Origin of the sequence: Haloferax sulfurifontis (assembly GCF_014635105.1) — an archaeon.
Taxonomy (GTDB): domain Archaea; phylum Halobacteriota; class Halobacteria; order Halobacteriales; family Haloferacaceae; genus Haloferax; species Haloferax denitrificans.
On the sequence record NZ_BMCI01000008.1, the window covers coordinates 1 to 57,671 of the forward strand.

Consider the following 57,671-nt stretch of genomic DNA (forward strand, 5'->3'; position numbering starts at 1 on the left):
GTCTACAACATCAAACGCTTCGTGAAACAGTGAATTCGAATGCAGTATGGCGATTCAACACAGCCGATCAAGTAGTTCTTCACCAAAGGGATTGTCACCATTGACAGTAGGACAATCGTGTTTGAGTGAAGGTAATCGGACGACGGATTCTGACTCAATCCGTTCTTCGAGTGTGTTTCTAGTTTCATGCAGATGAGAGAGGACTATTACTTGTTCGTCCAGTTCTCCCACCACACTAGCGGCAGCGTGAGTCTTTCCTGTTGTTGGAATCGCGTCGATAAGCACTGGACTAGATTCTCCGGCGAGTTGTTCGTTGATAGCAACTCGTAGCATCTCCGCACACTGTTCCCATATTCTCTGCTGTGAATTCCCATCATCACCGGATGGTAGGCAACACATAGAGGCAGTCATCAACAACACCCTCCGTTATCTGAAGACCCGAACATCTATTGTATTTGTATAGAGCAAATGACTTAAGATAAAATTCACACGTCTAGTGCCGTTTTCAACTTCTCGTACATCCTTCTTCGCCGTGCCTTCCGCTCTTGCTCTCTCGACAGGTAGTTACGAAGAACGACCTCCGTTGACGAACTTCCTTGGTCTTCAGCAACTCCCTCGAGTCCCTCCAGAACGTCTCCGACTGCTTCCTGATACGCCGAGTACCAGAACCGCCGACCCATCTTCGGAGTCGGTGTCTCGCCATCGACGACAACTTCAGCAGTGTCAGCAAGCTGTTTGAATCGACGACGTATTGTGCTGACTGAGACGTGTCCCGTGGATGAAGAGCGAGAGGGAAACAGATACCCATTCCACGTTTCACGGTCCGAAAGCGTATCAATCCGATCAGCGACGACATCCACACCATACAGTAACGTCACCTCTCCAGGGCCGTTCTTCCGCTCTCCATCACCGAACGACAGATGCGGGTCCTCTGCATCCAAGACCACCTGGTCGACGTGCAGCGCGGCGACCTCTGAGGGACGTAACCCCCACCCAGCGAGCGCAACGACGAGCAACTCTACTTCGGGCGAATCCACCTCACTGTAGATTCGACGCACTTGCGACGCCGAGAGAGCCTGTGGATCTGGTTCGCTGGCTTCCCAGCCGAACTCTTCACCAGCCTCGGCGAGTGGATTGTATTTCGCGTACTTCCGACGCTTTACGAAGGCGTACCACGCTCTGGCGACGTGCAGATACTCGAGCTTCGAGCGGTCAGTCGATAGTTCCTCGTCGAACACGTCGAGGACGGCAAGACAGCGTTCGATTTCTCGCGGCTGCTGGTTGAGGTCAGACAATGGTTCGAGCAAAGCATCGTTCTCGTGCAACTCTCGGTACGTCCGAACCCACTTCGCCAACCGTGTGCGGTGGGTCTCGACGGTACTCTCTGCCCGTCCACCACGGGTTTGTATCGATTTGAGGTACACTTCTAGAGTGTTGACAGTATCTTCGTCATCGACGTTCCACTCCCACCCCACAGATTCCTCGTCTTCGAGGCCGACGACGTCGACGAAGAACTGCTTGGGTGTGAGGTCGTGGTGCTCGCGTAGCGCGTACGCGATACCACTGTATCCGTGATCGGTGAGCCACTCGTAGGTTGGAACGTCTCGGTCCTCGTCGAACCCATCGCGATGTCGCTTCGGCGCAATATCTTGCCAGTAGACGTCGACGAGTTCGTCGAGACTCATCTGGGACCACTTGTACCGTCGCTCTCTCGTCTCGTTCTCTGAAGCTGTCTCTTCAACGCTCAAACCCTGGGAGTCGGACTGCTGATTCACGCCTTCTCACCCGGGAGCAACCCGCTCGCTGCGTGTTGGGGTGATTCTGAATGTGAGATTTTCATTGGTCTACGACAATCTCCAATCTAGTTAATACTTCGGCTTATGCGGGAGTGGAGCATACACAACGAAAATTAGTAAAATACGGGTACTGAAGACCTGCCCAAAAATATATCATATAACGCTATACAGAAACTGGTGCGGTGTCGAGATTGTGGCAAGCCACCTCGGGAGATGAGTTCGATGCTTCCGAGGGATGAGGTGGACCTGATCAAGCCCTTGATGTAGACGGTCTGGATATGCTGTTCGCCAATTACTACATCACGGACTCGCGAGCCCCTCCTTTGTCGAGAACAGCTTGCTTACCCACTCTGAGTCGATTATCGTAATCCTTGCTCTCGATGAGTGGGATACTCCACCTCCAGTTCTAGCGAATCGGATCTCCTTGACGCCAATTTCATAGGTTAATCCACATTCCGGGGGAACCCCTCCCCACACCTACTTAAGTGATCTCAAATATACGTATAAAATTTTTATAATAGTGAGCCGTAGTGTGGCATATGAGCCATCAGACGGAATTAGATGACACACACGGTATCTCGATATCTCTCTCGATACCAGCTCAGAACCCAGAATTGTTCAAAAGTAAGGCGACGAACGATATCTTGCTCTTTTTAACCAACCACCGATTCAATCAGTTCTCGCTCCGCAAAGTCGCTGAGCAGATCGACCACTCCCAACAGACGGTTCGGAGGGCCGTCAACACCCTCGTCGACAATGGGCTAGTAGTCGAGTCACCAAAGAGCAATCAACGGCTCGTCCAAATCAACCGGACGCGGCTCTCCGTTCCAGACGACCCGCTCCTCCGAATCCCTCAACCGGAGTACCAAGAGCCTGCAAAAGCCGCCGTCGACGAACTTACCAACCGTCTCGACGGCGTTGTAGGCGTCATCCTCTACGGAAGTGTTGCCCGTGGAGATGCGGACCGACGTAGCGACCTTGACCTCTGGGTACTCACCCAGGGGAATCGTGCCGCAAATCAGCGAGAGGCGAACGCTGTCGCCCGAGACTTAGAAGACGCTGAGTTCAACGGAGACAGATACGCCTACGATATCGACGTCGAAGCAGTCCAAGCTATCCCCACGTACACGGACGACATTCGGGAGATTGTCATCTCTGGCATTCCAATCTACACGACCAGCAAGTTTGAGACCGTCGAGAATCTCCTCCTTGAGGAGGGTGGGAACGATGAGTAGTGGGTCTGACCCGGCTGACGTCCGCAATGCGTTAGATCGCGCCCAAGACGGCTTCAGAGTATCGTATACTCCTCAACAGAGGTCTCGTCGATACACTCTATTATACTCTCAATCCCGGTTGTGAAAAATAGCCACTGGTTACTGTAGCAGTGTGTTTACTGTCTTCATCCAGTATTTTTCATCCCTGCAGCGATCCCCTTCACCGATACGCGAAGGGCCCGTTCTTCGAGTTCGGAGCGATCAGCCTGACTGAGGAGCCGAATTTGTAATAGGTTTAGCGGGTCAACGTAGGGATTCCGTCGGTTGAGGCTCTCTTGGAGCCACCCACCACCGAGTAACGATTCTTCACCGGTGATGTTCTTCACAATGTCAACTGCAGCCTCATACTCGTGACTGATTTCCCCAAAGAAGCGCTCTTGGAGCTCCGGATTCGCTAACTGGGCGTACTGAGCTGCGATGTCCATGTCCGTCCGAGCCAATGCCAAAGCGGCGTTGTCGAGCAGCGTCCTAAAGAAGGGCCACTGTTCGTACATCTCTTGGAGGGTCTCAATATCACCCTCATCGTTGAGATACGCGTTGAGTCCGGTCGCCAGCGAGTACCACCCTGGGAGGATACACCGTGACTGTGTCCACGAGAACACCCATGGGATGGCGCGCAGATCCTCGACAGTACGTTCGCCGGACCGGGACGCTGGCCGCGACCCGAGATTGAGGTCTTCGATGACCGAAATTGGTGTTGCTTGTTCGAAGTACTGCACAAACCCATCTGCCGAAAGGAGGTCCCGGTACGCCGTTCGAGCAGCATTGGCCGCGGTTTCCATCGCGGTTATCCATTCCTCTTCAACGGGTTCAACCGGCTGGTCGATAGCGTTTAGCCGGGAGCGAACCTGTGCATTGACCATCTGCTCAAGTTCGCGTTCAGCGATAGTCGGCTCTGCATACTTTTCAGCGATAGCTTCCCCCTGTTCAGTGAATTTGATTTGCCCTGTAACGGTCTCGTTCGGGAGCGCGAGCATGGCATCATTCATCGGACCACCGCCACGAGATATCGACCCGCCACGACCATGGAAGAGGCGCATCTCCACTCCGAAGTCGTCGCAGATCGTGGCCAGTCGCTTCTGATTCCGGTAGAGCGACCACCGTGCCCCGAGGTACCCGTTTTCCTTGTTCGAGTCCGAATACCCCAGCATGATCTCTTGGACGTCATCGCGTGCAGCCAGCACGTCAGAGTACGCTTCGTTCTCAAAAAGCGTCCCCATAATTCGCCGGGCACCTGACAGTGCAGACTCCGTTTCCAGCAACGGCACAATATCGAGCCCCGAATAGTCGGGGAGATCAGTCACTCCTGCCTCGCTAGCGAGAAACAGCACTTCCAAGACGTGACTGGGTTCTTCGCACATACTGATACAGTATGTATCGATAGCGTCGACACCATATTCTCGTTGCCAGTCGGATAGCGCGTCGAACCTAGTGAGAATCCGCTCAGCGGTTTCACTTAGACCCGTAGTATCCGACAAATCGAGGAGTGACTCGTCGCTCTTAATCGCATGTGTAAGGAACCTCACGCGCTCATCTTCGGTCATCCCGTCGTAGTCGACGCCTTGTCTGTCAAACACTTCGGTAAGTGTCGCAGTGTGTTTCTCCCGGTGATCACGGAGGTCCAGGCTTGCCAGCGTGAATCCGAATGTGTTGACTGTTCGAACAAGTGGTTTGACGTGGGTGTCGGCGATGAGGTGTGCCTCGTTAGCACGAAGATCAGCGTCGAGTCGCTTGAGGTCCGCTTGGAAACTGTCGGCGTCAGTGTACCCACCCGTCCGCGGGTCTTGGACTCGCGTGAGGCGCTCACGCATCAGTTCAAGCATCTGCCTATATGGTTGCTTCGGGTACTTGTCCTCAGCCTCTGCCGCAACTGACGGGAGCTGTTCGCGGTCGGTCTCAAGCGCAGCTTTGACCCCGTCGCTCAGAGAGATCTCTCGGCTATCTTGACTCAAAACATTCGAGAGTTCCTTGAGCTGATCTCGATAGTGGTTGATGACGACGGTCCGATGTCGGGCGAGTGTCTGTGTCGTCACTTCGGGTGTCACGTACGGATTGCCGTCCCGATCGCTCCCAGCCCACGATCTGAATTCGAGTATCTTTGAAATCTCGATATCTTCAGCTTGTTCACTAAGCGCCGCTTCCAGCTCAGCGTATAGTGTGCTGACAACATCGAAGAGGACATTTTCGAGATACCACTGGACGTTCTTCGCCTCATCGAGTGGCTCTGGCGGTCGATCACGTGTCTGGTGAGACTGCCAGAGGCTCGTGACTTCCGCACGAATCGCCTGCTCGATCTGGGCCTGCTCTTTGTCAGTCAACAACTGTTCGTCGAGTTGTTCGAGGTGAGAAGCGATCGACCGCAACTTCGCTTTCACGGTATTTCGTCGGGCCTCCGTTGGATGGGCGGTAAACGTCGGCAGGATGAGAACGTCATCCAGAACCTGTTGTGCCACTTCCTTATCAACCGTTGTCAGTGCGGCTGCCATCTCTTCAAGACCATCATCGAGCATTCCCGCTTGGACCTGCTCGCGGAGTGCACGGATTCGCTCGCGCTCCTCACAGAGGTTTATCAGCTCAAAATAGTTTGTGAACGCGCGTGCGACGACCAAGGTGTCTTCCTCTCCGACGTCTTCAACAATCCCCGAGACAGCGCTCCACTCCCTCGTGTTTTCTCTGTTATCGATGGAACTCTGTCGTAGCGTTTCCACTGTCTCAAACGCGTCGTTCGATTCTTGAGTAGTGATTACATTACCCAGTAATGCTCCTAGCTCACGGATATCCTGCTGGACATCTCTGCGATAGACTCGCATACAAAACGGAATTAGTTGGATCGTTAAATACTCACCGACAGATTACATAAAAACCCATGGTGAATTTTTCGATCAGATAGCTGCTGTACAGCTGTTACTATCCTGCATTGGTTGCCATCTACGCTCCAACTTTTGTCGGATGTTTCATGCGGTAGGCGTGGTGAATCGCCGATAAAGCAAGGTCGATATGTGAATAGCCATTGATGCTTGGGCCGGCAGAAAGCCCAAGCCTCTGATATTGCTTCGGCCCAGTTGTTTGTCTGGTACGAACGGACTCTTCGTTCTATTATCTTAGTGAACGGTGCAGTTAGCTGCTAGACGACCGAATACGAACGTTCTGAGAATAGATTACAAGACTAGAACTGTAATATTCAAGTCGTTTGCACTACACGAACATATGTCGGTATCAACTTCGCTGCCTGGCTATAATCACGGAGATCGGTAGAATTATAATGAATAACGCATTACAATCTTTTGGGGTAAGGTACGATGTCCCAGTCCCACCAATTCCCCAGCGGTGTCAGCACAGCTCACTACTGGTCAGTCACCGCTCGGTAACCACCGTGCTGACGCGGGTTCCACCGACGGGACGACACCAGCCGTGCCACATCCACTCTCGGTGGAACCCGACCGTGCGGCTAGAATAGTTGTTGTTTTTTGAGACGGTCCACCATCCACCCAGCAGCTACAGCGGCCAAAATAGAACTATCTGGTTCTGTTGAAACACACTTCAAGTCTAGCGATTTGATGAGAAGTGTTTCCAAGTAGTATCCGCGGAAACTCTGGGAAGGGCGACTCTCCTCAATGTTAACGTTGAGGGATTCAACAGAGCCCGCGAGCTCTGTTCCCTAACTGCGCTATCAGGTCGGCTTCGATCTTCCGCTTGTTTCCTCCACTAAGCGACCCGGTTACATATCCGGCCACGCTCTAATGGCGGCGGGGACACCTGCAACCCCAGCAATCCAGCGAGCAGCAATGAACTTCTTCAACACCTTGGCGGGCACGCCGCTAAACGTGTTCATCGGTGCTCCCTTCACTCCGTGTGCGACTGCCCGTTCCCCCACGGAGACGACCGTTCCCTTATCCTCATGGGTCCACGTCTCCAATGGTTGCTCCCGGATTGCCCGTGCGAGGTTCGAACCGGCCACTTCAGCGGCCTGCCACGCAGCCTGTGCGGTTGGTGGTGCGAGCTGATCTTCCGTCTGGTCGATGAGTGCGGAATCGCCGATCGCAAACACGCGTTCGTCTTCTGTCTGGAAGGTTTGCTTAGCGCGGACCCTGTGGCTTCGGTCGTCCTTCGCGATTCCAACATCGTGCATTGCATCTCGACCGGTGATACCGCCGGTCCAGACGAGCACATCGTAGTCGAGTTCGGTATGATCTCCGACATAGACAACCTCTTCGTCGACGTTCCCGATGAACTCACCGCACAGGATGTCGATGTCTCGGGCTTCGAGACGACTCCGAAGCGCACGTTGCAGTTCGGGATCGCTATTAGGTAACACCTCGTCGAGCCCCTCTACGAGGTGGATCTTGAGCGGCATGGTGTACTCGTCTCGGAGTTCTGCGATCTCACCTGCCGTCTGTATCCCAGAGAGACCTGCACCGCCGACAATGACCTTCGCAGGGTCCGCCTCCGAGGCATTTTGAGCTGCTTGTCGAATCTCTTCGTGTATCTCAAGCGCGTCATCTAGGCTTTTCAGCGTAAGCGCGTGCTCCGCAAGCCCGTCGATTCCGAAGAACGCAGTCTGCGAGCCGAGGGCGATAAGGAGGTAATCGTACGCGAGATCGTCTCCTTCAGCCAAGGTAACAACTCGGTTATTAGTGTCGAGGCCGACGACTTCGTCCTGGACAAAAGTCGTGCTGGGCTGCTTAATGTCGTGGACCGGAATCGTAATCTTCTCTCGGACGCTCGGGTCGCGGATGCATCGATGGGACTCGTGGAGAACGAGGTGGTAGTCGGTATCGGAGACCCACGTGATTTCGACGTCTCCGCGCACAGCCGATTCGAGGCTCTTGACCGCACCCGTACCTGCATAGCCAGCTCCAAGAATGACGATTTGCTCCGTCATACGCTCTACTTGGACGTTCCGCTATACAAGTTCTTTGAAATACCAGCTCAGGACCAGGGATCACTCCAAGAGCGAGGGACGAGGTAGTTCGCGTCGCTTGACTAATCGAATCCGAACGGTGTTGGGGGGTCTAATCACGTTTTTTGTTTTTGGACCACCCACAACCAAAACGATATACATGGGAACATAGAATACTACTGTATGGCAATCGACCGAGTCCTGATCGCTGTTGGACCAAACGACCGCGACCACACGGACAATTTACTTGACGAGGCGCTCAGTATCGCAGCTCCATGGCAGGCCACAGTATACCTCCTTCACGTCTTTCCGCGCGAGGAGTACAACAAACTACTTGAACAGATGGATTTCGAGCCGAGATCCGGCGGACTTCAGCCGGACGAACTCGCATCACGCTACGAGAGCATTCGGACGCCTGCGCACAAGCTCGACGAAAAGGACATTGAGTACGAAATCCGTGGTGTCATCGGCGACCCTTCCACCGAAATCGTCCGCGTTGCTCGCGAACTCAACGTCGACAGAATATTCATTGGGGGAACTAGCCGGTCCCCTGCCGGGAAGGCTCTGTTCGGAGATCGCGCACAGCAAGTTCTGCTTAATGCGCCATGTCCGACGACGTACGTTCAGCACGACTAACGAGTGGCCGTGCTTCGGCCGTCCGTCGGTCCCCTTCTCATTGATTTCGTGCTTCGCCTGTCTATTGGTCATTACACCCCCTAGGTCGGCGTTTGTGTAGAGTCGCGGTTCAAACCAGCCTCAGATGAACAATCTTCCCATGACAGCGATAAGTCCGTTATCTCTCTCAGGTATCGTTCGCGACTCGCAAACCAAACTACCTGAATATGGCGGTTATCGGTACGATATACGCACTCACCACGTAAATTATCAGTAAATCCCCCGATCTTGTTCGCGACTGACGGACTAGCTTTGGTCTACTTAGTATGATACAGTACTATCGCCATGGGCTAATTCATGTAATCTCTCAAAAACAACATTTATATTCTAGTTCTCGAAATTGGGTGGTGTATGACAGCAGGTAACAATCCTTCCGATGAGGATGGTGTCATCTCGATAGAGCTTGGGGTTTCGCGGCGCCAGTTGATGAAGCAACTGAGCGCAGCGGGGTTGGTTGGTGGGCTGTCGGGGCTTGCCGGGTGTAGTGGACTTCGTTCAAGCGATCAGGAGACTACTACTACGACCACACAATCACAGAGTAACGGAGATACTGGGGGCAATTCGGACGAGCTTCCGTCGGCCCTACGAGTTCCGCTTACACCGCCGCCAACGGCGGACTCGATGGATCTCTCGAACCCAACACAAGAACAACGGGAGATGGTGTTTGTCACCCACGTCGTCGATGAGTTCATGACGGGGATCATCGTTGGGATGAACGATGGACTCAACCATGTCGGCTGGAAAGGCGAGTTTATTGGACCGGCGAGCCATGATCCGGCACAGCAGGTCGAGACGCTCAACACAACTATCTCACGGCTACGAAACGGCCGAGACGCGATAGCGACGAGCGTCCTGAACCGAGACCAGTACACACGGCCAATACAGAACGCGCTTGACAACGATATTCCGGTTGCTTCGTTCAACACGAACGTCTACGCCGGCGAGTTCAACGAGATGATGGACCGGTTTGGAACCGTCATTCCGTATGTCGGCCAGAAATTCGTCGAAGCCGGTGTCGCAGTTGGGCTGACCGGCTACGAGCGCGTCAAGGAGAAGGTCGGTGACGACACTGATATCGTCGCACTCCCGACGACTTCGGCACCCGACCATCCCGCGCTGTCGGCCCGAGCGGAGGGTATCAGGATGGCACTCGAAGCACAGGGTGACGTGACCGTTCTGGACACGCTCAACGTGAGCGGGGATCAGGCACAGGCGATCAATCGGGTGGATACGAAGTACAAGTCCAACCCGGAAATCAACCTCATCCTCGGGACGGCATTGCAGGGCGCTATCGCGGGTCGGCGTCTCGTCGAGAACAACGGACTCGAAGACGAGATGGTCGTTGGTGGGTTCGACCTTCCAGGCCCGACGCTCGAGGGGATCAAGAACGGTTCCGTCGAGTTCACTGCCGGGCAGGACCCCTACAGTCAGGGGAACATGCCAGTGCAGATGATGTGGCAGTACATGGACCGCGGTATCCCAATGAAAGACTTCAACACCGGAATCTCTGTCATCGACCAGTCAAACATTGACTTCGCTACGCGTCGCTCCGGTTCTTGGGGTGCGCTCCAGAGTTGGCAGGATAAGAACTACTCGGTGTGAGTGCCATTCAACCTCCACGAACTGCCTCATAACCGCACCGAACCTCGACGGCGTACCGCTAGTATCCGCCTTCGACGTTCGATTCTAATTACTTTGTTTTATTCTGCCAAGTCGTTCCAACACTCGCAGAATACCAATGATTTATAATTGATGACGGCAATGGCTATCATATGTCGGAGGTAGATGCTTCGGTAACAAGAGATAGTGGACCCGGACTCACGGCTAGACTGTTCCAGAGTCGGGAGGTCGGGGCGATACTCGCGGTATTCGTCCTCGTCGTATTGGGTAGCTTCATCCGATCGGACGTATTCCTGAGTATCGACAACCTCTTAGGAATCGTTCGAAACACAGCTATCACGGCGATTATTGGCTACGGGATGACGATGCTGATGGTCTCAGGCGAGTTCGACCTGTCGGTCGGCTCGCTAATGGCTGTCTGTGGCGCACTCGTTGCGACACTGTACACGGGCGGGTACCCGATCGTTTTCGTCGTATTGCTCGTGTTGCTCTTTGCAGCCCTGTACGGGTTGTTCCAGGGCCTTATGATAACCAAACTGGGGCTCCCGTCGCTTATCGTTACCATCGGGACGCTGACGCTGCTTCGCGGTGTCAACCTCGTGATTCTACGAGGGCAGACGGCGACGATACCTGATGACATTTACCCGACGTTGTTGTTCGCTATCGGTGGTGTCGTCGACTTAGGGCTCAATTCGGGGCTCGTCGACCGGTTCCCTCTGCAGATCGTCTGGACGGTCGTCTTCCTCATCTTGGGCTACTACGTTCTCAACAAGACCGCTTTCGGGTACCGGTCGATGTTCACCGGCGGTAACCAAGAGAGTGCTCGCCGTACTGGTATCAAGACCGACCACGTGAAGATTATTAATTTCATGCTGGTCGCGCTCTTGGCTGCGTTCGCCGGTATGGGCCAACTCGCGTTTACTCAGGCAGTCTCGCCTTCGACAGGTTCGGGTGTCGAACTCATCGTCATCGCGAGCGTCGTCATCGGTGGAACCAATCTATTCGGTGGCAAGGGCTCAATGCCCGGGACGTTCCTCGGTGCGTTGGTCTTCGCGCTGACACAGAATATCCTCGTCCTCGCCGGACTGGGTGTTCGGCTCTTCCAGGTATTCACGGGCATCTTCATCATCGCCGCCGTGCTCATCGAGGTCCTGAGCCGCGATCTACGTATCGAGTACTTCACCGAGGAGTACTTCTCTCCGCTTCGTTCGATTGCTACGGACACTCGGTCGTTCTTCGAGTACGTCAGAAGCGATGTGCAGGGCATCGACGAACCGCTCATCTTCGCAGCGGTTGGAGCACTCATCTGGGCCGTCGTTACCCTCGTCGTGATGGGTGCTGTCGACGCCATATTCGGCTGGGACTTTTCGTTCATCATCGTGACTCCAGGGGTGGCCTCAATCGGGACGCTACCGCTGATGGCGCTTATGATAACAGCGGGACTGCTCTTGCTCACGGGCGTCTTCCTGCACGCATCGCTGAAGGTCATCGGGACGCGTCGCGATTTCGACACGACACTACAGGGCGTTATCTACAGTTTCGCCCCAGCGGTGTTGCTGTTCGTTCCGGTCCTGCTCATGGGATGGAACTTCGTGCTGCCGGTCATCCTCGGGGCGGTGGCGATTATCGCCCTCCCGATACTCTACCTGCTCTACGCTTCGACGCAGGTACTTCACGAAATCAATGGTCGAGACGCAGCCTTGGCCGTCGGAGCGACCGTCGTTCTCTGGGGGCTCGTCGCCGTCTACACGATAACGCAGCTCGCTGCAGTCAGCTAGACGAGTAGCGTTTCGGACCCCTGCTTTTTCGCGGTGTCATTGCCACAGACTAGTGACCACGCTTCCGACCACTCCACTACGCCATGGGGATTGGGGTCCACTGGTTGACGATACTGAAACAACGCGGTGTTCAGTCCACACTTCACGGGGGCGTTCCCGCTACATTTATAGTGATGGATGATAACCAATTGCATATGTCTAAGGTCGATAAAACCGCAGTTAACAGTGCCCAGAACGTCGTCAGCGAACCAGCGGCAGACGACGAAACCATCCTTTCAGTTCGGAACATCTCGAAACACTACGGTGGAGTCGTCGCGCTTGAAGATGTTAGCCTCTCGATCAAGGAAAACGAGGTTCTCTCTATCGTCGGAGACAACGGTGCCGGGAAGTCCACGTTTATCAAGTTGCTCTCGGGCGTCATCCCAGCAACGTCAGGAGAGTTCTTCATGCGTGACGAGGAGTCGGACGACCTTGAACAGATCGTCCTCGACTCGCCGGCGATGGCGAAGCGCGCTGGCATTGAGACCGTCTTCCAGGACATGTCGCTGTCCTTTCAGCATGACGTCGCCTCGAACGTTTTCATGGGCCGCGAACCGCTGAAAGGTGGTGTCGCTGGGAGACTCTTCCGAGGAATCGATCGCAAGTATATGGAGAACCGATCCATCGAGGCGCTGGACGAAATCGGATTCGAAATCGATCCGAATGCAATTACCGAGGAACTCTCCGGCGGACAACAGCAGGCAATTGCGGTCGCACGTGCGCTCATCTCCGACCCACGGATCGTCATCCTCGACGAGCCGACGGCAGAGGTGTCCGTCGAGGGTTCCCAGAAGATTCTCGACCTCATCGAGGAGCTTCAAGACTCCGGGAAGACAGTCATATTTATCACCCACAACTTGCAGGAAGTCTTTGACGTAGCCGACCGCGTTGCAGTTCTTCGCTCCGGGAGTCTTGTGGCCGAGTTGGAGAACGACGGAACCATCGATCGCGAAGAACTCGTCGGCCACATGACCGGCGCGATTCAGCAGTAGAACATCCATCAGAATTCACTGTAGGGTAGCTATCCGTTCGTCGATAGTCTGTTTTTGCTTCTCGTTCACCAAAATTTATATCACGGTCTATGCTGATGTCTCTTGTATGGGAATCGGTTACACCACAATCATGTATGATGAGGAATCGCTGTTTGAGGGGCTTTCGGAGTTCGAAGCCTGCCGATACAACGGCGTCGAGACGAGCCTCGGAGAAATCGATGCGGTCGGACAGGACCAGTTCAGCGAGAAACTTGAGGAGTACGACCTTGACCTCTACTGTGCAATGGGTGAGTGGCTTGAATCCGAAGCCGCTGCAAACCGCATCGCTGCTGGAGCGGAAACCGTCGCTGAACTCGGCGCACCGTATGTCGGCATCCTTCCCCCACACCGTGGGACGACGACCGACGACGAACTCCAGCGGTACCTCGAACAGGTGTGCGACGCTGCGGCTGACGCCGGCGTCACGCCCGTAATCCACCATCACGGCGCGACCGCCATCGAACACCCCGACGAAATCGAGACGTGGCTCGACCGGGCACCCGATAATCTTGGCCTCCTGTGGGACACTGCTCACCACTACCCCTACGGTGAACACTACCCAGATGGGGATGTGACCGACGGCATCGAACGGTTCGCAGACGACATCGAATACGTTCACCTCAAGGATGTCGCTCCCGGCGATAACTTCGAGTCGCACGTCGAGGCGTTGACCCGCGGTGAGCGGCATCTCGATACGATTTTCCTTTATTACAACGCCTTTACCGACCTCGGCAAGGGCGCAATCGACTTTCAGGGCGTACATGATGCACTTGAGGACATCGGCTACGACGGTCACATCACCATCGAGATAGAAAACAAGACCGAGGACACGCTCCTGCACGCGAAACGAAACTACGACTACTGGCACGATATCGTGGGGTGAACGGTCGCGCGTTTTCTGGCCTACCGTCGCAGTCTCGTCGAAGAAGTGCCTCCACAGTCCGCTACGCGGACTGAGTACTTCCGCAACGATTGTCCTCTGGAGTAAACTATAACTTCCCGACTGATGAATCATTAACGTATGCGTATTGGACTCATAGGTGCAGGCAATATCGCACAGATAATGCATCTCCCGTATCTCGTGGAGTTGCCGGATGCCGACGTTCACGCCATCGCCGATCCGGGACGAAACGTTGTCGAAGAACTCGGCGACAGATACAACATCCCCCACCGCTACGAGGACAGCACAACGCTCATCGAGGAGCAAGCCGACGAACTCGACGGTGTCGTCATCGCAACGCCGATGCACACCCACGCCGAGACCGCCATCACTGCCCTCGAAGCGGACCTCAACACCTTCGTCGAAAAGCCGGTTGCCGTGACGGCGTCGGACGCCGCCGATGTCGTCGAGGCGGCGGAAGCGACGGATGCCGTCTGTATGGTCGGCTACATGAAGCGCTACGACCCCAGCTACCAGCGCTTCGCGGAACTCGTTGAGGACGAAGACGAAATCGACCTCATCACGAACACGGTCATCCCACCGGACGTCGGCGGCGTCATCGCCGACGTGTACGACAACGTCGCAGCGGATCTCAGCGAGGAGTTCCTCGAAGCGAGCGGCGAAAACCGCTCAGCGCAGTTGCACGCGGCAATCGACACCGAAGACGAGACACTCGCGTACGCCTACGGCTACCATCTTGAAAGCATCTGCCACGACGTGAACGCACTCCGTGGGCTGTTCGGCGACGTGAAATCCATCGACCACGTCGACGTTTTCAACAACTGGAAGTACCTGACTGCACAGGTCCAGTACGAAGACGGTCGCCGATGTACGCTACAGTCCGGGGCAACCGATCGCAAGTGGTACGACGAGAGGATTCGCGTCGATACTCCAGAGGCGTCCCTCTCGATTTCGTTCTCGAACGCATTCATCAAGAACACGCCCTCGAAAGTACGTGTCGAACGCGGCACCGACGAGTTGACGGCGACCGAACACACGCCCTCGTTCGACGAGAGCTTCAAGCGCGAGTTGGCGTACTTCCTCGACTGCATCGCTGGTGAGGCTGAGGTCCTGACCGGACCGCGCGAAGCGAAACGAGATGTCGAACTCCTCTCGGACCTCTTCCGATCGTATCAAGATAAAGAGCTCGTCGGAACGTACTGAGACATCCCCAAGCTTCGGCCCCGCAATTCTTCGACGCTTCGACGAACCGACGTCCAAGAGCAGCCGTGCTGTTCGGTACCATTATGTCCACCGCGTGTGACGTGATTCATGTATGGGCGTTGGATACGCAACAATCATGTACGACTCCGAAGCGGTAGTATCGAGAGGTATCGGCGACTTCGCAGCCTGCCGGTACGATGGGGTCGAAATCGGCCTCGGAAAAGTAAACGCGATCGGTCGCGAGCAGTTCGCCGAACTGCTCGACGAGTACGACCTCGACCTGTACTGCATCATGGCTGGCTGGTTAAACACCGAAGATGACCTGCAGGCGGCTGTTGACGCCGCACCGCTTGCCGCTGATTTGGGGGCGAACTTCCTTGGAATCCTACCTCCACCGCGGGGCGTCGTCGACGACGAGACGTTCGCCGACTGGCTCGACGCCATCGCCGAGGCCGCTTCCGACGCTGGCGTGACTCCCGTCGTTCACCACCATGCGGGAGCACACGTCGAACAACCGTCGGAGATTCGACGCTGGCTTGACGACGGCCCCGACAACCTCGAACTTCTGTTCGACACGGCGCACTACTACGCGTACGGCGACGTACAGGAGGGAATCGAGCGATTCGCCGATGATATCGCGTACGTCCACCTCAAGGACATCGACCCACCTGCCGAGTTCCAGACGCACGTCGATAACCTCACCGCCGGAAAGAAAGACTACGACAGCATCATTAACTACATCTGGGCCTTCACTGACCTCGGCAAGGGGGTCATTGACTTCGGAGAGGTGTACGATACCCTCAACTCGGTCGGATACGAGGGTCACACGACCATCGAGATCGAAAATCAGCGTGAACACCCGCTGGTTCACGCCAAGGAGAACATCGACCACCTCCGCTCGGTCACCGAACTCTGAGTTCCCGAAACGAGACGACTACGTCGGCTTCACGACGATTTTCACGTGATCCGTCTCCGGTTCTAGTAGCCTCTCGAATCCCGACGCCGTGATCTCGTCGAGGCCGATTCGGTCGGTGATGTACGCGTCGACGTCAATCTCCTCCGCCTTGAGCGACCCGATAACGGCATCAAACTCGGTTCGCGTCGCCTGTGGCGGAAAGCCGTAACAGTACGTCCCGACGACCGTTCGCTCAGCCGTGACGATGTCATTGAGGTCGGTCGATACCTTGCCGCGACTCATACTGCCGACGGTGACGGTCCCGCCTCGACGTGTACAGTTGATGGCGGCGTTGAACGTCGGTTCGACGCCCGCGAACTCGAAGGCGACATCGGCCCCGCCATCCGTCGCGTCTCGAATGGCCTCGACGGCGTCTTCCTCGCTCGGGTCGATACAGCTGTCTGCGCCGAAGTTCCGCGCCGTGTTTCGGCGGACATCGTTCGGCTCTGACACGAGCACCTGCTTTGCGCCGGCAGTAGCAGCTGCCTGAACTGCGGTCAATCCAATCGGCCCACAGCCGAACACCGCCACCGTATCGCCCGCTTGCAGCCCCGAGCGACGGACCGCGTGCAGACCGACCGCGAATGGCTCGACTAGCGCGCCCGCTTCGAGAGAGACGCCGTCCGGCAACCGGTGGACCTGCGCCGCCGGGACGACCGCGCTCTCGGCGAAGCCGCCCTCGCCCAGTTGGAAGCCGACCGCGACGACGTTCGGGCAGACGTTGTACCGTCCGTCCTCACAGTAGCGACACTCTCGGCACGGAATGTTCGGGTTGACGGTAACACGGTCGCCCACAGAGATTCGGTCGACGTCGGCTCCTACCTCCGTAATCGTCCCGCTGAACTCGTGACCTAGTGGAACCGGGATGCTCGCACCCGTTCGGCTGTTCGGCTCGGTCGGCGTGTGTTCGGGGCCTTGTTGATACTCGATGAGGTCCGACCCACAGATTCCACAGGCTGCGATCTCGATTCGAACATCTGTGTCTCTGACGGGTGAAGGCTCGACTGTTTCGACCCGGATGTCTCCGCTCGTGTAGAAGCGTGCTGCTCTCATGGTTTGATTTCTCCTCTCATTCGTTCAGCGAAACGCGCTCTCCGCGTCGGTCGCTGTCTCTGATAGCCTCAACAACTCGCTGGACCTCGACACCGTCGTCGAAGTTGGGTCGATACTGCTCTCCGTCGTTGATGGCCGTCAGGAACTCGTAGTTTTCGTGGACGAACGTGTGTTCCCAGCCGAGTCCGTGGCCAGAAGGCCACCACGCGTCGAGGTATGGGTCTTCTGGGTCGGTAACGAGTATCTGCTGGTAGCCTCTGTCGTTGACTCCCTTGACTTGGAGCTCGTTGAGGCGACGAAGCGTGAACTTGAGCGCCCCCTTTGACCCGTAGATCTCGACCGAGTTGTCCGCTTCCCGTCCGGTTGCGATTCGGGACCCTTCGAGGACACCTTCGGCACCGGACTCGAACGTGACGAGCGCGGAATACTCGTCGTCCGTGGTGACTGGTCGCATCTCGTCGCCATCCGGCCGCTCTGTGATCTGGGTTGTCAGTGATCCCGAGAGGCTCTCAATGTCGCCGACGAGCCACCGTGCGAGGTCGATGGTGTGGGATCCCACGTCGCCGAGGACGCCTGTCCCCGACGTGCTCGCGTCGCAGCGCCAGTTCCAGGCCGCTTCGGGGTTGCTCAACCAGTCCTGGAGACAGCGTCCCTTGAATCGGTAAATCTGCCCGAGTTCGCCGGCGTCGATGAGTCGCTTTGCCAACTGGAGCGCCGGGAGGTATCGATAGTTGAACCCAGTAGCCGCGACTGCATCACTCTCGCGCGCTGCGTCCTGCATCCGCCGAGCCGTCTCGATCTCGGGCGCGAGCGGCTTTTCGCACATCACGTGGACGTTCGATTCGAGAGCCGCGATGGTCGGCTCGGCGTGGATGTGATTTGGGCCGAGGTTGTAGAACACGTCCACCTCGTCGAGCGCCTCACGCCAGTCTGTCTCGATACGGTCGAACCCGAGACGAGCCGCTGCTTCGCTGAGTTCAGACTCGTTGCGACCGATGAGGACCGATCGGTTCGTCTCCGGCGTGTCCGGGAAGAACATCGGCAAGCGCGCGAGCGCGTTCGCGTGTGCTTTCCCCATGAAGCGGTAGCCGAGGAACCCGATATCTAAGGTCATCGTCGGTTGCACCCCTCGAACGCATCCGGAGCGACTTCATCGCGTTCGTCTCGGCGATGGGGCCCTGGCTCCGTCGTCAGCATCGGGTGTTTGCTACTATCACGGCCGCTGTTGGTTCCGTGCATGCTCAAACACTCGGTAGCACTTCGCATAAAGATTTGGAGCTATTGGCTCCGAACTGGCGTCGTCCCAGTCGGGTGGAACAAGCGCCACAATTTTACACGTGACCGATGAAGCCCAAGGTATGTTCGACCACCGAACACAGCTCGGACTCGGAACGTACACGCTCACGGGTGAGTCGGGAACTAAGACTGTCGCTACGGCTTTCGACACGGGCTACAGACACGTCGACACGGCTCGTCTCTACGGTAACGAGGGAGAGGTCGGAAACGCCATCGCGGCCGCCGACATCGACCGTGAGAACCTCTTCGTGGCGACGAAAGTCGCTCATTTCGAAGAGCCCGAAAAGACGACTGAATATGTCCAAACGGCTGTCGAAGAGAGCTTCGAACGGCTTGACGTCGACCGCATCGACCTCCTGTACCACCATTGGCCTCGCAACCAGGACGACATCGAGACTGTCCTCCCGGTTCTCGAATCCTACGTCGAAGAGGGCATCGTCTCACACCTTGGCGTCAGTAACTACACCATCGACGATCTGGAACTCGCGCGGGATGTGGTGGACGTTCCGATAGCCGCCAATCAGGTGGAGATGCATCCACTGCTTCAACAGTCGGAACTCCGGTCTTACCTTGCCGACACCGAGACGCAGTTAGTTGCGTACTCTCCCCTCGCGCAGGGCGAAGTGTTCGACGTGGATGCCGTCTGCGACGTGGCTGCCAAACACGGCGTCTCGGAGGCGGTCGTAAGTCTTGCGTGGCTCCTCTCGAAAGACGACGTCGCGGCGATACCCCGCACGAGCTCGGCCGACCACCTCGCGGACAACTACACCGCGCTCGACCTCACGCTCGACGCCGAAGACATCGAGCGTATCGACGCAGTCGAGCGGACCCACCGGTGTGAAGATCCATCGTGGATGCGCTGGTAACCGCACTAACCACCACTCGACAACCCGTTTTTCATCGAACGTGATCCATCAGTAGTACCTGGTGTGGAGATCACGTGACCTGCATCAGGGTCGCTCCCGCGACGATACTCCCGATAGCCACGATGACGCGGGGAGACCTCGGCAGCTGCCTGGCGATGGCGTACGAGAGGATAACGACAACGAGCGGGTAGAGATTCGACAGTGGCGCGACGGTAACGACCGACCCAAGTTGGAGCGCCGTGAACCACGCGAGCCAGTTCGCGGCAACGAATGCACCTGCGAGCGTGAACGCGAGGAGTGCGGTCGAATCACGGATGCGCACGCGATGACGAGAGGTTCCTGACGCGACGAACAGCATACCAAACGCGACGAGCGCGGCGGTCTGCCCAACGGCAGTCGCAACCAGCGGTTTCGAGTAGTTCTCAAGCCCGGTTTTCACGAGGACGAACGACCCGGCGAGCAGCCCCATGGCAGCGAGGGGTGCAAGCAGGTCACGTCCATTGAGGGCCGACAGTTCATCGGCGATGATGTCAGTCGTTTCCGCTCCCGTCGCACCGGTTACGTGCAAGAGCCCGCCGCCCCCGACAATACAGAGAAGTCCAATACCGCTCCCGAGCGTGAGCGATTCGCCGAGGACGGGAACCGCCAGTAGTGCGGCGACCGCGGGGTTCGCGCTTACGACCGCAGCTGAGATACGCGCGCCGATGCGGTCGATGCTCTGGAAGTAGAGCAGGCGAAAGGCGGCCGGGTTGGCGAGGCCCGCGAGCGCGAACGGTAGCAGTTTCACGACCGTGGCATCTCGGAGCGAGACGTCTCGAAAAAATAAAAGCGCCCAGAAGACGGTGACACCAACGGCGACGCTAACGACTGCGGCTGTGAGTGCCGGGGATCGGTCCTCGTCGAACTCACCGTTCGAGAGACCGTACTCGACCGCGAGCGCCTGCAGTCCAGAACAGATAGATGCGAGTAGTGCGAGGCCGGCGCTCAGTTCGATGATGCTCATCGCTTCGTCTCGTTGGCTCGGATCAACAATCTAGGAGCTATCCATCTGTATGTGGTACTGCATACTAACTTGCTCATGAGAGACTATTATCGAAGGGAGGCCGGTAGCTGCTACTTTTTCCGGTGTTCTTCGACGACGTCCCAGTCGAGCTCGATACCCAGTCCCGGTCCGTCGGGGATCTGAATGCGACCGTTCTGGATGAAGTCGTCCTCACGGACGAGGAGGTCTTCCCACCATGGGACTTCGCGTGCGTGATACTCGAGTGCGACGAAATTAGGAACCGTCGCACCAACATGGGCGGTTGCGGCCGTCGCGACTGGGCTGCCGATGTTGTGCGGGATGAGTGATTGGTAGTACGCCTCTGCCATGTCCGCGACCTTCTTCGTTTCGGCGATACCGCCGGTTTTGGGGACGTCCGGTGCGAGGAAATCGACAGCCTGTTCCTCGATGAGGTCACGGAAGCCGTGGCGACCGTAGCGGTTCTCTCCGGTGAGGATAGTCGTGTTGGACCGGCGCTTGAGTTCGCGCATTGCGTCGGTATTCTCCGGAGGAAGCGGGTCTTCGATCCACGCGAGGTCGTACGGTTCGAGCGCGCGACAGAGGCGTTCCGCCGTCTCGAGACTGAAGTTCCAATGGAGGTCGACCGCGACCTCGGCGTCGTCGCCGATCTCCTCGGTGACGGCCTCGACGACCCGCTGTTTGTGTTCTATCTCCGGTGGGTCGAAGTGTCGCGACAGCGTGTCGAACTCCCGGCCCGAGGGCACGTCGAGGTCGAATTTGACGACGTCGAAGCCGTCATCGACGGCCGCTCGCGCTGCTTGCGCGTAGGCTTCAGGTTCGTACGTCGATTCTTCTTGGCCCTCATCGGCGGACGATACCATCGCCTCGCCGGCGTGGCAGTCGGCGTACACGGTGACCTCCTCCCGCATCTTCCCGCCGAGGAGTTGATAGACCGGTTGGTCGAGGAGTTTCCCAGCGACGTCCCATAGCGCGATTTCGACGCCACTGATAGCTATCGTACCGATTCCCTCCTGAGATCCCCGTCCCGAGAGGCTCTCTCGCATGAGGTAGTACAACCGCTCGACGTCGGTCGGGTTTTCTCCGACCAGAACCGGACGGAGGTAATCGGTTATGACTTCGTGGACGCCGGGGGAGGGATAAGCCTCGCCGATACCGGTGACGCCCTCGTTCGTCTCAACGGTGACGATAGTCCACGGGAAGTTCCCGTCGATAACCACCGTGTTGAGGTCGGTAATCTCTGCCTCAGGGCCGCCCGCGCGGCGCGGGGTCTTATCGAAGTCGGCCCACATCGTCGCTGCGAGTGTGGATGCAAAGTCCTCGTACATGTTGTGTATTCAGCAGTCGCCAATCAAATTCGTGTTCTGTTGTCGGTGCAGTTCCGTGGTATGACACGTATTGTCGCGTGCGTGAGCTATGCCGAACTGGTTCGGTCCAGATGGATATGATAGCGTAGTCACGGACGCGTCACACGTAGTGATACCACGTCGCATCATCTGCTTCTTCACTATTATCCCTTTTATAGGTTTTGGTGGGTTCAGATGAAGTGCCATCACTACCGAATATGGGTGAGGTGTTGGAGCCATATCACCCGCAGTTTTTTGTACTTCCGTATGCTCTGCTGTAACATACTAGTCGTCTGTGAAGCAGCGCATACGTGCTGTTCGCAGACGCGTCCCGGTACCAACCATGAACATCAAACAATCGATTGAATCGCGGGAACACCCGTTCGGAACGTGGATCTCCGTGGGTCACCCGACGATCGCAGAAGCAGCAGCGCAACTCGACATCGACTTCGTGCTCCTCGATATGGAACACACGACAATGGATCTCGAGACTATCGAGAGTATGGTCCGAGCGGTCGACGCCGCTCCCGGCGCGACCGACGCCATCGTACGCGTCCCGTGGAACGACCCAGTTCGACTGAAACGCGCCGTCGATATCGGTATGGCTGGTGTCATGGTTCCGATGATCGACACCCCCGAGGAAGCGCGTGAACTCGTTCGCGCGATCCGGTACCCACCAGATGGTATCCGCGGTATTGCGGGGAGTCGTGCAACGCGATACGGCCGAAACTTCGAGGAGTACGTCACGACCGCAAACGGCTCCATCTTGACGGTCGCGCAGATTGAAACCGAGCTCGGCCTCGAAAACGCGAAAGAAATCGCAGAGGTCGAGGGTATCGATGCGTTGTTCGTCGGCCCGGCAGACCTCTCGGGCGCACTGGGTCACTTCGCGGAATGGGACTCTCCAGAGTTCGTCGACGCGCTCAATGCCGTCATTGAAGCGGGCAAAGAGGCGGACGTTCCCGTCGGCACGCTGGCGGTCAACGCTGATGAAATCCCGGACCGCGTCGAACAGGGATTCGATTTCCTCATTGCCGGAAAAGACGTTTCCCTGCTGATGGGTGGCATCAACGACGCGGTGGACCGATACAACGCATCGCTCGAGAACTCTCTGACGCTGAACGACTGAGCGACTCGGACGTCCATCGCACGCTTTTGAACAGCGTCAGTTTTCTCTGAACAGACATACTTCGACCGACTGATTGTTTGCTCTCTATTTTCTGAGCACGCTCTCTGTTTCCGAACGGTACGTGATTGAAACAGCAGGCATTCAGTCGGCACTTGCCAACAGTCATGGTCTCCGGTAAAGAGTATCGTCGGGAGTTTGGTTGGTTCACAGCGCAGACAAATCCATCCCGGAGTGGATTCGTCTATCGGGGCGCCTGTCTCTCGGAGTCTTAGCTGTACCAGCGCTGGATCTCGATGGTCTTGTCGGTGTAGAAGTTCACCGCGTCCTCGCCTTGAGCGTGGAGATCGCCGAAGAACGAGCCCTTGCGACCGCCAAAGTGGAAAAAGCCAAGCGGCGCGCAGACGCCGACGTTGATCCCAATATTCCCCGCGTCAACCTCGTAGCGGTATTTCCGTGCCTCGTTGCCGCGTTCCGTGTACAGCGACGACGCGTTCCCGTACTCGGTGCTGTTGACCATCTCGATAGCCTCGTCGAGATCGTCAGCTTCAGCCAGACACATCACCGGGCCAAAAATCTCGGTCTGGGCGATGTCCATATCCGTGGTGACGCCTTCAAGGAGCGTCGGCCCAAGGAAGTAGCCTTCGGGGTAATCGGGATGCTCGAAGTCGCGGCCGTCGACGACAAGTTCCGCACCCTCATCGATGGCATCGTCGATCATCTCGAGGACACGGTCGGCGGATTCGCCCGTGATGAGCGGCCCGACATCAGTCTCTTCGTCGAGGCCGTTTCCGACTGTCAGGTCGTCGATGGCGTCAAGTACCTCGGCACGGAGGTCGTCGTAGACGTCACCGACACCGACGAGAACGTCGTTGGCGAGACAACGCTGGCCGGCGTTCCCGTAGGCTGAGCCGATGATATTCGGAACGGCTTGGTCGAGTTCGGCGGAGTCGGTAGCCACCGCGTAGTTCTTTGCCCCTCCTTGGGCTTGGACGCGCTTGCCGTGTTTGGCAGCCGTTTCGTAGATGTACTGTGCGACGGGCGTACTGCCGACGAAGGACACGCCGGCGATGTCGTCGTGCTCGAGCAGCGCGTTGACCGTGTCAGCACCACCGTTGACGAGGTTGACAACACCGTCGGGGAAGTTGACCGCGTCGATGGCTTCGAAGATGAGCTGCGAACTGAGTGGCACCTTTTCGCTTGGCTTGAGGATGAACGAGTTGCCCGTGGCGACAGCGTATGGGAGGAACCAAAGCGGAATCATCGCCGGGAAATTAAACGGCGTGATAGCGGTGAAGACGCCGAGGGGTTGGCGGACCGCGTGTTCGTCCATATTGGTGGCGATGCCTTCGACATTCCCGCTGCCCTCGCGGAGCATGTTCGGGATGCCGGCGGCGACTTCGACGTTCTCGATACCGCGACGGATCTCGCCACGCGCTTCGGCCAGCGTCTTGCCGTGTTCGCGGGTGAGTGCCTGCGCGATGTCTTCTTGGCGGTCTTCGAGTTCCTGCTTCAGGTCGAACAGATACTGAACACGCTTGACAGGGGAGGTCGCGCGCCAATCATCGAAGGCGTCTGCGGCCTTTTCGACGGTCTCGTCGACCGTTTCCGTGTTTGAATACGTGATGTCGACCAGTGTTTCGCCCGTTGCTGGATTAACGACTGGCTGTACGTCATCGCCCTCGGCTGCAACCCACTCGCCGTCGATGTAGTTCCGGACGGCGCTCGGGATAGCAGCAGCCGCTGGCGACTGCTCTTGCTTACTCGTCATGCATGCGAATTGATTGCATGGAGGCATATAGCTGTTACGCACGGATGAACCATTTGCGAGGTGTCCGGTGCCAGTTCACGAAACATTTATTGGTACAGAATAGCAGCATTGGGTCATGGGACGCGTTAATTTCAATTTCACCGACGAGACTGTCATCGTCACAGGCGGCAGCTCCGGAATCGGTCGCGAGATTGCATGCTCGTTTGGAGACGCAGGGGCTACGGTCGTCAACGCCGATATTGACCCCAATCCGAAGGACGTAGACGCCGACCGGCCGACGCATGAACTGATTCGCGATAACGGTGGCTCGGCCGTGTACGTTGAAACAGACGTTTCAGACCCCGAAGCGCTCGCCGAGGCAGTTTCGACCGCTCGGGAACACGGTGGTGTCGATGTAATGGTGAACAACGCCGGATGGTTCACGCGCGGTGACCTGTCTTCGATTGACAAGGAGACCTTCGACCGGATTCACGGTATCAACGCCGGCGGCGTCTTCTTCGGGTGTCAGGCGGCAGCGGACGATATGCGTGCCCGCGGTACTGGAGGAGTTATAATCAATACCGCATCGATTAGTTCGACGCACGCTCAAACGGACCAGATACCGTACGACTCAACGAAAGGTGCGATCAAGATGATTACTCGCGGTGCCGCGCTGGAGTTGGCTGATGACGACGTTCGGGTGAACGCAGTTGCCCCAGGCCACATCGCAACCGAATTCGGCTCCGGTGCCGAACAAAAAGAGGAGTCGGTCGAAGCTGGCGATCTAGCAAAACCTATTCCGCTTGGTCGCCCCGGGTACCCCGAGGATATCGCATCGACCGTTCTCTTCTTGGCAACCGATGAGGCCAACTACATTACGGGCGAAATGGTCTACGTCGACGGCGGCTGGCAGACGTTCTAAACACCCCTCCCTCACGGACCTCCGTATGGATTAGATTTTCCACCACCATTCTCACGATACATTGTTCGTGGGAGGACCCCCCACAGTTATATCCTGATAGCCATTCTGTACCATTGATGCGAGCACTCGTGCTTGACGCGGAGTGGAATCCGCGCCCGGACTATGAACTGACCGACGATGAAAAAGCGCGCAAACGCGCGATGAATTCCTCGCAGGTGTGGCAGCACCCGGAGCTGCGTGTTGAGGAGGTTGAACAACCCGAGCCCGCGGACGACGAGGTTCTCGTCAAAGTCCGGTACGCCGGCATCTGCGGAAGCGACGTCTCGATGATAGAGACCGACGACGACGGCTACATGCACTACTCGGCGTACACGAAGTTCCCGAGCATCACCGGTCACGAGTTCTCCGGTGAGGTCGTTGAGACGGGTGACGACGCCGATCTCTTCGAAGTCGGCGAACCGGTCACCGCAGAGGTCACCGACTATTGCGGTCGCTGTCAGATGTGCCGGCAGGGCTTCCACGGCCACTGTGAGAACTTCGAGCAGATCGGGTTCACCATGGATGGCGCGTTCGCCGAGTACGTCACCGTCCCCGAGAAAATCCTCTGGAGTGTCTCGTCGCTGGAGCAGGCGTACGACACAGAGGACGAACTGTACCGCGCGGCCGCCACCATTGAGCCGAGTACGATTTCGTTCTACGGCCTCTTCGGACGGGCTGATGGTATCTGGCCAGGAGACTATCACGTCTACCACGGTGTCGGTCCCATTGGATTGACGGGTATGAACGTCTCTCGTGCCGCGGGCGCCGGCAAAGTAATTGCGTTCGAACCATCGGACGAGCGGCGTGAAATCGCACATGAACTCGGCTTCGAACACGTCTACAACCCGATCGAAGTGGACCCGGTGGCGAAGATAGCTGAGTTGACTGACCATGAGGGTGCCGACGTCCACGTCGAGACGAGCGGCGCAGTCAGTGCGACGTATCCCGTCATCGAGGACTCACTCGCGGAGCAGGCGAACGTCGTCCACATCAGTAATGCCGGCTCCAACCCAGATATCACACTGCGAAAGTTCCAGGGGAGTAGCGCGCAGTTGTACGGTTCCGAGGGTCACACCGGTCAGCAGGTCTATCCGCGAACAATTCGACTGATGGCTACCGGTAAACTCGACAACCTGCCGATTATCACGTCGACGTTTGACCTGGAGAGCGCCGACGAAGCCATCAAACAGGCCGCGAAGCGCGTCGACGGTAAGGTCCTTATCAAGGTCGACTGAACATATCGAACGCGTCGGTTATACGCGTCTTCTTTTGCTCAGATTCCCACGCTCGATCAGTAGCACTACTCAGATAGACCCTTTCGAACGTCTCACTTTGTGTCGGCGGGTCAAAACAGGTGGCACAGTTACATCGGGTGATTGCTAAAAGGGAACCGGGTCTCCGCGTAGTGGATTCTTACCGTTCGAGATCGCCAAGGTCCCACTCGCCGGTGATGATAGCCCCCGACTCGTAGTTGTCAGGCTCAACGATTGCCTCGACCATCGCCGGGCCGTCGTGGGCAATGGCCTCCTTGAGCGCCGATTCGAGGTTCTCGGGTTTGACGACCCGCTCAGCGTAGCCAAGGTTGAATGAGTCGGCGAATTTCATGTAATCGACGTCAGTCTCTTCATCGAAGACCGTGTTGATGATTCGGTCTTCACCGTACTTGTTCGCTTGCAAGTTCCGGATGCATTTCCAACCGTGGTTGTTCATGACGAGGTAGGTAACGTCAACATCGTGTTCGACAGCGCAAGCGACCTCCTGATTGCACATCAGGAAACTCCCATCACCCTCGATGTCGACAACCTGCCTGTCCGGTTGGGCGAGTTTCGCACCGATTGCAGCCGAGACACCGAACCCCATCGTCGAGAAGCCACCGCACGAGATGATAGAGCGCGGCTCGTACACCGGGAACTCCGGGTTAGTCGTCTCCTGCGGCGCGCCCGCGCTCGCGACGACGATGCCGTCACGGTCAAGCACGTTTCGGAGGCTGGCAAGGACGCGTGAGTACGTCATCGGTACCTGATCAGTCTGCCGCTCTTGGACCATCTCCTGCCACTCGGCCCACAGGCGCTGCATCTCGTCGTAGTACTCGTTGTCTTCCGTTCCCACCGGGTCAAGGCGCTCTCCGACAGCGTCGTACAGCTGCTTCGTGACGACCTTCGCGTCGCCCTGGATTCCGACTTCGACCGGGTAATTCTTCCCAATTTCGCTCGGGTCGATGTCGACGTGAATGAGCTTACTCGGCGGGATGTCGAAGCTCACGCCCGGTTCAAACGAGGAGGTGTGAAGATCTGAGAATCGACACCCGATTGCAAGCACGACGTCGGCGTTGCTCGCGAGTTCATTCCCGGCGGTACTACCGATCCACCCCGCATAGCCGACGAACAGGTCGTGATCCTCCGGGATGACGCCTTTCCCTTGGAAGGTCGGAATAACCGGCGCTTGAAGATGTTCTGCGAGTGCTTTCACTTCGTCCCACGCCTCAGAGAGCATGGTTCCGCCACCGGGGACGATAACAGGGCGCTCCGCATCCGTGAGCAGCTTGGCGGCGTCTGTAATTGAGTCTGGATCTCCACCGGGACGGCTGTGTGAACGGCTCGTCGATGGGTCTGGAAGTTCGATGTCCGCTGCCGCGCCCTGTACGTCCATTGGGATATCGATGTGGACGGGGCCGGGGCGACCGGTCGTCGCGATTTGGAATGCCCGACGAAGAATCCGCGGCAACTGTTCGACATCGTTGACGACGAAACTCTGTTTGGTAACGGGCTCCATCACACTCGGAAAGTCACCCGGTTTCTGTCGTTCTATCTCTTGGAGGATTCCTTGTCCGTACTCGTGGGTCTGTGGTGCACCCGTCATGATAATCATCGGAATCGAGTCCAGGTACGCCGTCGCCGCTCCAGTCACAGTATTTGTCGCTCCCGGTCCGATGGAGGTGAACACTGCAAGCGGTTGCCCGCTCGCGCGCGCATAGCCATCCGCGAGGTGGACTGCGCCCTGTTCGTGTCGCGGCTGCAGTACTTCGATATCCGATTCGTTGAATGCGTCGAGAAGGTTCGTACTCCCGTGTCCCGGGATGCCAACGAGGTACTCGACACCCTCTTTTTCCAGGTACTTGGCGATAATCTCGCCACCGTTTAATCTAGGCATCTCATTCAAACAGATGTCGGTCCCGTTTCTTAAACATTCCCCCAATTCGCGAATACCGGAAACATCCAGTTGATTACAGCGTTGGTATCACGTCGTCACCCATCACCTCGAAGAAGCGTTCTGGATTCGGACTGGTGTTTCCGAGTGCGATGCGGTCAAAGCCCATCTCGGCGAATTCCTCAAGTTTGGCTGCAATATCGGTCGGGTTGTCAGCGATGAGGAACTTCGATTCGATCTGTTCTTTAGTCGCCTTCTCGCCCTCTTTTTCGATCTCTTTGGGGTTCGCCATCGCTCGGTCGAACACGTTCTGGGTCGTCGCCCACCATGGCCGAGTTGACGCCCGCGCTTTGTTGATGTCCTTATCGTACGACGCGATGACCAGAAGGGTCGTTTCGATTTCGTCAGGGTCGCGTCCTTCTTCTTCGGCGTAGCGTCGGATTGCGGGGTACATCCGGTCCGTGTACTCAGAACCCTTCTTGACCGTGATAAAACCGTCTCCGTACTTGCTCGCGAGTGACGCAGTGCTTGGACCGTTCGCCGCGATTTGGATTTCTGGCCGTTCGTCTGGCATCGTGTAGAGGTGTGCGTCATCGACTGTGAAGTGACTTCCTTCGTAGCTGTAGAACCCGTCGTTCTCCCAAAGTCCATGGACGATTTCGAGAGTCTCTTCGAGTCGTTTGCGTCGGACGCCATACTCTGGCCACTCATGACCAAGCGGCTTCTCGTTCATCGCCTCGCCAGTTGAGAGCCCGAGAACTACCCGTTCGTCGTGCATCTCCTGAAGCGTGGCGAACGCCTGTGCCATCATCGCTGGATGGTAGTGTTCGCCTGCAGGGGTCACGCAGGTCCCAATCGGGACGTCGATTCGCTCGGTTGCTGCCCCAAGCCACGACCACGCGAAGCCTGCCTCGGCGTCGGTATGGAACCACGGGTGGAAGTGGTCGGACGTCCAGATGAACTCGAAGCCGTTCTTGGATGCGAGTTCTGAATAATCCAGTAATTGGGGTGGGTCGTACTGCTCTTGGTGTGCCATATAGTCGATGCTGACCATCGTCACGTATCGATGTGTTTGGTTACGTATTATTATTTTCCCCAAGCACCCATGAACGGGTAGTCATCCAACGAGTGATTTCCCCTTGCTCGCTACAAGAGACCGACGTTCGCAAGGTACGAACTAGTGTCTCCAAGACTCCGGATGACAGGCCGAGAACATCGCAGAAACGAGCAGATTTTCACGTTCCCGGTGGAATTGTTTGAGAGACCTCAATTGGGGTTCGTGAGAAACGAACTATCTTGTTGTTCGTAACCAACGAACGATTTATCATTGACTACTCTAAATAGGAGTCTATGGGCACTAAATCCGGAAGTCGGACTGTCGAAGCGGTCCAGATAGCGCTAAATATAATCGAGCTACTTCAGGACCGTGAGGGCGCAGGGATCACCGAAATTGCCAACGAATTGAGTCGTTCGAAAGGTACCGTTCACAGCCATCTGGCCACGCTCGAAGAGAACGAGTACGTCGTCAACGAGGACGGAGTGTACCGGCTGAGTCTCCGACACCTAGAACTTGGCGAGACAGTCAAGCAACGATTGAACATCTATGATGTTGTGCGTAACGAACTCGACGACCTAGCACAGGAGTGTGGCGAACTCGCTCAGTTCGCGACAGAAGAACACGGACGTGCAGTCTATCTCTACAAAACAAGCGGTGAGAAGGCCGTCCAGACGGCTTCCTCGATAGGAGATCGTGAATACCTCCATTGCATCTCCCTCGGGAAGGCGATGATGGCGCACATGTCTGAAGAGCGGGTCAACGAAATCGTCGATAAACATGGACTCAAAAAGTATACTGATTCGACCATCACGGTACGCGAAGACCTGTTCGAGGAACTTGAGACGATTCGCGAACAGGGATACGCGTTCGACCGAGAAGAGAAGATAGAGGGGCTCAAATGCGTTGCCGCACCAGTCGTGACGAAGGGTGAAATCGTCGGTGCGCTGAGCGTCTCCGGCCCGGCGAGCCGATTCGAAGGAGAATTCTACGAGAACGAACTCCCGAGTCTTGTGACACGGTCTGCGAACGTCATCGATATCAACTCACAATTCTCCTAGGAAGCCACGGAGTACCTCGCTATTCTTGTCGTCATTTTCGCGTTCGCGCAATACGAACGAGTCCGTGTCTGGAGTTTGTTGGGTCTCGAGGAGGAACTTCCACCACAGTAGAGTCCTGAAGTGAATAACAAAGCCAAGCTTGTAATGTGAATTTGAGGTTGACGGCTTAACTAGATAGTACCCTCACGATCGGTGGGATATACCCAGTGCGTCACTCCACATCAGAATACTACTCCAGGGCGTTTTCTCAGACATGATTATCATTACAGACGTAATAATGTAATCGATATATCTTGGTTCTGCACCCAAGTGGAATGAACAGAAGAGTGAGAACGAGGCAGTCGTGGCACTACCTGGTTAAACTATTTTGAGGAACGAATAGGACCTTGAAAATGTGACACTTGACCAAGATCGGCACTGTCTAGTTAAGCCAGTTTGAGGAACAAGCAGGTCATTGAGTGAATTGGTTATGACGCTCGCAGACCTGCTCAGCGAGTGCTTTGCGGTGGATTTAGAAGAAACTTGAGAGCGTGAGTGGACGTCGACGCCCGTCAGGGCGTTCGCCGTCCAGCTTCACGCGACCGGTTGTTCACTCAGAGAGACAAAAGAAATTCTTCGAACACTCGGCGTTAAAAGGTCTCTTCAAGCTGTTTGGAAGTAGGTACATCGACTGGCTGACAGCGGTCACAACCCGCCTGAGGCGAAGCCGAAGCGGGTTGCGGTCGACGAGACCGCTGTCAAAATCAATGGCGAGTGGTCTTGGTTGTACGCTGCAATAGACATCGTGACAAAGCTGATTCTCGAGGTCGAATTGTTTGGACGACATGGTACCGACCCGGCTGCTGCGTTTCTCCATCGACTTTCCGAGAAACACGATCTCTCAGACGCTGTGTTTCTCGTTGATGGCTACAGCTATCAGACTGCCCTCTCTCGATTAGGATTGAGCGGTCGGCTGGACTACGTTGAGCGAAACCTCATCGAAAAGTGGTTTCACACCCTCAAAATGCGAGTCGACCGCTTCCATAATTCGTGGGTGGGCAGTCACGGAAGCGTCCGCGAGTGGTTCATACAATTTGCGCAATACTACAACTTTCAAAGACCGCATCAAGCGCTCGACGGACGAACACCGGTCGAGGAGGCGACTAACTAGACAGTGCCGTTGTGGCCATTTTGTCATTACCATGATGAGTATAAACTGATTGCATGATTCAGTCTAACCGCTGCTATCCGAATAAGCGCAGGTGCTGCTGTCCAATACATCCAATACATCTTAGTACAACTGATATACTATGCCCATCAGCACGGATCGCTTCGAAACCATTGACGACGGGAATGACAACCCAACACCGGGGACAAACGCCTACAAGCTCCTCTCGTTCTTAGCCCAGAATGCTGACCAAGCGTTCACCCAAAGTGAGATCACCGAGCGGACGTCTGTCAAAGCCGGCTCGGTTGGTCCGACTCTCGTGAGACTCAGTGAACGAGGTCGTGTCAAGCACCGGGGAACATACTGGCGCGTGAGTGACCACGTCTTGAGCCTTGACGCTGCAGCTAACCATGCTGCTGCTACAGCAGCGAGTCGCGAAGAAGAACCATTCGACTACGACGGGTGGCAAGAACACGCCGTTGACCCACGACAACAGCGTGACTGACACCAACCGCTTCCAGAAGGGCGACGTATTCTAGGCACCGGTCCATTTCGACGCGGCTCAAATCCACGCCTCTGGGTTGTTCTTGCTGCAGACTCGCTCCCATATCTTGGCGAGGAGTATCTGTGTGCAGCGCTAACAACCAGTAATCTCCCGCGAAACTTCGAAGTTGGAGATGAGTGGGTGAGCGGCAAAGACCCGGCCAAGACCTCGTATTGCTCTCCATGGGTCGTCGCTACAATCAAACATGACACCGTTGTCAATCCACAAGGACAAGTGACCGAGTCATTCGCCGACGAAATGATTGTAGCGTGCAAGCAGTATCTCGGCCCCCAGTAGTCTGCCTAAGTGAACATTCACCTACGTGCTTCACACAACGTCTGGTAGTGCGTCCGAATTGTTTGAGTTGAGGTATCACTCACGGCCGCAACACGCGCCTGCGTGAGCGGCCAGTCCCGCTCAGTCGCAGCAGTGTACACACACGCTGCCGCGACTGCATGCGGATTCGCACCCCGATGAGCCCACTCATCGCTCGATGTCTCAGCTAACGACCGTGCTCGTCGTCGAACCTGGTCTGTCACATCAAGCGCATCTGCCACTCGCGGAACGAACTCGGCCGGTGCAACTGGCTTCGCAGACAGCCCGAGTTCTATATTGAGTGCGTTATACGCTGACCGGACACGCGATTCAGCCACCCGTGCGAGCGGGATGAGTTCAGCGAGCGTCCGCGAAAGCCCCGCACATCGACAGGCCGCATGGACGCTCGCAGCCGCGACTGCTTCAATCGATCGTCCGGGCAACAGATCCGCCTGCTGAGCAGACCGGAAACACCGGCATGCTTGGTCACGCAGGCTGTCTGGGAGGTCGAGCGCACCGATGAGTCGCCGGACTTCGTCCAAGCCATGCGCGAGTCGACGTTCACGACTCGACTGGTACCGACTCCGACTGTGCTGGGTGCGAAGTCGGGAGAGTTGCTGTCGTCTTTCGCCCGGGATCGGTGTCCCGTTCGCGTCGACGTGTCGGCCGATATTGGTCGCGAGGCCGTGGTCGTGTCGGGTCGGCGTTCGTGGTGCACCTACTCGCTTGCGCTCCTTGCGCTCGAACGACCGCCATTCGGGACCGTGGTCGATGCCGTGCCCGTCGATGATGAGCCCACACGACTGGCACCGTCGCTCACCAGCGTCCGTAATGACCTGGCCGCCACACTCCGGACAGGAGGCGGGTCCACAGGATTTCCCGCACGATTCGTCGAACTGTCGCTCGTAGACATCTCGTGTCGCCATCTCGAACACCGTGCGACGCAATTTGGTGCGCCCCGCACCCGTCAGGGGCCAAAAAACACGGTTGCTGTCTCGAACAAGCAGGCTTCTCTTGGGGGGTCGTTAAATGACTGAACCACAACACCAAACAGGCTAGCAAGTGGATTATCGTTGCAGGCTCGTCGTGTCACATAAGACGCGCCCTGTTCTGCAACGGGTGCGGAATCGCGTACCAAGCCATCCGCGCTCGCCCCTTGATAACTCCCTCGTGGGCCTCGTGCCCACCGAGTTTCGTACACTCGACACTCAAGTTATTGGATATCTGTGGGTTGCGGGTCGCGGACTGTGTTAGTCGGAATTGCTCACCAAGCGAACAGTTAACTGAAGCAACATATAACTGTCTTGTATGAGTAGCTCACCATGGACTGCGAACTTCGCGACTGAAAAAAGCAAATGTGCAGCCGACGTCCAACGCCTCCTCGAGAAGTACCCGCAGCCGGTCGTCTACGAAGTCATGAGTGAACTGCTCCGCCGAGAGATGCGCGAGCAGTTTGCTGGTGCGTACGCTGCGTCCCAGCAGTCCGACGACACGAGTACTGGTGCGTACGAAACTCTCACCAACGACTACTCAGACAGGTCACGCCGCCCAGCGTCAACGCAGTTCCAGCACGGGAGGTCCTCAGATAGCGGTTCACACTCACAGGGCAGGTCCGTTGTGCCATCATCGCCGCTCAATGAGCTACCACCGTCTGTGACGACACGCATCTGCACGGCAAGTTCGAGTATTCGTGGGCGGATCGCGACTGCAACCCGATGTTTACACGGGCCGTCACCGCTCGCATCAGCGGGACACGAACACGAATCGGGCACGCCATCCCGAATTCGAACACGGTACTCGTGCGCGGTTGGGTCAGCATAGCTCTCGTTGCGTACACGGACATCGCCATCAAGGAGTTCGAACGCGAACGCCTCGTACTGTGCCCGCTTGAGGACGCGCGCAGGTGGGCCGAACTCTGGTAGTACAGGAATCATGGTAGCCAGCGCGCAGTGCGCGCGCCTTTTTAGCGCATGAAAAAGAGTCACTGGACGGCAGATGGGGTTAGACCGCGTCGAGTGTCGACAGAAGCTCTTCGGCCGTCCCGCTAATCCGACCCAGTCGCTCTTGGAGGACATCTGTCTCGTCGCCCTGCCACGCCGCGAGATAGAACGCCGACCCACTCGTGTCTAAGCCGAGGTATCGACCGACAACGTACGCGACGGCCTCTGCTTCGACCTCGCGTTTCGCCCGCTCGGTTGCGTCGGTGATGTCGAAGTGCAGAATCGCGTGGGCGTACTCATGGATGATCGTCGACGCGAGATCCGCGCGGTTCGGTCGATTCTTCACTTCCACGAGTGGGGTGAGATCTTGGACACTCCGCGACTGGCAGACGCCCTTTGCCTCCCCATGTCGCCACTCATCGGGATCGACAATGCGGACGGTCACGCCGAGGTCTGACGCGATGTTGGTAAGATCGTCGACGAGCGTGTCAGGCTCACCGGTCGCCGCCGTGTCCAACTCGGGGAGTGGCTCGCCCTCTGTCTGCGAAATGTCGAAAACCGGTGCAGGCTTGAAGCCCACGAGGCCCTCTGACCATTCCTCGGGTGGTGTCTCGTCGTACTCACACTCGCTGTTGTCGTGATAGCTCGGTGCGTTCCCACACTCGGGGCATTGGGTCGTGATGATCGGCGCCCAAATCCAGATCGCCGACTCGCCTTCCTGGACGTGTCGGTCGAACTCTTCTTGCCACGTCCGGTAGCCAGCAACCTTCGTCGCCGCAGGACACTGGAGGGTGATGAGGAGTGTGTTGCGGTGGGAGTAGTCGTGGAACCGACTCTGGACGTCCAGCCATTCTTGGAACTGCTCGCTCGCCCGAGCGTCGTCAACGTCGGCAGCGAGGTCCGCAAGCCATTGTTCGATCGTGCGGTGCATCTCATCGTGTCGCGTGTCGGTCTCGTCGAACGACACCGACGGAGAACTCGTTGTTGCCATTGGTTTCAGTTCTAACACGTCCTTCCAGGACGCGCCGCACCCCTCTGGGGCGCACAAAAACAGGCGGGGCGAACTACTGGTTGGTGTCCTCGCACTCGAGGCTGCGAAGGTACTGTCGACACTCGCCGAACAGGCCGCTCGCAGTCGCCTCGCCGGTCGTGAGGTGTCGAACCCACTCAATCGCCCAGCAGTACACGGGATCGGACTCACCTGTGCCGTGGATGTACCACCAGCGAGCGGCTTTGAGAACGACGAGCGGATTCGTCGGCGGTTGTTCGCTCAGAAGATCCCATGTAATCGACTCAATTTCATCGGGAACGTCGGCTCGAGAGAGATCGGTGCTATGCACGAGTTCGAGGTCGACCGGAATCTCGTCGATCGAGACGTCTGACTCTGTTTGTTGGTGACTCATGGAAATCACGTCACACGGACTGTGTCTTCAGCCCGCACCCATCACGGGCGCAAAAAATCTCGATGTCGCGCTAGTCCCGACGGGTCTCCCGACCGACGCTATGCGAGGTGCGACACTTCCTCCGGTTCGGAGTCGTCAGCGAACTCGTTGCGCTCGACTGGCGTCCAGTCTTCGGTCGTGGTTGGTGCCCACCAATCGACGTGATAGTCACCGGGAGAACCGAGAATCTTGACTTGTGCTTCGTCGTCGGGAAGCGGCCGGCGGAGTTTCTCGTCCACGTGGAGATTCCACGTCGTCGTCGCGTCGAATGTGATGATGACCGCCTCATCGTAGCCACGCGACTCAGGCGACTCACGGCACGTCACGCTGCTATTGCACTCAGTGCAGAACACCCCCTCGAAGGGAATGTGCGTGAATGCTTCCGTGCCACACACCGGACACCACAGAAATTCGAACAGCGCCTCGTCGTGACGGGACACGCGCTCGAGACTCATCGATCATTCACCACCGGAGCAGGTATCACGAGCGGGTGGTGTGAGGAGTGAGACAACTCGGCTACTGACGTTGGAATCAACATCTGTTACTGCGCCTCCGCCCCTTTGGGCGGCGCAAAAACAACGCGAGCGACATTACCTGATCACTCGACTCTGTTGGGATCCTTCAGCGTTGACATTGAGGTTGGTCGCTCTTCCTGTTCCTCAGGAGATCCCCAGACGTGAAGAGAGTTTCAACAGAGCCGTTTCACCACATCACTCAATAATTGTCGCTTTAAAATTCCTAAGATATTATAAAAACATACGTTGCCGAGAGTCCCCCGACAGTAAGTAAAAACCAATATACAACGTCAGCTGTCCGGTCATCTTTGATTAATTCACTAGCAGCATAACCAAACACGATGGCAATTACAAATAAAATAAGTTGCCAATTCAAGGTCATGACAGTAACAACTACTTACGTGTTGCAGCTACAAGCCTGTTTGCACTTGGTACAGGCATATGATGAACCACCACAGGTAGCTAACTGACAAGTAACGCAACCGATAATCGCTTGGCTGGGACTTTGGAACGTAACAGATGCACAAGCGATGAAACAACCAGCGCAGGCACCGATAGCCTGGATACACCGCCAACACCATTTATCAGCCTCAGAAGACTGAATTGAGTATCCGGACTCCAGCGTCGTCTGATCAGTAATTTCACCCTCACTAATATTGACGGTTAAAATCTCTTGTTGGTTCTTAACCATTACGTGGAAACCTGTCTGAGAGGATGTCGTACTTGACTTAAATTCATCCTCATCAAGCTCAACAATATCGGATATTTGCGCCACTTCGTCGCTCGAAGCTTCCCGACCAAATACTACTTCATCGTCTCTAGTAAAGAGCATTGCCGGCGTATTCTCTGGAAGACTTTGGTACTTCGATGGTAGCTTCGACTCAATCATCGAGTTTCCAGAAGGAGATTGCACATTCTCATCTTCCATCTGGTAGGTGAACCGATACTGTGCGCCGGCAATCCCTTCCTTATGGGTATCCCCACCGACGATCTCTGTATACCGTATCTCACCAACTGGTGTGGGCAAGACAGTTACTTCGAATAGAGTGTGTATCTTCTCACCGCCGTTCGGTGCTTCGTCGACGTTCGAAGCTTTTCGCGTTGTTGCTTTGCCTCTCTGGACGGAAGGACTTCCGAGCTCTGCAAGGATTTTCTGTACTTCCGGTGACTCAATTGCTTCTTGAACCCGCGTCTGTGAGGCAGAGTTAGCCTTTCCAGCTACTAACCCAGTAGACATTGACATAGCAGCGCCAGAAATCCCAAGAGCTTTGAGGAAGCTTCGCCGCCCAGTCTCAGATTCTTGATTTCGAATTTCGGTCATTGCCTCCCATGCTTCAGTACAGCCTCCAGCGTCAATATTGTCTTCCAGATCTTCGACGAACTCTTCGTCAGCAGTTCTATTTTTCGGCTTGTCAGTCTTGTTGCTTTTTTCGGACATCGTATTGTCATATCGGCGGTCCAACATAAAACCTGTGGCTCAACTAACAAATTGCAAAAGATAGGCATCCATTGATTCACGCATCCGCAAGCAGAGTAAGTGATTAACTGACGACGATTCGAACAGCAATACCACGATCAGGAAGTGTCTCTCTCAGGAGTGCCATTGGCCACAGCGTCGACTCAGTAGTGGACATCAGCGGGAACGATCCACAGATGGTCGTTCGACCCGACGAGTTGCTCGAGTCGTTCGCGATGCCGAACCCCATCAGCGAACTTGTCGTAGAGGTACACCGCCGGTCCGCGGTACGCACCGAGATTGTGGCACGCATGCCTGACGAGGTCCCCATCACGCATGATCGCCGCGGCGTCAAGCTCGTCAACACCCTCTCGAACGCGCTCGAGATTCCGCTCGAACTCGCGTGTCGTCGCCTGCCATCCACGCTCAAGGAGTTCCTGGCCGTCCTCCGAGCCAACGGGTGCTGCAACCGGGAGGTCACCCCACCGGGCACTACCAGCGACGGTCGTTGAATCGTCATTGAACGTCACATAATAGTCGAACACCGCCTCAGCGTGGGGGGCAGCTCCCACCAGTTGATCGAACACGTCGGCGGCCCGTGAGAGGGCTTCGTCTGTTGTCGATGCAGTCACGAGTGCGTAGATTACTTGGTGCATTCGTCGTCACCTCGCCGACTCAGGAGTCGATGTCTGTCCGACCCCCTGCGCCGGCGCCCATCGCCGGCGCAATAAAATACGCGCTCAGTCAGCGAGACTAACCAACTGTGAGTAGTGTTCTGGTTCCAGCCCCATCCATGACTCCGGAGAAATACTGAAACGGTGGTGGGTGTCCCGTGAGTCTATGAAATCGTCCCTCAGAATCCCTGAACCGGTGGTATCCCCCTACTTAGCAAATGCACTCGTATTTCTTTGTGGATTGGTTCACTACATATTCGTGTGTCTCTCGTGCGAGTTCGAACAGTTTCTCCGCACGGCTTTTTGAAGCAAGCCCATCCTGATAGTAGGTTTTGGCGCGGTGATTCCGCCAGAGGTCCTGGAGATTCTCAGCGACATGCTGCGAGATAATACCGCGTCTCGCCGCTTCTGTATACACACCTGGATGTGTACCGGGGAGGTCACGAGGTTCGAGACCTCCCTCGAGCAGTTTGAATTCAATCACACGCTCAATCGCGACGAACGACGCCTCAATCACGAGTGTGTAGAAGCCCTGTTCTAGAAGCACCGTCGCACCAGCGAGGAGACGACATGACTTCCGCAACTGAAGGATATCTGCTTCGTTCGTCTCAAGTCCAGATTCAATCGTACTAGGACGATGGTCGAATGCGGCTTGTACTTCATCAACGAGCGTCTCGATGCGAGTACTACTCATCGGTCATCACCGCCGTTCGAACATGTTGGAACTCCGTGTCACCATAGACGGTGACACCGTCGCGAAAGATCTCGTGGAGTTTCTCGCTCGCTCGACGTGCGCTGGCTTCGGACTCGACAAACGGTTCAAACGTGTAGCGGTCGCCGTCGAACCGTTCTTCGCCCAAGTCAGCGGCCACCGTCGAGATGACGCGTCGCGCGATAGTCCGGTCGCCCTCAACGAGCACAAAGACATCAATGTCGCTTTTGCGGTCGGCCTCACCACGGGCGACACTGCCAAAGACGAGAATGCCGAGTACGTTCGTGACTGCATCTGTCTGTTCGATTGCGGCGTTGACCCGTTCAACGAACGCTCGAACCGGTGCGTGATACTCCACTTGCGGAATCCCCAGAACAGGGTCGTCTTTCTGCAGTCGAGCGGGGTTGATCGAGACGTACTTACGCTGTGTTGTCTGTCGAACCTGTACGATATCAAGGGCTTCAAGGAACTCAACTGCTCGCCAAACTGTCGACCGACTCCGGTCTGTAATCTCACTCAATTCTTTGAGTGTGAACTCAGACTGGTGTGCATCAATGAGATGACGTACCACGTCATCGGCCGCAGGCAGCCGAAACACTCCCGTGTCGCCACGTGGATCAACTGGCACGCAGACCTTTATCCCTTGTTCTGTATTCTCGGACACTATCTGATTTTATGCAACAGCATATAATAAACCTGTGCGTCAACCCTCTGCAAAGGGACTTACTCCAACAGTCAGCTCCCATACCGCGGTGTTCGACATACGGAACACTGCCAGACAGGCTCACCAGCCCACGCTGCGGGTGGGCTGTCGTCGCGTGAGTCGAACCGATGCGGTGTCTGCTTACCACACGACTGACAGCGGAGCAGCTGCCGTGTTGGTGAGGCTGACGACGACTGTGATGGCGAAGAGTCGGGAGACGCTCGTCGAAGTGCAATCGCCGGGACAACCCACGTCTCCGAGTCCGAGAGCAACTGCTCACGACGAGAGTTCTCAGTAATCTGCGTCCCAGCAGCGTCGTACCACCGGGAAGCAGAACCCTCCGTCGAAGGAGAAGCGGACCACAACGAGACCGACCGTGCTTTCGCCACGAATCCATCCTCCCGTGAGCTAGTCGCTGGAACGACGTCCGGGAAGTGACCCCACCGCGCTCGAAGTGGCGCCGCGATCGGCTGTTCAAGTGCCGCGATGGGCGTGCACTCGTCAATGGGTGACGAGTGAGAACGCTGCAGTAAGCGTGCTGCGGCAGTCCCTTTTCCGACCGCCCCACGCAAGGACTGTGAGGTGACGAGCAAACAGACGATGCCGTGGAGTGATTGCTCGCGGGGCTCTGAGGTGCGATCTGGGACCGAGACATCCTGTTCGAGGCAGAACCGACACTGGCTCTGGTTCCGAGGAATGGCCCGCTCACAGGTCTGACAGATGTCCGTGTCTATATCGTCACCAACGGGGTAGTCATGCTCTGGAATTGCGTCACCGTGCTCGGTGTGGTCGGGTTCCAACTGCGCGTCCGGAATCTGCATCGCTTCGCCATACGGTCGAAATTCAGCGGTCCGGTCACGGTAGGGTGGCATACCGCGTCGTGGCTGTACGTTCGGATATAAACGTTCGTCCAGCGAGGCCACTCTGAAACCCGTCCGAGGGCCAACAAACGTATATGTATTCTTAAACTAGCTGCGGACAGCAAAATGCACGACTTGACCGGGTTCCAACGAGACCTGCTGTACGTCACCGCCGGCTTGGATGAACCACACGGACTCGCAATCAAAGACCAACTCGAGGACTACTACGAAACCGAGATCCACCACGGTCGGCTGTACCCCAATCTCGATACGCTCGTCGAGAAGGGACTGCTCGACAAAGGCGAAAAGGACCGCCGAACGAACGTCTACGCGATCACCGCTCGCGGTCGCCGAGAAATCGAAGCCCGTGACGACTGGGAACAACAGTATACCAGCGAGATCACAACCTGACTGCTACGACGAGACGAGTCCGTGAGTAGAGCCAGCGCTAATACAGCAATCACGGATCCAAATCATTGTTCAGACTTTGTTGAACCCTCTCGCAGTCTGGCGATTTACTGAAGGCCGAGTTCCCAAATCCGTAGAAACCTGTGGAAAGACCGCCTCACCACAATGTCAACGCTGAAGGCTTCAACAGAGCTGTTGGCTTAAAAATCGCCGCTCGTAACCAGTCGGTAGACTTGATCAGGGCAAGTCGGTTACAGCCCTGCCGTCACGTCGGCTTTAGTCACGGGTTAGGATGACACCGCTCGATTGCAGTATGAACTGCGTCTCGACGGCCAACGAATGTGAGATGGTCTCCACGTTGGAGCGTTAACTCGGGAGTGGGGATTTGAGAATCACCGCTCCGGCTGACGAGCGCAATTAGCACCCCATCTGGAAGGTATTCATCGAGTTCCTTGATGGACTTCCCTACTAATCGATCTGATGTGACCTCAATTTCCTGTACATCACCGGAGCGGCCGAGTTCTGTCATCCACTCCGACAGTGCTGGCCGTTCGATGGCGTTGTCCATCTCGTGAGCGATCGCGTCGTTCGCCGAGATCGCTCGGACTCCCAGTTCCTCAAACGCTTCCACGTTGCCCGGTGTGTTTACTCGAGCGATCACCGTTTCAACATCGTAGTTCGTGTTCGTAAGCTGTGCAATGAGGAGATTCGCGTCATCGTTCGCTGTGGCCGCGGCCACAATCTTGGCATTCTCGATTCCTGCTGCCTGGAGTACGCTAGTGTCAGTCCCATCACCCTGATGAGCACTGAATCCTGCATTGCGTGCTGTTTCCACGGCATCTTCTTCCTTATCGACGATGACGACGTTTTCACCTCGATCCTCCAGTCGTTCGGCGAGGCCGCGACCGACGCGCCCTCCGCCAACAATGATTACACGCATGGGAAGTACGTTGAGTGCTTGTGCGATGTGGCGAGCAAAACCACCCTCGAAAACGACTGTCATGAGTATAACTAAAAATACCGACCCGACGAGAACAGTGGCCTGCTCTGGACTCGTCGAGCGAAGTTCGAGTGCAAATAGTGTCGCAACGCTGGCTGGAATGATTCCACGGGGGCCAACAGCGCTCATGAACAACTGCTCGCGAAACGTGAATCGTTCTCCATAGGTACAGAACAACACGGCAATAGGGCGAATCACGAGGGTCACAACCACGACGACGAGTATCCCACCCAGCCCGAGCGAAACGAGTTCGCTGAAGGATAACAACGTCGCGAGTGAGATAAACACGAAAGAGAGGACAATCAGTGTGATATCTCCTTTGAATGCCTCAATTTCGTCTTCGTGCGGAAGGTCTGAATTCCCAAGGATGAGGCCTGCAGCGGCGACAGCCGCGATTCCAGCTTCCGGTGCGATTGCTTCTGCGAGACCATACGTTGCAATTGCACCGATGAGGACGACCAGCCGCGCATTCTGTACGGCATTCGAGGGCGTCAAATCAAGATGTTTGAGGAGATACCAGATGACTGCGGCTGTGACTCCCCCTACTAGAACGCCAACTCCGAGTCGAGCCACGAACGACTCGAAGAGGGCCGTAAGTCCCGTGTCACCCAATACAGCAAGGTCAAAGATGACAACGGCGAGAATCGCGGCCGTCACGTCGTTCACAATTCCTTCCGTTTCGAGAGCTGCTCCGACTTGGTCGCGAACTGAGATTACGTTTAAGATCGGTGTGATTACTGTTGGTCCGGTTGCAATAAGGAGCGCGCCGACAAGAAACGAGAGCGACCATGGTACACCTAAGGCGAATCGAACGACAGTAGCCGTAGCGACAAACGTGAAAAGCGCGCCTATAGTGACTAGTCGGAACGCTTCACGTGGGGCTTGCTGGAGTTTGTCAATTTTGAGATGAAATGCTCCTTCGAAGACGATAATCGCGACTGATATGCCGACGATACCGGAGAGCGGTTCTGGGCCACCGAACGAGTCAAGACCCACTAGGTTCAGACCCTCAGGCCCAACAGCAATGCCTGCGAGGATCAAGAAGAGAACACTCGGTATCGAGAGCCGATCAGCTAGCATTTGGGCAATAACACCGAGTCCAAGAATAATCACTACAAGTGGAATAATACCGGCATCCGCAGTCACGGTTCAAACACCAAGTCAACTCTATAGACGGGAGGGTTAAATAAAAGAGGACTTTGACAGCGGAGCCGTCACAAAGTGGGGTAGTTCACTCAAAGATTTCCCAACCGAGATTGTTGATCAATCAAGCGTGATCTGAATGAAAAAGAAAACCAAAACTAAAGCTAATCCCAGATAGCCAATGGCATTAGCGACACCGATCAGCTCTGAGCGACCTTGTGCGAGAGAAATAATGACGATACCAACCAGAATACAGGCCATTCCGACCAATATACTGTACTTCGTCCACCGAGAAGTTGACTCAGATCTCTGGGTCGGTTCGTTAGTCATTTGTAGAATATTAGAGAGCATCATCAAAAAATAGGCGACTCAAATACACCATGACTCATTCCATATGACTCCACCTAATTGGCTGGTCAGAGCCAACGTAACAGAAACGCAAGGCTAGGTTGGAGAAGAAATCGTAATGCAGCCGCTCCAGATCCGAGTCCGATGTAGCTCACCAAGACAACGAATTGCGACTGGTCGTCTTCGAAGCCAGTGAGAAAATGGTATAAGATGAGCGACGCTGTCGCCTGCACGACAAACAGTGAAACGAGAGTGCCTGTCAGAAAGAAGCCAGGGTCACCTGTCATTGAGGGGAATTGCGACGGTGCCCATGTACTCCCGACAACTGTCAGGCCCCACCCAATCACGACGTAGCCGACAAAAACAACGGTACTGACGAGCACCCCACGGGTACCCCAGATAGCCGACCACCGTAGCCAGCGCTCGAGGAGTCCTGCGATACGAGTGCGATTCGAGTTCGGGGGGATCTCGCTGTCCATTTGTAGTTTTGGTAGTCACCTCTGAGTCCACTGATACAGGGTATATGTGACGAATACAGTGATATACACGACTGCAAGGACTTCAGTTACGAGTGATCGACCGAGGATGACGACTAGACCGATTACAAGTGGCCCGAGTAGCAGTAGTGAGTCAAAGACTCGGTTATCCGCCCCTGCCTCAAACACGTAGGAGACGACCGGTAAATCCCTCAATTTCATGAGTATAGGCCTCCACGGTTGAATATCGTTCTGAGCATCACGAGTACTGGAATAATTTCGAGTCGACCAATCCACATATTGAAGAGGAACGTAACCTTTCCGATTGTGGGAAGCGACTCAGGCCCCGTAATCCCCGACGAGAGTCCTACGTTACCTTGTGCACTGGCTACCTCGAACACGACATTAGCGAGCGAGTACTCAGCGGCTGGAAGCGTAAGTAGCAAGATGAAGGTGCCGACAACGAGGAATGTAATCCACAGAACGACGATAATAGCGGCCTCCATGAATTCGCGGCTGGCCGCTTCTTCACTTAACCGACGTCCATTGATGTTCAGTCGCCGGACAGCAGTATCTGGGTAGAAGACATCTGCGATGTGATACCGAATTCCTTTCGCGAGTGTTAATCCACGAATGAGTTTGATACCACCCGCCGTGGAGCCAGCCGCACCACCGACGAACATTCCGAACGCGACTGTAAGTTGCGCATATGATGGCCACCGGCCTAGTGCGACGTTGGTCGAATCAACAGCTGTCTGGAATCCAGTACAGGTCGCAGCTGAGACGAATTGGAACAATCCGTAGCGCAGGGCGGCAAATGGTGTCTTATAGGGGCCTCCAAAGTACAGAAACGCCCACAGGAGTGCGGACCCGAGACCCATATAACCGAACACCCATCGAGTCTGGAGGTCCGTGTAGAAGTTTCGGAGATCCCCCTGCAGAATGAGGTAGTGTACTGGGAATGCGATACTACCCAGCAACATTATCGGAATCAACACGAAATCGATTGCGATACTGTCGTAGGTGGCAATCGAGTTATCCGTGATCGAGAACCCTCCAGTCGCAAGACCGGTCATTGCATGGTTGATCGCCCCCCAAATCGGCATTCCAGCCAACCATAGTGCGAGAATGGAGACGAGCGTAAACAGAATAAATATCCACCAGATGGTTCGAACAGTCGAAACGATACTCGGGTGGATCTTCTCGGAGCGGGCTTCACTCTCGTAGAGCGTGAGCGATCCACTTCCGGGGCGTGAAAGAATCGCTGTCGTCAGGACGATAACACCGACACCGCCAACCCATTCGGTGAACGTCCGCCACCACTGAAGCGTACGTGGCAGGACTTCCTCATTGTCGGTCATGGTAAGTCCGGTCCCAGTGAATCCACTCATGCTCTCGAAAATGGCATTGAGTGGGTCAGTAAACGCCGCAAGTGTCGCTGTTTGGGTAGGGGCGAAACCTGGGATGCCAAGCTGAACGCTCCACGCAATCAAGAGAAATGGGAACGAGCCGAAGACTCCCACCAAAAACCAACCCGACGCAGCGACGACCATCCCGTGGAGTCGTCCCGGAGCTTCGGCTTCACGGAATCGCTGGTATAACACTCGGCCAATCGCCAGCGGAATAACGGCCGAAACGAGGAGTGCTGGGACTGCATAATATTCGCCCCAGACGATCGGGACGACGAGTGAAACGAGCATCATTCCCCCAAGTGCCTCAAGGATACGACCGAGGTCCCGGCCGACTGTTGCGACAGATCCGTTCATATGTTCTCCGTAATCACGACCAAGCAATCAACTGTTGTACGGGGGTTTGGCATGGTTGACTCACTAGAGATGGTCTTCGTAGTGACCGAAGATGTCCGTAATCTCGGGATCGGCACCAACCCCAGAATACACAGTCAAAAGATCCCCTTTCTTGATTACTGTATTGCCACGGGGAGTGATTGGGTGGTCGTTCTCCTCACGCTCAATCGCCACGACAAGCATCTCGTCGGTGAGAAGTCCAGCCTGTGCGGCTTCTTGAAGCGTTTTCCCTGCGATAGGTGCCTCTTTCGTGACTGTGATTTCGAAGACCTCTGCCTCATCACCAATACGCATATAATCAACAATCGCTGGACGTGCGACAGCCCGATACAGATAGTCGGCAATCAGCTGTTGTGGGTTCTCCATCGTGTTCACGCCAATCTGCCGAAAAAGGCTCATGTGTTCGGGATTGTGGACGACAGAGAGAATTGCCGGGATTTCGAATTCTTTTGCGAGTAGGCAGGTCATCACGTTCGTTGCATCCTGATCCGTCGTCGAGATGAGTGCGTCGGCCTGCGCAGCACCAGCATCCGCTAACGTGTCTTTTGTCGTGGCGTCGGCGTTCAGTACCAGACAATCAAACCGATTAGCGGCTCGATTTGCGCGTTTGTCATCGCGTTCGATGACGACGACTTCGTTGCCTGCTTTTGTTGCGATATCGATGAGTGGTGTACCGATATCGCCAGCACCGATGATGATGATGTACATGTTGTTAGACCTCCAGCCTCCGCAGAAGGGCTTCTCGAACTGACATCGGAGATTTCTCTTTTCCGCGCGCCATTACGACTGTTTGAGCTAGTTCTGCACCGATTTTCTCGGGGAGTGAGCCGAATACTGCTTGCGAAATCGTCCCCGCTCGTGTGGCACCGACACAGACGGTGTCGTACTCCTGAGCAGCCTCAATGATGGCTTGTTTAGTGTCCTCAGCTACCATCACCTTGGACTCGTACGCCATGTACTCGATTCCAGCACGTTCAGCTAAGTCGGCGATCACCGCTTCACCACGTTCGGTTGGCGAGAGATCTTCGTCACTATCGCTCTCTGGGGACTGCACGTTGAGGAGCGTCAACGAGGCCTCGTCAGCTGCGGCAACAAATTCAGCAGCACGTTGGGCTGCAACCGGCGCGTGTGGGCCCTCACCAGCAAGCACCATGATGTCTCCTTCTCCGCGTCCGTCTTCCAGCCCGAGCTTCACGAGCGTTGCATCACACGGGGCACGTCCGATAACGGGGTCGATCGTCGACCCGAGGACGTGTTCGCGTCGGCTCCGGGTACCTTGCCAGCCAAGCAGGACGTGGTCTGCGCTTTCCTCTTCGATCACGTCAAGTATAACAGATCCCGCGTTACGACCGACAATCGCCCTAGTTCGGAGCCCGATGTCGAGCTCAGTCGCAATATCACGAGCAGAATCAAGCAGTTCTCGTTGCCGTTCAACTCGCTCTTCCTCGAAGGTGAGATCCTGGGAAAGGGAAGTTTGGCGCGGGACTTCAATGACGTTTACGGCGATTACCTCAGCGTGATCGCTTTCGTGGGCATGCGCGCTTGCCGCAGCCATCCGGAGAAGGTCCCGTTCTGTCTCCGGGTTCGCAACCGGGACGACGACACGATACCGTCCTTCACCATTCGCCACCGGAGCCGGTTCGGGTGCAATCGCTTCGCCGACGAGGCTCTCACTGAGCGCCCGGTCACGTGCGTAGAAGAGGTACCAAATCACACCGAAAACGACGATGACAGACCCGATAGCCTGGACGATGAGACTCATCTGGACGAGAATCACGAGGCATGCCACGAATCCCAAGATGGGCACGATGGGGTACAGGAGGCTCGGGATTTTGAAAGATGGGTCGTACGCCTCAGGGTTCGCGCGGCGTAACACGACGACAGCAACGTGAACGAGGGCGTACGTCACGAGATACATGAAGCTCGCCACCTCAGCGAGCGTTCCAATTCCAACGCCAACAGCAATCAGTACGAGCGTGATAACACCCGTGACTGTAATCGCACGGTACGGCGTCCGGAACCGGCTGTGAACTTCGTTGAGCCAGTTGACGAGAATTCGGTCACGCCCCATCGCGAAGTTGACTCGTGCCGCCGAAAGGATACTGGCGTTTGCACTCGATACTGTCGCAAGGACGGCACCGATAATCATCACCAGTGCTCCGATCGTCCCCATAAACTCGGTAGCGACGTCGGCAACCGGAATCTGGGAGGCTGACAGTGCTTCGATAGAGAGCGTTCCGGTTGAGACGAACATCACACCGACATACATCAGCGTCGGCGTCACGACAGCCGCAATCATCGCGAGTGGGAGATTGCGACTCGGGTTCTTGATCTCTTCAGCACTGGTTGCAATAACCTCGAAGCCGATGAACGAGACGTAGACGGTCCCGATTGTTGCTGCAACGGCTGGCCACCCGTTGGGGTTGAATTCTCCAATAGTCGGACCACTGAATAGACCTAACCCGAGGAACGCAAGGATGAGTCCAACAAGTGAAAGGACGATGACGTTCTGGAGTGCGCCCGTTTCCTTGACACCATAGTAGTTGACGCCGGTCAAGAGCGCAGCCATCACAAGCGCAGCGATGGTAATGCCGACTTGGCCCCAGCCGGCGAGGAAGCCAACGTACTGCCCCAGTCCCGGAAGTAGGTACTGGCCGAAGCCGATCATGTAGAAGGCAGAGGCGAACGTTAACCCAGCCCACATTCCCCAACCGACGATGCTCCCGAAGAACGGCCCAAGTGCGCGATTGACGTAGTAGTAACTTCCGCCGGCTTTCGGCATACCGGTCGCCAACTCCGAGAGAGAAAGAGCCGCTAACAACGAAACTAGACCCCCTGCAAAGAACGAAATCATACTGGCGGGGCCGGCCTGCTGAGCAGCGATACTCGGAAGGACGAAAATCCCTGCTCCGATCATCGTCCCCAGACCGATGGTGTAGGCCTCTAGGAAGCCGAGGTCACGGGCGAGTTCTTGCTCAGTCTCACTCATATGATAACCCTCCGTCTTGTATCGGTCCGTGTGTGCCGTTTTGAATCAAGTCGACGATCATTCGTTTTTGGTCTCTTCCGGGAGTGCGATGACCGGACGGTCTGCGTCCGTGATCAGCTTGAGTGCTGTATCACCTGATAAGAATTGAACAAGCCGATTTCCTCCCCGGGGGCGGAATGCGATAGCACTCGCATTTACATCGGCCGCAACGTCGATAATCGCAGTAACGACGTTTCTACTGTATGCAGTTTCCGTGTCTATCTCTGGAATGAATCCACGAAACGCACCAAACGCATTCGACGCTCGTTGTTCTGCTTGTTCGAGAGGTAACTTGTCGGGTACTCCCTCTCCCTTCTCGATAATATGAACGACAGTAACCTGTCCATATTCATAGGTGTCGAGTATTCGCGCGGTTTCACGTGCGTCCTCTTCATTTGCAACCGGGACAACGAGATGTTTTGTGATTTTTTCGGACATGGCTTATTCCTCCGTCTCGGTGTACTTCGGGTTCTCAGCACCACAGTGAGGGCAGACGGATGCTTCCTTGTCGAGGATTCCTCCACAAGATCCACACCGAATTTGCTGGGCGTTATGAACGTCTCCAAGATACGCCCAGTGCAGGGACTCTGTCCCGTCCATCCGATGCTCCCGGCGGACATGATAGAGCGACACACGATCCGTATTCACACCGGGGCCTTCTGGATTAGGGGGGTGCTTTCGTACGAGTGCGTACGCGCCGTGGTCTTCTATTTTGAGGACCTCTCCAGCAGCAGTCGCCTCAATTTCCTCCTCGATTGGGGTTCGAAGCGCTTCGATACGGCGCTCAACATACGAAAGCACGGATTTCAATTCGGGGAGGCCCAGCGCATCAATTCGCTGGATGAGCGTATCGGAGAGGTTATCGGGTGGTGCTGATCCCTCACTTGAGTCCACCATTATCTCACCACCTGCTTACAGCAATATGGTACTCTTCTGGTTCAGACAGCCGATTAATTCTGAAGTCCCTCGTTCGAATCGCGTCTCCCAATGCCAACGTGAGGTGTGTGGGTACCGAGTTCATATTTGAGCGACATTGCGGAAAGATAAATATCTGCCGCATTTTTCAACGATTCCTTATTTTGACCGCATACTATTTTCTGTTCGTTCGATCCTATGGTCAGCGTGTTTGCTGCTTGCTGAGGGGGTTTTCAGTTATTCAACCCGTATTCGAGTATTAGTTGAGTCATAGAATTCAAACGAATACCTAACAATAAGTTAAAAGTGAGTTTGCTACCAAATTTGAGGTATAAATATGGCTCTTCAAATCGATACGATTGACGAACGGATCCTCTATTATTTGTCACAGGAAGCCCGTCACACGTCCGCACCCGATATCGCAGAGAAAGTTGACGTCTCGGCACCGACCGTGCGGAACCGGATCCGCCGACTCGAAGAGGCAGGTGTAATCAGAGGCTATCATGCTGATATTGATTACCAAAAAGTCAGCGGACGACTCACAAACCATTACGTCTGCAGTACGGGTTCCCGGGATCGCGAAGAGATGGCCCAGCGAGTCCTCGACTTGCCGGGCGTAATTAATGTTCGAGAGATCATGTCCGGCAAAGGTGATCTCCGGATTACAGTCGTTGGGACAGATACCGATGATCTCACCCGAATCGCACAGGGGATTACGTCCCTCGGTATTGAAATTGACGACGAAGACCTAGTCCACCGAGAATATTTCCGCCCATATGCCCCATTCGGTCCTCGAGATGAAAAACTAGCTTCCCCCGTCACAGGCGTTGCGGGACTGGCTGGGGATGCAGATGTCGTGGAAATTCTTGTTAGAGAAGATGCACCGATCGCTGGGAAAACGCTTCAAGAAGCGAACGAAGTAGGACTCATTCCTTCGGATGTGCTGGTCGTACGAATCAATCGTGATGAAGGAACCATTACGCCAACTGGCCAAACCCTAATCAAGGAGAGCGATTTCGTGACTATTCATTCCCGATCCGGGGTTACTGAAGAGACATTGACCGCGTTCACTGGCCAGTGACATTGCGAAAATGCGGAACAAATCCACAAGCGACTACACCAAGCGATTGAGCCATTTATATCGTGGGTAGTGTTCTAAGAAACGTTAATGTGTTTTGGGGTGCCAGCATTAGCACGGATGGGATTACTTGAGCTGCTTCGGCGAACAAGAAGAAGCGATGAGAGTACCCTGTACGAGTGTCGAGACTGTGGGACGTGTGTCTTCCCAGAGCAAGAGAAATGTCCGAACTGTGGTTCGGTCGAAATCGCCTGCTACGAATTCTGACACACCAAACATTGTGCTTCCAGCATCAGTCAAAGTACAACTCGCGTCAGCTACCACGCCCTGAAGAGCGCGACATTCCAGTGTGGACTTCCGTTCTAACTGCTCAAGGCAGTAGGCGAATACTCACGATGAAAATCAACCCGGACAATCGAACGATGAAGAACAAACACCAATCGGTGATGGAACGAGACAATAGTTATGACAGTACTCCGTTTTGAGAGGAGTATGGACGAAAAAGCGCTCCTTCTGTTCAGTATCAACGTAATGGTTTTTGGAGGGTTTCTCTGGTTAAAGTCGGGAATGTCGGGATTGAACGGGTACTGGATTATGGTTTTCGGCCTCGTTATCGGTCTCGCTGGAATCATCCTTCCCAGCATTCGCCATCAAATCGGCCAATAGTGCGCCTGTACGTAGCTATTTATTCTTCCATATTGAGTGCTGAATTAATGACCGATTCGCGTCCTATACTCAATTTTGCTCTACAACCCAGCGGTGCGGTGCCGTGGGAATCCCATCCGTGAACGCCGGGGAGGATGTCAAGACACACCCGAATTCACGTGTACCATGTTCTTGAGATAGTACTCACATCATCGATATTTCCTGTTCAATCAGCCCTGTCTGGTTGCGTAGCATCACGGCTGATGGCTGTGCGAATATCAGAGACAGTGTACGCAATGAGTTCACGAACACTACCCGTACGCATGAGAAACAACCCGATCCCAAAGAAGGTATAGACACCAGTGTAGCCGTACAAAATAAGAAGACCAATGTCTGCAGCGGCAGGCTCGGCATACGTTTGGATGACATAGAACTCAGCAACGACCTGTGAGACAAACAGGACAAGCAGTGTCACTGCCTCACGAATGCTGATCTCGAAATTCAGCAGAATAGCGAGCGCAAAGAGGCTCTGAGCAGCAGTAATCCAGATCTCGGCAGCTTGCTTTTGATCGAACGAAAGCGTCCCAATCTGACCGGCGGCGATAGAATACACGATCGCAAGGGTTCCGATAAGCAGTGTCCACTGATTGAGTTTCGACGAGATGAGTGCGTTAAACCCGGCGGTCGAGCGTGCCTTGTTTACGAGATAGGCAACGACGATGAGTTCGGGGCTCTCACTCGCCAGCGGTGCAAGCCACTGAATCATGAAGAACGGTGGAACGCCGAGGGCAGTGCCGAGTTCTTCGAGACCCAACGCGAATGGGTGGACAGCCTCGAAGATGACCACTCCAGAAAACGCGAACAAAAAGAGGACCACTGCGACTCGGGGCCCCTTTGAGTAGGCCTGGAAATACGCAGGAACCCCAATATGTGCGTCCGTCTCCTCGATATCACCGCGGATGATGATGAGGATGTATAGAGCGAAGAGTCCGACCAAGACGATCGTATCGACGATTCCGATCCCGTTGCCCAGCGGAATGAAAAAGGCGTACGCTGTGGCTGCGAGCAGAAATGTGATCTCGAGAGAGATGTCACGGTCGATCGCTACGGCGTCCGTGAGGAAGCCAGTGCGTTGGATGACTGCTGAGTCGCCGGTGCGTTTCGCCCGGTAGATCGTGAACAGGGCGATGCCAGACCATCCGAGGCCGATGAGAATTCGGTTCGCCCCAGTCATATTCGCGATGGCGAGATTGGCTGCCTCCATTCCGCGTGCGGTCCCCTCGAATACACCAGCGTTCCATGCGTACAGTGCGTCGACAGCGTACTCGGGTGCGACGGCGAGAACTGCGAGAACTGCGATAGCGAACGCAGTGGGAACGTCTTTTTCGGCGGTTTCGGCACCCCACGCAAGCAGGAACGCCGCACCGAGGATTGCGAGACCACCAGCAAGGACGGCGACAGTAGGAGAAATGTTCGTATGTGGGTTTGTTGGAGTCGACACTGGGTCGAGGTGATAGCCGTGCGTGACGAACAACGCGATGAATGGGAGTGTCAATAGGAGTGCCGCGGCAACAGCGACGAGCGGGTGGCGAAGACGTCCGATCATGGTTTCGTTCGACTGGTGAGCAGATCTTGATCACGTGCACAATCGTCTTCTCTACTGGTGATAGACGTCATGTCTGTATCCATGCAATACCCGAACAAAAACCACAAGATAACGCATCACCCGTAGAGATCAGCGGTATTGGGGCCTGTACGTTCGTTTTCTTGGAGATTGCGGTGAAGCGGTGAAATCAGCTCTACAACGCTGAATACATGATTTATGAAGCGATATCGGCTTATCGAGTAGTTCCACGAAGAGAAGCGTGGCTTATACAGAGTCAGGTTCAGCAAAGCCACCGCTGAGGAGGCGAACTAATGCAGTTAGTACTGTCTGATCGCACTCGAGCAGGGACTCTGGGGGGATTTCTGCAACGAATCCGGAAGTGACCTCTGGCGACCCAGGGATGAACACGACGACACGGCCATCAGCAGTTCGATTCCCAGTATCAAACGCCAGCATCCGAGAACCGTTCCACGCAGTAATTCTCACGACTCGTGGAGATCGATTTGAGTGGCTTAGTAGTACGTCAAGTGTTGTTTTCACCGCGTTATAGATCACACGGACAACAGGAAGGCGATTAATCCAATTATGAATAGTTTGATCTACTATCCTCCCAATCTGTGTTCGCATAATCGACCCGATTGAAAGTATGATAAGTGGAGGCAATACTACTGTAACGAGACTTCGTAAAACGGGCGACTCAATCGATTCAATTGCGAATAACGCGTTCAATGCGGAATAGACCCACCAAAGGAGACCAACGAGAACCATGAGTGGTACGACTATTGCTGAGCCTTTGACAAAGCTCTCGCTCAGGACATTCATCGGAAGAATACTATATCACTCATTCAATCGACTCTGTAGTTGCTGCAATAGCTGCTCAATCATATAGGCTTTCTACTGGATTTCAACTTCCGTAACTGGTGCACACAAGCTAACTGTGGACCAAGCAAGACACAGCTATGGCACGTACTCCACGGTTTGAACTGTATCAAGATACGGCCGGAGAATGGCGCTGGCGCCTTACCGTCCCAAATGGCAATATCATCGCCGACTCAGGGGAGGGGTACGCGTCAAAGCAAGGTGCAAAACGTGGCATTCAAAGTGTAAAACGGAATGCCCTGCAGGCGCAAACAGTCGTCTCAAAGTAATTTAGACCCATCAGAGAGAACGCTTTCGAACATTGTCGGCCTATCTGAGAGTCGGATTCCTCCCACGGCTGAAGCCGTGGGCTTCCTCCTTGCATCTCTGTGAAGCCAAAGGTATGATCCCGAATTTCGCAGATTGTAACGCTGCGATGGGTATTATACGTCAAAGGACCCACGATAGGCCTGGTGCAGACGACATGGACTCACCGACCCCCTCAGACACGGACGCGAATGAAATCCGCTACACTACTATCGCGCTTTCATTTGCACATCAATGGAAGTCCTGGATCATCGCTGTGGGTTGCATTGCGATAACAGTATACGCACTTGGGGGCGGTGACGAAGCACCACCCGGTTACCCACATTTCTTCTTAACATTCGCGTTCTTAAGTGTGCTTCATGGAGTTGAGCAAACTGACGGCTTTCCCAACCCTGTTTCGCGGATCTGGCGCTAACACCGACTTGGTCCCTGCTGACGTACTATCTATCATCCCCATACAAGTGCTGTACCGCTGAAATCGACCAGATACGCCATTCTAAGTGGATGCCAAGGTGGCAAAGGTTAGTAAGGGCACGGTCGTGGCTGCGCGCGCAGCAAAGCGAGCACGGAGCGGAGGGTGGGGTGGTGGGGTCTGGGTCGGCCCGGCCACCAACAAAAAAGAGAGTTGCCTCACGCTGTTAGGCGTCCCACCAAACGTCGCGTTCGGGGAAATGTACGGTCGTCCACCCCGTCAGCGCCACCGAGACGCGCCCATCGTACCAGTTCCGCGCCGCCCCGTGAATCCGCACGCGTTCGCCCTCACGAATCCACGGCACGTCCGAAGCCTTCCAACTCGTCAGCTTCACCTGCCCAGTTTCGTCTTCGAGGAGCCCCGCTTGCTGAATCGCCGGTGACTCCGACTCCCACACCGTCGTCAGCGTCCCTTCAATGCACACTTCGCGTCGCGACACGCCCTCCAGGTTCCCGATCGGCACCATCGTCCCCGGTGCGCCTTCGAGTTCCTCGAACACGCTCACAGTTGCCGACATCATGTCCTTGCCACCCAACACTGCCTCGCTCAGCCGCCGACTGATCGCCGCTCGCGACCAGCCATCCAGCTTCTCCGCCAACCGTGTTGCCTGAGAGTTCACCGCGCCCAACTGTGCTTGGGTCAGCTCCGTCCGGGGATCCGCCCGGTCAGGGTCAGCTATCGGATTCACACTCGCCGCCCGCTTCTGGAACTGCCGCCGTCGCGCAGCGCTCCGCTCGGCCGCACTCACCCGCGACCGCGCCTCACGACCCTCTTGCGAGCCCAGTTCCGCACGGGCACTAATCCGTTCGAGTTCCGCTTCCCGCGCTCGAATGCGTTCTTCTTGGGCCAACGTCACCCCGTCAATCCGCTCGTCGCTCGTGTCTGCGATCCCATCTGGGTGGTTCGCATCCACCTTTGCTTGGATCTCCTGTTGCACCGTCGCCTGGAACTGTGGCGTCTCGTCGACGACCTCAAACCCGTCTTCGTCGACCGCCGTCTCGTCCGCGTGTTCGAACGCCTGTTCAGCCACCGAAACTACCTTTCGACTGGAGTTGTTACTAGACATTGTAGTTCCTGAAGGCGCTGACGCGCCGACACCCGCGACCCTACTCGCGGGATTCTCACGAACCAACAGTTGAGCCACGGCTCCGACGTCGACCGATGACGCCGTCTCCGAGGTGCCCGCGCCGCGCCTTCACGCCGGACCCTGTCCGGCGCGGCGCGGCACCGACGGCACCCCCACAGACGAGTGCGGGGGGTGAACCTCGAGGTGAGCGCGCGGTCACCGCCATATACCCAGCCGGTCACCGCGGGTCGGCGCCGCGCTGAGTCCGTCCGTCGCAGACGCAACGGAAACGGTCGCGGCGCCGAGGCGGCACGGCCGGGGGGTATACGGTGGTGAACGGCGTCGCATACGGCCACAGCGAGGGCGCAGAGAGCGAGGACCCGCCGGAACAGTACCGCGCCCGGACCCGCACGAGCCTGTCCCGTCCGTCGCAGACGCAACGGAAACGCCTCGTGCGGCAGCCCGGTGCGGGCTGGACGCCCGCGGACCCACAGCTCGTCGCGGCCGAGTTTGAGCGCACGCCCGGCAGGCCGCACAGCCAGCCCTGAGTGAGCCCCGGACCGTGGCATATTGGGGGTGAGCACGGCGAGCCCCCAATAGCCACCGCAGCCCGGGTGAACGAGGAGTGAGGGCTATCGCCCGAACGGCGAGCAGCCTGCCCGGACCGCGCAAGCGGCCACGTCTGAGCCAGCCGGCCGGCGGCGCGACCGCAGCGAGGGAGCGCCGACGCAACGGCTGGTGAAGATGCAGCCAGCCCGGTCTCGGTCACGGCCCGGTCGCGGGCCGAGGGCTCGCAGGCCCGCCCTCGGGGCTGGCCGGTATCGGGTCGCTGCACGCGGCCCGACCCGGCCCCGCGACCGTGCCCCGTCCGTCGCAGACGCAACGGCAGCGCGAAATGCCCGGGCCCGGCAGGAACGGTCTGCCAGCCGGAGCGCGCACAACCCGAGCAGTCGCCCCCAAACGTACCGACACAACTCACCTCACAAACACCCGAGGTTGCTAATTTCTACTACTAGCTTGCTATCGAGATCGCAGAGGATGTGGTCCCTCGCCTCCCTGCCAGATAAAACTCAAACATGGATACTTCAGGCTCTGTTGAAACCCTCAGTCGGTGATAGGTTTTGGTGTGCGTACTGAATAGAGAACGCAAGTCGGTCACGCAACTGTCACACCTTATAGTGGCTCAGACAACTAGCAACCCAGCCATTGATTCCGCTAAATGGGCGAATTGAGGTGGATTTGACCGTAGTTATATGATTCATCACAGACAATATAATGACAATGGCTACCAAGATGGCGTCTCGGCTCGAAGAATATTTCGAGGAAAGGACAAAC

At 56.0% G+C, this 57,671-nt stretch carries 48 protein-coding genes and 2 pseudogenes (1 of these 50 running past the window's edge); 22 read left to right on the forward strand and 28 right to left on the reverse strand.

The genetic code is table 11. The features are described 5' to 3' along the window. Positions 1-485: 485 nt before the first annotated feature. Positions 486-1,685: a tyrosine-type recombinase/integrase gene (locus IEV64_RS17965; protein WP_188424799.1), complete on the reverse strand. Its 1,200-nt coding sequence runs from the start codon at positions 1,683-1,685 to the stop codon at positions 486-488. Between the two features lie 650 nt (positions 1,686-2,335). On the opposite strand from IEV64_RS17965, the gene IEV64_RS17970 reads away from it, so the two are divergent. Further along, positions 2,336-3,031, forward strand: a complete 696-nt coding sequence (locus IEV64_RS17970) for a nucleotidyltransferase domain-containing protein (RefSeq protein WP_188424801.1) — start codon at positions 2,336-2,338, stop codon at positions 3,029-3,031. Positions 3,032-3,195: 164 nt separating this feature from the next. Here IEV64_RS17970 and ppc read toward each other — a convergent pair whose 3' ends face one another. Next, entirely contained in the window at positions 3,196-5,880 is a 2,685-nt protein-coding gene (ppc, locus tag IEV64_RS17975; protein ID WP_188424803.1) for a phosphoenolpyruvate carboxylase, read from the reverse strand. Positions 5,881-6,788: 908 nt separating this feature from the next. After that, positions 6,789-7,952 (reverse strand): NAD(P)/FAD-dependent oxidoreductase, encoded by a 1,164-nt coding sequence (locus IEV64_RS17980; protein WP_188424805.1) that lies wholly within the window; start codon positions 7,950-7,952, stop codon positions 6,789-6,791. 201 nt (positions 7,953-8,153) lie between these two features. On the opposite strand from IEV64_RS17980, the gene IEV64_RS17985 reads away from it, so the two are divergent. The 7 genes from IEV64_RS17985 to IEV64_RS18015 all read left to right on the forward strand — a co-directional run bounded on the left by IEV64_RS17985 (position 8,154) and on the right by IEV64_RS18015 (position 16,133). Beyond that, positions 8,154-8,606 (forward strand): universal stress protein, encoded by a 453-nt coding sequence (locus tag IEV64_RS17985; protein WP_188424807.1) that lies wholly within the window; start codon positions 8,154-8,156, stop codon positions 8,604-8,606. Positions 8,607-8,996: 390 nt separating this feature from the next. Beyond that, positions 8,997-10,247 (forward strand): substrate-binding domain-containing protein, encoded by a 1,251-nt coding sequence (locus tag IEV64_RS17990; RefSeq protein ID WP_188424808.1) that lies wholly within the window; start codon positions 8,997-8,999, stop codon positions 10,245-10,247. 170 nt (positions 10,248-10,417) lie between these two features. Further along, positions 10,418-12,043, forward strand: a complete 1,626-nt coding sequence (locus IEV64_RS17995; protein ID WP_188424809.1) for an ABC transporter permease — start codon at positions 10,418-10,420, stop codon at positions 12,041-12,043. Positions 12,044-12,237: 194 nt separating this feature from the next. Next, positions 12,238-13,074: an ATP-binding cassette domain-containing protein gene (locus IEV64_RS18000; protein ID WP_188424810.1), complete on the forward strand. Its 837-nt coding sequence runs from the start codon at positions 12,238-12,240 to the stop codon at positions 13,072-13,074. Between the two features lie 106 nt (positions 13,075-13,180). After that, positions 13,181-13,996, forward strand: a complete 816-nt coding sequence (locus IEV64_RS18005) for a sugar phosphate isomerase/epimerase family protein (RefSeq protein WP_188424811.1) — start codon at positions 13,181-13,183, stop codon at positions 13,994-13,996. A gap of 138 nt (positions 13,997-14,134) precedes the next feature. Further along, complete coding sequence (locus IEV64_RS18010) at positions 14,135-15,217, forward strand: Gfo/Idh/MocA family protein (RefSeq protein WP_188424812.1); 1,083 nt, start codon at positions 14,135-14,137, stop codon at positions 15,215-15,217. 136 nt (positions 15,218-15,353) lie between these two features. Next, positions 15,354-16,133, forward strand: a complete 780-nt coding sequence (locus IEV64_RS18015; RefSeq protein WP_229722733.1) for a sugar phosphate isomerase/epimerase family protein — start codon at positions 15,354-15,356, stop codon at positions 16,131-16,133. Positions 16,134-16,151: 18 nt separating this feature from the next. On the opposite strand, the gene IEV64_RS18020 is transcribed toward IEV64_RS18015, so the two are convergent. Both IEV64_RS18020 and IEV64_RS18025 read right to left on the reverse strand, forming a co-directional pair. Further along, complete coding sequence (locus tag IEV64_RS18020) at positions 16,152-17,225, reverse strand: 2,3-butanediol dehydrogenase (RefSeq protein ID WP_188424815.1); 1,074 nt, start codon at positions 17,223-17,225, stop codon at positions 16,152-16,154. Between the two features lie 16 nt (positions 17,226-17,241). Continuing rightward, positions 17,242-18,339, reverse strand: coding sequence for a Gfo/Idh/MocA family protein (locus tag IEV64_RS18025; RefSeq protein WP_188424818.1), 1,098 nt, complete (start codon positions 18,337-18,339; stop codon positions 17,242-17,244). Positions 18,340-18,583: 244 nt separating this feature from the next. Here IEV64_RS18025 and IEV64_RS18030 point away from each other — a divergent pair, with 244 nt between their 5' ends. Then, complete coding sequence (locus tag IEV64_RS18030; RefSeq protein WP_188424819.1) at positions 18,584-19,387, forward strand: aldo/keto reductase; 804 nt, start codon at positions 18,584-18,586, stop codon at positions 19,385-19,387. Positions 19,388-19,457: 70 nt separating this feature from the next. Here the strand turns inward: IEV64_RS18030 and IEV64_RS18035 are convergent, their stop codons facing one another. Both IEV64_RS18035 and IEV64_RS18040 read right to left on the reverse strand, forming a co-directional pair. After that, positions 19,458-20,390 (reverse strand): DMT family transporter, encoded by a 933-nt coding sequence (locus IEV64_RS18035; RefSeq protein WP_188424821.1) that lies wholly within the window; start codon positions 20,388-20,390, stop codon positions 19,458-19,460. Positions 20,391-20,500: 110 nt separating this feature from the next. Continuing rightward, a complete protein-coding gene (locus IEV64_RS18040; protein WP_188424823.1) occupies positions 20,501-21,736 on the reverse strand; it encodes a mandelate racemase/muconate lactonizing enzyme family protein in 1,236 nt (411 codons plus the stop codon). 361 nt (positions 21,737-22,097) lie between these two features. On the opposite strand from IEV64_RS18040, the gene IEV64_RS18045 reads away from it, so the two are divergent. After that, the gene (locus IEV64_RS18045) at positions 22,098-22,883 is read left to right on the forward strand and encodes an HpcH/HpaI aldolase family protein (RefSeq protein ID WP_188424825.1); all 786 of its coding nucleotides are present in this window, start codon (positions 22,098-22,100) and stop codon (positions 22,881-22,883) included. A 268-nt stretch (positions 22,884-23,151) separates the two neighbouring features. Here the strand turns inward: IEV64_RS18045 and IEV64_RS18050 are convergent, their stop codons facing one another. Next, on the reverse strand, positions 23,152-24,651 hold the full coding sequence (locus IEV64_RS18050) for a CoA-acylating methylmalonate-semialdehyde dehydrogenase (protein ID WP_188424827.1): 1,500 nt from the start codon (positions 24,649-24,651) through the stop codon (positions 23,152-23,154). A 115-nt stretch (positions 24,652-24,766) separates the two neighbouring features. On the opposite strand from IEV64_RS18050, the gene IEV64_RS18055 reads away from it, so the two are divergent. Together IEV64_RS18055 and iolM are read left to right on the forward strand one after the other, a co-directional pair. After that, positions 24,767-25,552 (forward strand): SDR family NAD(P)-dependent oxidoreductase, encoded by a 786-nt coding sequence (locus IEV64_RS18055; RefSeq protein WP_188424829.1) that lies wholly within the window; start codon positions 24,767-24,769, stop codon positions 25,550-25,552. Positions 25,553-25,668: 116 nt separating this feature from the next. Beyond that, positions 25,669-26,826: a scyllo-inosose 3-dehydrogenase gene (gene iolM, locus IEV64_RS18060; protein ID WP_188424831.1), complete on the forward strand. Its 1,158-nt coding sequence runs from the start codon at positions 25,669-25,671 to the stop codon at positions 26,824-26,826. A gap of 178 nt (positions 26,827-27,004) precedes the next feature. Here the strand turns inward: iolM and IEV64_RS18065 are convergent, their stop codons facing one another. Then, positions 27,005-28,741: a thiamine pyrophosphate-binding protein gene (locus IEV64_RS18065; protein ID WP_188424833.1), complete on the reverse strand. Its 1,737-nt coding sequence runs from the start codon at positions 28,739-28,741 to the stop codon at positions 27,005-27,007. A gap of 73 nt (positions 28,742-28,814) precedes the next feature. After that, positions 28,815-29,792, reverse strand: a complete 978-nt coding sequence (locus IEV64_RS18070) for a TIGR03557 family F420-dependent LLM class oxidoreductase (protein WP_188424835.1) — start codon at positions 29,790-29,792, stop codon at positions 28,815-28,817. A gap of 296 nt (positions 29,793-30,088) precedes the next feature. On the opposite strand from IEV64_RS18070, the gene IEV64_RS18075 reads away from it, so the two are divergent. The 3 genes and pseudogenes from IEV64_RS18075 (at position 30,089) to IEV64_RS18085 (ending at position 32,505) form a co-directional block, all read left to right on the forward strand. Next, positions 30,089-30,853, forward strand: coding sequence for an IclR family transcriptional regulator (locus tag IEV64_RS18075; RefSeq protein ID WP_188424837.1), 765 nt, complete (start codon positions 30,089-30,091; stop codon positions 30,851-30,853). Positions 30,854-31,322: 469 nt separating this feature from the next. After that, positions 31,323-32,003, forward strand: a pseudogene (locus IEV64_RS18080) (IS6 family transposase). Positions 32,004-32,142: 139 nt separating this feature from the next. After that, complete coding sequence (locus tag IEV64_RS18085; protein ID WP_188424839.1) at positions 32,143-32,505, forward strand: MarR family transcriptional regulator; 363 nt, start codon at positions 32,143-32,145, stop codon at positions 32,503-32,505. 353 nt (positions 32,506-32,858) lie between these two features. On the opposite strand, the gene IEV64_RS18090 is transcribed toward IEV64_RS18085, so the two are convergent. Further along, positions 32,859-33,785: a transcription initiation factor IIB gene (locus IEV64_RS18090; RefSeq protein ID WP_004043066.1), complete on the reverse strand. Its 927-nt coding sequence runs from the start codon at positions 33,783-33,785 to the stop codon at positions 32,859-32,861. Positions 33,786-34,167: 382 nt separating this feature from the next. Between IEV64_RS18090 and IEV64_RS20050 the strand changes: the two are divergent. Next, positions 34,168-34,350: pseudogene (locus IEV64_RS20050) on the forward strand (hypothetical protein); the annotation flags it as partial. Positions 34,351-34,385: 35 nt separating this feature from the next. Here the strand turns inward: IEV64_RS20050 and IEV64_RS18095 are convergent. From IEV64_RS18095 to IEV64_RS18130, 8 genes are all read right to left on the reverse strand, one after another. Beyond that, the gene (locus tag IEV64_RS18095) at positions 34,386-34,793 is read right to left on the reverse strand and encodes an SWIM zinc finger family protein (RefSeq protein WP_188424841.1); all 408 of its coding nucleotides are present in this window, start codon (positions 34,791-34,793) and stop codon (positions 34,386-34,388) included. Between the two features lie 67 nt (positions 34,794-34,860). Next, positions 34,861-35,790 (reverse strand): M78 family metallopeptidase domain-containing protein, encoded by a 930-nt coding sequence (locus IEV64_RS18100; protein WP_188424843.1) that lies wholly within the window; start codon positions 35,788-35,790, stop codon positions 34,861-34,863. A 73-nt stretch (positions 35,791-35,863) separates the two neighbouring features. Then, the gene (locus IEV64_RS18105) at positions 35,864-36,202 is read right to left on the reverse strand and encodes a DUF8013 domain-containing protein (RefSeq protein WP_188424844.1); all 339 of its coding nucleotides are present in this window, start codon (positions 36,200-36,202) and stop codon (positions 35,864-35,866) included. Between the two features lie 98 nt (positions 36,203-36,300). Beyond that, a complete protein-coding gene (locus IEV64_RS18110; protein ID WP_188424846.1) occupies positions 36,301-36,696 on the reverse strand; it encodes a DUF7567 family protein in 396 nt (131 codons plus the stop codon). Between the two features lie 457 nt (positions 36,697-37,153). Then, positions 37,154-38,194 carry a twin-arginine translocation signal domain-containing protein gene (locus tag IEV64_RS18115; RefSeq protein ID WP_188424848.1) on the reverse strand — a complete coding sequence of 347 codons (1,041 nt, stop codon included), beginning with the start codon at positions 38,192-38,194 and terminating at the stop codon, positions 37,154-37,156. Between the two features lie 182 nt (positions 38,195-38,376). Next, entirely contained in the window at positions 38,377-38,868 is a 492-nt protein-coding gene (locus IEV64_RS18120; protein WP_188424850.1) for a DUF7995 family protein, read from the reverse strand. 229 nt (positions 38,869-39,097) lie between these two features. Beyond that, positions 39,098-39,580 (reverse strand): DUF8154 family protein, encoded by a 483-nt coding sequence (locus tag IEV64_RS18125; protein WP_042663723.1) that lies wholly within the window; start codon positions 39,578-39,580, stop codon positions 39,098-39,100. Then, positions 39,573-40,262: a nucleotidyltransferase domain-containing protein gene (locus IEV64_RS18130; RefSeq protein ID WP_042663722.1), complete on the reverse strand. Its 690-nt coding sequence runs from the start codon at positions 40,260-40,262 to the stop codon at positions 39,573-39,575. Before IEV64_RS18130 ends, IEV64_RS18125 begins: the two co-directional genes overlap by 8 nt. A gap of 1,025 nt (positions 40,263-41,287) precedes the next feature. Here IEV64_RS18130 and IEV64_RS18135 point away from each other — a divergent pair. Beyond that, the gene (locus IEV64_RS18135) at positions 41,288-41,572 is read left to right on the forward strand and encodes a PadR family transcriptional regulator (protein ID WP_042663721.1); all 285 of its coding nucleotides are present in this window, start codon (positions 41,288-41,290) and stop codon (positions 41,570-41,572) included. Between the two features lie 277 nt (positions 41,573-41,849). On the opposite strand, the gene IEV64_RS18140 is transcribed toward IEV64_RS18135, so the two are convergent. From IEV64_RS18140 to IEV64_RS18165, 6 genes are all read right to left on the reverse strand, one after another. Continuing rightward, the gene (locus IEV64_RS18140) at positions 41,850-43,649 is read right to left on the reverse strand and encodes a cation:proton antiporter domain-containing protein (RefSeq protein WP_229722753.1); all 1,800 of its coding nucleotides are present in this window, start codon (positions 43,647-43,649) and stop codon (positions 41,850-41,852) included. Positions 43,650-44,754: 1,105 nt separating this feature from the next. Then, a complete protein-coding gene (locus IEV64_RS18145) occupies positions 44,755-46,302 on the reverse strand; it encodes a TrkH family potassium uptake protein (RefSeq protein ID WP_188424853.1) in 1,548 nt (515 codons plus the stop codon). Between the two features lie 63 nt (positions 46,303-46,365). Next, on the reverse strand, positions 46,366-47,049 hold the full coding sequence (locus IEV64_RS18150) for a potassium channel family protein (RefSeq protein ID WP_188424854.1): 684 nt from the start codon (positions 47,047-47,049) through the stop codon (positions 46,366-46,368). A gap of 4 nt (positions 47,050-47,053) precedes the next feature. Further along, on the reverse strand, positions 47,054-49,330 hold the full coding sequence (locus tag IEV64_RS18155; protein WP_188424855.1) for an amino acid permease: 2,277 nt from the start codon (positions 49,328-49,330) through the stop codon (positions 47,054-47,056). Positions 49,331-49,387: 57 nt separating this feature from the next. Beyond that, positions 49,388-49,807 (reverse strand): universal stress protein, encoded by a 420-nt coding sequence (locus IEV64_RS18160; protein ID WP_188424856.1) that lies wholly within the window; start codon positions 49,805-49,807, stop codon positions 49,388-49,390. 3 nt (positions 49,808-49,810) lie between these two features. Continuing rightward, the gene (locus IEV64_RS18165) at positions 49,811-50,266 is read right to left on the reverse strand and encodes a zinc ribbon domain-containing protein (protein ID WP_229722734.1); all 456 of its coding nucleotides are present in this window, start codon (positions 50,264-50,266) and stop codon (positions 49,811-49,813) included. Positions 50,267-50,621: 355 nt separating this feature from the next. Between IEV64_RS18165 and IEV64_RS18170 the strand changes: the two genes are divergently transcribed. The 3 genes from IEV64_RS18170 (at position 50,622) to IEV64_RS18180 (ending at position 52,028) form a co-directional block, all read left to right on the forward strand. Then, positions 50,622-51,365: an Lrp/AsnC family transcriptional regulator gene (locus IEV64_RS18170; RefSeq protein ID WP_042662358.1), complete on the forward strand. Its 744-nt coding sequence runs from the start codon at positions 50,622-50,624 to the stop codon at positions 51,363-51,365. A gap of 117 nt (positions 51,366-51,482) precedes the next feature. Continuing rightward, a complete protein-coding gene (locus tag IEV64_RS18175; protein WP_007273874.1) occupies positions 51,483-51,629 on the forward strand; it encodes a zinc ribbon domain-containing protein in 147 nt (48 codons plus the stop codon). Positions 51,630-51,854: 225 nt separating this feature from the next. Continuing rightward, positions 51,855-52,028: a hypothetical protein gene (locus tag IEV64_RS18180; RefSeq protein WP_188424857.1), complete on the forward strand. Its 174-nt coding sequence runs from the start codon at positions 51,855-51,857 to the stop codon at positions 52,026-52,028. A 205-nt stretch (positions 52,029-52,233) separates the two neighbouring features. Here IEV64_RS18180 and IEV64_RS18185 read toward each other — a convergent pair whose 3' ends face one another. Both IEV64_RS18185 and IEV64_RS20145 read right to left on the reverse strand, forming a co-directional pair. Then, positions 52,234-53,613 carry a sodium:calcium antiporter gene (locus IEV64_RS18185; protein WP_188424858.1) on the reverse strand — a complete coding sequence of 460 codons (1,380 nt, stop codon included), beginning with the start codon at positions 53,611-53,613 and terminating at the stop codon, positions 52,234-52,236. 264 nt (positions 53,614-53,877) lie between these two features. After that, positions 53,878-54,435: a DUF502 domain-containing protein gene (locus tag IEV64_RS20145; protein WP_188424859.1), complete on the reverse strand. Its 558-nt coding sequence runs from the start codon at positions 54,433-54,435 to the stop codon at positions 53,878-53,880. A 137-nt stretch (positions 54,436-54,572) separates the two neighbouring features. Here IEV64_RS20145 and IEV64_RS18195 point away from each other — a divergent pair, with 137 nt between their 5' ends. Further along, positions 54,573-54,761 (forward strand): HVO_2922 family protein, encoded by a 189-nt coding sequence (locus IEV64_RS18195; RefSeq protein ID WP_188424862.1) that lies wholly within the window; start codon positions 54,573-54,575, stop codon positions 54,759-54,761. Between the two features lie 675 nt (positions 54,762-55,436). On the opposite strand, the gene IEV64_RS18200 is transcribed toward IEV64_RS18195, so the two are convergent. Further along, a complete protein-coding gene (locus IEV64_RS18200; protein ID WP_188424864.1) occupies positions 55,437-56,336 on the reverse strand; it encodes an SOSS complex subunit B family protein in 900 nt (299 codons plus the stop codon). A gap of 1,281 nt (positions 56,337-57,617) precedes the next feature. Here IEV64_RS18200 and IEV64_RS18205 point away from each other — a divergent pair. Further along, positions 57,618-57,671, forward strand: partial view of a DUF7522 family protein gene (locus IEV64_RS18205; RefSeq protein ID WP_188424866.1) — the 5' portion only. The gene runs 336 nt beyond the window's last position; only the first 54 of its 390 coding nucleotides appear in the window; the start codon lies at positions 57,618-57,620; the stop codon falls past the right edge of the window.

What these genes read in the sequence shown, in the direction of transcription:
- IEV64_RS17965 (WP_188424799.1), bottom strand. Translation starts at nt 1,685, where the DNA reads ATGAGTCTCGACGAACTCGTCGACGTCTACTGGCAAGATATTGCGCCG.
- IEV64_RS18030 (WP_188424819.1), top strand. Translation starts at nt 18,584, where the DNA reads ATGTTCGACCACCGAACACAGCTCGGACTCGGAACGTACACGCTCACG.
- IEV64_RS17990 (WP_188424808.1), top strand. Translation starts at nt 8,997, where the DNA reads ATGACAGCAGGTAACAATCCTTCCGATGAGGATGGTGTCATCTCGATA.
- IEV64_RS18040 (WP_188424823.1), bottom strand. Translation starts at nt 21,736, where the DNA reads ATGTACGAGGACTTTGCATCCACACTCGCAGCGACGATGTGGGCCGAC.
- IEV64_RS18170 (WP_042662358.1), top strand. Translation starts at nt 50,622, where the DNA reads ATGGCTCTTCAAATCGATACGATTGACGAACGGATCCTCTATTATTTG.
- IEV64_RS18055 (WP_188424829.1), top strand. Translation starts at nt 24,767, where the DNA reads ATGGGACGCGTTAATTTCAATTTCACCGACGAGACTGTCATCGTCACA.
- IEV64_RS18120 (WP_188424850.1), bottom strand. Translation starts at nt 38,868, where the DNA reads ATGCACCAAGTAATCTACGCACTCGTGACTGCATCGACAACAGACGAA.
- IEV64_RS18010 (WP_188424812.1), top strand. Translation starts at nt 14,135, where the DNA reads ATGCGTATTGGACTCATAGGTGCAGGCAATATCGCACAGATAATGCAT.
- IEV64_RS18095 (WP_188424841.1), bottom strand. Translation starts at nt 34,793, where the DNA reads ATGATTCCTGTACTACCAGAGTTCGGCCCACCTGCGCGCGTCCTCAAG.
- IEV64_RS18150 (WP_188424854.1), bottom strand. Translation starts at nt 47,049, where the DNA reads ATGTACATCATCATCATCGGTGCTGGCGATATCGGTACACCACTCATC.
- IEV64_RS18000 (WP_188424810.1), top strand. Translation starts at nt 12,238, where the DNA reads ATGTCTAAGGTCGATAAAACCGCAGTTAACAGTGCCCAGAACGTCGTC.
- IEV64_RS18155 (WP_188424855.1), bottom strand. Translation starts at nt 49,330, where the DNA reads ATGAGTGAGACTGAGCAAGAACTCGCCCGTGACCTCGGCTTCCTAGAG.
- IEV64_RS17985 (WP_188424807.1), top strand. Translation starts at nt 8,154, where the DNA reads ATGGCAATCGACCGAGTCCTGATCGCTGTTGGACCAAACGACCGCGAC.
- IEV64_RS18195 (WP_188424862.1), top strand. Translation starts at nt 54,573, where the DNA reads ATGGCACGTACTCCACGGTTTGAACTGTATCAAGATACGGCCGGAGAA.
- IEV64_RS18090 (WP_004043066.1), bottom strand. Translation starts at nt 33,785, where the DNA reads ATGGCGACACGAGATGTCTACGAGCGACAGTTCGACGAATCGTGCGGG.
- IEV64_RS18065 (WP_188424833.1), bottom strand. Translation starts at nt 28,741, where the DNA reads ATGCCTAGATTAAACGGTGGCGAGATTATCGCCAAGTACCTGGAAAAA.
- IEV64_RS17995 (WP_188424809.1), top strand. Translation starts at nt 10,418, where the DNA reads ATGTCGGAGGTAGATGCTTCGGTAACAAGAGATAGTGGACCCGGACTC.
- IEV64_RS18020 (WP_188424815.1), bottom strand. Translation starts at nt 17,225, where the DNA reads ATGAGAGCAGCACGCTTCTACACGAGCGGAGACATCCGGGTCGAAACA.
- IEV64_RS18105 (WP_188424844.1), bottom strand. Translation starts at nt 36,202, where the DNA reads ATGAGTCACCAACAAACAGAGTCAGACGTCTCGATCGACGAGATTCCG.
- IEV64_RS18185 (WP_188424858.1), bottom strand. Translation starts at nt 53,613, where the DNA reads ATGATCGGACGTCTTCGCCACCCGCTCGTCGCTGTTGCCGCGGCACTC.
- ppc (WP_188424803.1), bottom strand. Translation starts at nt 5,880, where the DNA reads ATGCGAGTCTATCGCAGAGATGTCCAGCAGGATATCCGTGAGCTAGGA.
- IEV64_RS18005 (WP_188424811.1), top strand. Translation starts at nt 13,181, where the DNA reads ATGGGAATCGGTTACACCACAATCATGTATGATGAGGAATCGCTGTTT.
- IEV64_RS18075 (WP_188424837.1), top strand. Translation starts at nt 30,089, where the DNA reads ATGGGCACTAAATCCGGAAGTCGGACTGTCGAAGCGGTCCAGATAGCG.
- IEV64_RS18140 (WP_229722753.1), bottom strand. Translation starts at nt 43,649, where the DNA reads ATGCTAGCTGATCGGCTCTCGATACCGAGTGTTCTCTTCTTGATCCTC.
- IEV64_RS18015 (WP_229722733.1), top strand. Translation starts at nt 15,354, where the DNA reads ATGTACGACTCCGAAGCGGTAGTATCGAGAGGTATCGGCGACTTCGCA.
- IEV64_RS18125 (WP_042663723.1), bottom strand. Translation starts at nt 39,580, where the DNA reads ATGAGTAGTACTCGCATCGAGACGCTCGTTGATGAAGTACAAGCCGCA.
- IEV64_RS18110 (WP_188424846.1), bottom strand. Translation starts at nt 36,696, where the DNA reads ATGAGTCTCGAGCGCGTGTCCCGTCACGACGAGGCGCTGTTCGAATTT.
- IEV64_RS18045 (WP_188424825.1), top strand. Translation starts at nt 22,098, where the DNA reads ATGAACATCAAACAATCGATTGAATCGCGGGAACACCCGTTCGGAACG.
- IEV64_RS18200 (WP_188424864.1), bottom strand. Translation starts at nt 56,336, where the DNA reads ATGTCTAGTAACAACTCCAGTCGAAAGGTAGTTTCGGTGGCTGAACAG.
- IEV64_RS18035 (WP_188424821.1), bottom strand. Translation starts at nt 20,390, where the DNA reads ATGAGCATCATCGAACTGAGCGCCGGCCTCGCACTACTCGCATCTATC.
- IEV64_RS18070 (WP_188424835.1), bottom strand. Translation starts at nt 29,792, where the DNA reads ATGGTCAGCATCGACTATATGGCACACCAAGAGCAGTACGACCCACCC.
- IEV64_RS17970 (WP_188424801.1), top strand. Translation starts at nt 2,336, where the DNA reads ATGAGCCATCAGACGGAATTAGATGACACACACGGTATCTCGATATCT.
- IEV64_RS18050 (WP_188424827.1), bottom strand. Translation starts at nt 24,651, where the DNA reads ATGACGAGTAAGCAAGAGCAGTCGCCAGCGGCTGCTGCTATCCCGAGC.
- IEV64_RS18085 (WP_188424839.1), top strand. Translation starts at nt 32,143, where the DNA reads ATGCCCATCAGCACGGATCGCTTCGAAACCATTGACGACGGGAATGAC.
- IEV64_RS18100 (WP_188424843.1), bottom strand. Translation starts at nt 35,790, where the DNA reads ATGGCAACAACGAGTTCTCCGTCGGTGTCGTTCGACGAGACCGACACG.
- IEV64_RS20145 (WP_188424859.1), bottom strand. Translation starts at nt 54,435, where the DNA reads ATGAATGTCCTGAGCGAGAGCTTTGTCAAAGGCTCAGCAATAGTCGTA.
- IEV64_RS18145 (WP_188424853.1), bottom strand. Translation starts at nt 46,302, where the DNA reads ATGAACGGATCTGTCGCAACAGTCGGCCGGGACCTCGGTCGTATCCTT.
- IEV64_RS18115 (WP_188424848.1), bottom strand. Translation starts at nt 38,194, where the DNA reads ATGTCCGAAAAAAGCAACAAGACTGACAAGCCGAAAAATAGAACTGCT.
- IEV64_RS17980 (WP_188424805.1), bottom strand. Translation starts at nt 7,952, where the DNA reads ATGACGGAGCAAATCGTCATTCTTGGAGCTGGCTATGCAGGTACGGGT.
- IEV64_RS18165 (WP_229722734.1), bottom strand. Translation starts at nt 50,266, where the DNA reads ATGGTGGACTCAAGTGAGGGATCAGCACCACCCGATAACCTCTCCGAT.
- IEV64_RS18180 (WP_188424857.1), top strand. Translation starts at nt 51,855, where the DNA reads ATGGACGAAAAAGCGCTCCTTCTGTTCAGTATCAACGTAATGGTTTTT.
- iolM (WP_188424831.1), top strand. Translation starts at nt 25,669, where the DNA reads ATGCGAGCACTCGTGCTTGACGCGGAGTGGAATCCGCGCCCGGACTAT.
- IEV64_RS18160 (WP_188424856.1), bottom strand. Translation starts at nt 49,807, where the DNA reads ATGTCCGAAAAAATCACAAAACATCTCGTTGTCCCGGTTGCAAATGAA.
- IEV64_RS18175 (WP_007273874.1), top strand. Translation starts at nt 51,483, where the DNA reads ATGGGATTACTTGAGCTGCTTCGGCGAACAAGAAGAAGCGATGAGAGT.
- IEV64_RS18025 (WP_188424818.1), bottom strand. Translation starts at nt 18,339, where the DNA reads ATGACCTTAGATATCGGGTTCCTCGGCTACCGCTTCATGGGGAAAGCA.
- IEV64_RS18135 (WP_042663721.1), top strand. Translation starts at nt 41,288, where the DNA reads ATGCACGACTTGACCGGGTTCCAACGAGACCTGCTGTACGTCACCGCC.